The following is a 42,528-nucleotide window of genomic DNA, read 5'->3' on the forward strand; positions in this document are numbered from 1 at the left end:
CCACTCTACCGACTTCCCGCCGATGTAGTCGATCTGATCGACCTCTTCTCCTCACTCCACCGACATCCCGCCGATGTAGTCGATCTGATCGACCTCTTCTCCTCACTCCACCGACATCCCGCCGATGTAGTCGATCCAGGTACTCTCTTCCGCCAACACCGGCGCATTCCCGTCCACCACACACATTCCACTAGCCAAGCACGAACAAGACCAGCCCGGCTGCCCTGGCTGGTCTCTCTCACAAGTGCTGCAGCTTCCGTCACCTACACCTTACTCGCGGCTCGTACCCTTCCGTCACCCGCGCCGCGAACCTGCCTACTGGTTCAAGTCTGGGCGCTCGCCGAGCACCAGGAACACGACGCTCTCGCCGATATTGGTCGCGTGGTCGGCGATCCGCTCAATGTAGCGGCCGACGAAGCTGAGGTGGATCGCTTGGCCGACCGTCTTCGGATTGTCCGCCGTGATCGAGAAGATCTCGCGCAGAATTTGCGAATACAGCGCATCAACCTGGTCGTCGTCCTTCGCCATCTTGTAGGCGAGGTCGATGTTCTCGTCAATGTACGATTGGATTGACTCGACGATCATCGTGCGCACGATGAGCGCCATCTGCGGCAGATCGTGGAGCGGCTTCATCAACTGCTGGCCCTCCAGGCGCAGCACGACCTTCGCGATATCGACCGACAGGTCGCCCATGCGCTCCAGGTCGGACGAGATCTTGAGCGCGACCAGGATGCGCCGCAGATCCTTCGCGACCGGTTGCTGCGTAGCGATCAGCTTCGCGCCTAGATCGGAGATCCTCTCCTCGATCCGGTTCAGCTCCAGATCCGCCGCCACGATCGTCTTCGCCGCCTTCGAATCAAGCGTCTCCAAGGCGCTCATGGAATCTGCCAGAGCGCGCTCGACGCGTTCCCCCATCTGAACGAGCATCTGCTGCAATTGTTCAAGCCCGATATCGAATTCTCTGCGCGTAACCATCCTCAGCACTCTCCTCTTAACCGAATCTTCCCGAGATATAATCTTCCGTTCGCTGATCAACAGGCGAGGAGAACAACATCTGCGTATCCGCCGCCTCCACCACTTCGCCATTCAGGAAAAATACCGTCCGGTCCGAGATTCGCGCTGCCTGATGCATGTTATGCGTGACCATGACGATCGTATAACTCCGGCTGAGCTCCCGCGTCAGCTCCTCGATCTTCGTCGTCGAGATCGGATCGAGCGCCGACGTCGACTCGTCCATGAGCAGCACTTCCGGCTCGACCGCAAGCGCGCGGGCGATGCACAGACGCTGCTGCTGACCGCCGGACAACCCCAGTGCCGACTTCTTCAGATTATCCTTCACTTCTTCCCATAGCGAAGCGGCCCTTAAGCTGCGCTCCACCAGCTCGTCGAGGTCGGCCTTCTTCAACTTCCCGTGAAGGCGCGGGCCGTAAGCGACGTTGTCATAGATCGACTTGGGAAAAGGATTCGGCTGCTGGAACACCATTCCCACCCGTTTGCGCAAGCTCTCAACTTCCGTATCGGCGGAATAGATATCCTTCCCCTGAAGCTCCACCCTGCCTTCGATTCGGACGCCCGGAATCGAATCGTTCATCCGGTTCAGCGTCCGCAGCAGCGTCGACTTGCCGCAGCCCGAAGGGCCGATGAAGGCGGTAATGCTGCGCTCCGGGATCGACAGGCGAATGTTCTTCAGCGCCTGGAATTCCCCGTAATATAGTTGAAGCTTCTCGATCTCAATCATCTTCGCTGCCCCTCCCTTCTGTTCTATCCGCATCACCCGAAGCGGCCGGAGATGTAATCATCCGTCGACTTGCGCGTCGGATTGGTGAACATCTTCTGCGTATCGTCGTACTCGATCAAGTCGCCGAGGAAGAAGAACGCCGTCTTATCCGAGATTCGCGCCGCCTGCTGCATGTTGTGCGTGACGATGACGATCGAATAGTCCTTCTTCAGCTCCGCGATCAGCTCTTCTATCTTAGCGGTGGATACCGGGTCCAGCGCCGAAGCCGGTTCGTCCATGAGCAGGATGCTCGGGCGAACGGCCAGCGAACGGGCGATGCACAGCCGCTGCTGCTGGCCGCCGGACAGCGCGAGCGCCGATTGGTGGAGGCGGTCCTTCACCTCGTCCCACAGGGCGGTCTTGCGCAGGCACTGCTCAACAAGCGCAGCGAGCTCCTTGCGGTTCCGCGTGCCGTGGTAGCGGGCTCCGAAGGCTACATTCTCATAGATCGACTTGTGAAATGGATTCGCCCGCTGCCAGACCATCCCAATTCGTTGGCGCAGCCGGACGACGTCCGTATTCGGATCGCAGATGTTGTCGCCGCCAATCCAAACCTCACCCTCGATGCGCGCGGCGGGGATCAGATCGTTCATTCGGTTAAGCGAGCGCAGGAACGTCGACTTGCCGCAGCCCGAAGGGCCGATCAGCGCGACCACCTCGCGGTTCGGGAACTCCATGCTGACCTTGCGGACCGCTTGCTTCTCGCCGTAGTAGACCGACAGGTTCTTCGTATAGAATGCGTTGTGGCTCATAGGTCTCCTCCTACTTGCTCGCGGTTAATTTGCGGTAGAGCACGCGGCCGAACCAACGGGCTCCAAGGTTAAACAGCAGAATCGTAATGACCAGCACAGCCGAAGCCCCAGCCGCGATCTCGCCTGCGTCAGGCGCGAGTCCTTCGCTGTTGATCTTCCAGATGTGAACCGCAAGCGTCTCCGCCGGGCGCATCGGGTTCAGCGGCGACGTCGGATGAAGCGGATTCCAATCGGTGAAGTCGAGACGCGGCGAGCTCATGCCGGCGGTGAACAGCAGCGCGGCAGCTTCGCCGAACACGCGGCCAGCGGCGAGTACCGTGCCTGTCACGATGGACGGCAGCGCGACTGGCAGCATGACGGATGTGATCGTCTTCCAGCGCGACATGCCGAGCGCGAGTCCCGCTTCCTTCTGCTCCTGCGGCACAGACCGCAGCGATTGCTCCGTCAGACGGACCATCATCGGCAGATTGAACACCGTCAGCGCAAGCGCGCCTGATAGAAGCGAATAACCGAGGTTGAACGTATTCACAATAACGAGAAGGCCGAACAGGCCGACGACGATCGATGGGAACGAGGACAGAACTTCGACGACCAGCCGAATGAAATTGGTGATCGGACCTCGCTTCGCATATTCACTCATATAGATGCCCGCACCAAGGCCGAGCGGAATCGTAATAATCATCGTCAGCACGAGCAGGAAGATCGAGTTGAACAGCTGCGGCCCGATGCCCCCGCCCGCCTTGATCGCTTGCGGGAAGGAAGTGAGGAAGTGCCAGCTGATATGCGGCAAGCCGCGGAAGAGCAGATAGCCGATCAAGGAGGCCAGTACGGCCATGATCAGCACGGCTACCGCGACTATAACGCCTGTCGCGATCCGGTCTATCGTCTTGGCTCTCATCGCTTCACTCTCCTCTCCAGCATGCGGACCACGAATACGAAGACGAACGTCATGAGCAGCAGCATCAACGCCAGACTCCACAGCGCATTGTTATGCAGGGATCCGGAAGTCGTGTTGCCCATCGACAGGGTAATAATACTCGTCAGCGTCGCCGCCGATTCGAACAGCGAGTGCGGAATGTGCGGCGCGTTGCCGATGACCATCTGAACGGCAAGCGCTTCGCCGAACGCCCGGGCGATGCCAAGCACGACGCCGGTGAGCAGCGAAGGCAGAAGCGTCGGCAGGATGATGCGCGAGATCGTCTGCCAGCGCGTGGCGCCAAGCGCCATGGAGCCTTCCTTCAACCCTCTAGGCAGGCTGCGCAGCGCATCCGTCGAGACGGTCGTTACGGTCGGCAGAATCATGATCGATAGGACGAGCGAGCCGGCCAGCACGCCGACGCCGAGACCCGGGAACACATCCCGCAAGAACGGAACGATGACCGACAGGCCGACGAAGCCGTAGACGACGGACGGTATGCCCGCGAGCAGTTCAATGCCCGGCTGAAGCACCGTCTTGCCCAGCTTCGGCATAATCTCCGTCATGAAGAGCGAAGCGCACAGTCCGAGCGGCGCCGCGATGACGGCAGCCAGCAGCGAGGTAGAGAACGAGCCGAACAGGAACGGCAGCGCGCCGAACACGGCCGGTTCGCCATCCGGGCGCCATTCGAGCCCGAACATCATCTCCGACACGCTGACACCGTGGCTGATGAACGGCGCAAGCCCTCTTGACGCGATAAAATACACGATCGAGAAGATCGTGACGATCATGATGAGGACGCATAGATATACGTACGTTCGCCCCCGCCATTCCTCTGCCAGATGCTTCGGGATTCTACGCTCCTTCGCTGCGGGAGCGGAACGAACTTCAGATGCAGGTAAATTCAAGCAGGCCACTCCTTCAACGGCAAGGAGAGGCGCACATAGGTCGCCTCTCGCCGCTTGAGATATTCTGAGCTCTCAGGGATAATGTCTATTTATTTGTATCGTTCTTATTTGTTCGTTACCGTGCCCGCTGCGTCGCGCTCAATCTTCATGTCGCTGGTCGGGATGTAACCATTCTCTACTACGTCCTTCTGCTGAATCTCAGGGCTCATCATGTAGTCCAGGAAAGCCTTCGCCGCTGCATCCGGCTCGCCCTTCGTGTACATGTGCTCGTAAGCCCATACCGGATAAGTGTTCGTCTTGACATTGTCGGTCGTCGGCTCAACGCCTTCATACTTCAGCGCGATAATCGATTCATCCAGGTAGGACAGCGCCAGATAACCGATCGCCCCCGGCGTCTCGGATACGAGCTTCTTAACCGTGCCGCTCGCGTCTTCTTGAATCGAACCCGGCAGGTCTTCCGTCTTGATGCCCAGCGCATACTTCTCGAACGTAGCGCGGGTACCGGAGCTGGACGGACGGTTCACCAGCACGATCTTCGCGTCAGTGCCGCCAACGTCCTTCCAATTGGTAACCTTGCCCGTGAAGATATCAACCAACTGTTGCTGCGTCAGGTTGTCTACGCCGACATCCTTGTGAGCGACGGCTGCCATCGCAATGACTGCAACCTTGTGGTCAACGAGCTCCTTCGCCTTGTCGGCATCGAGCTTCTCTTCCGCGAATACGTCGGAGTTGCCGATTTGGACTTGGCCGTCGGATACTTGGGAGAGGCCCGTACCGCTGCCTCCGCCTTGGATTTGAACGGAGACGCCTTTATATTGATCGTCGGCCATGAACTTGTCGGCTGCCGCTTGGGCCAGCGGCTGAAGCGCGGAGGAACCGGATGCGATGACCGATCCGCTCAGCGGCTCGGCGCTTGGAGTTGCGCTCTCGCTAGGAGCTGCGCTCTCGGATGCGCTCGGCGAAGGGCTCGAGGTGTTAGCGGAGCCAGCATTGTTATTGGTGTTGTTGCCGCACGCTGCAAGCGATATTGCGAAGACAACAGTCAACAGCAGGACCAACGATTTTTTCATGACGAATGGTTTTCCCCTTTCATAGTTGAGAAACTTGTTTTTATTTGTCTCACATCTATGATTCTATTGTCCTAACGTCAGAAGCATATTTCCCTTATGTTAACGGAATGTAAAATCGTAAATCTCTCATCCGAAAATCATTTGGAGCCTAGCAGCTGCGAGATCAGCTTGGCGAGCTGCCGCTTCATCTGATCGGTCGTCATATCGGCTTCCTTGGCCGCTTCCGTCAGATTCGCGGCGGCGGCACGATTGTCCGAGCTTAGCAGCCATAGCCGCTCGAACGTCGTCTCTGCGTTCTGAACGCGCTGGACGCCCGCTTCCGAGCCCTTCTTGCTCTCCCTTACCGCATCCGCTGTCGCCTCAGCCGCTTCAGCCATGCCGCGAAGCTGAACGTTGATCCGCTCCGCCGACTGCTTCGTCTGTTCAGCCAGCGTCCGAACCTCCTGCGCCACGACGGAGAATCCCCGTCCGTGTTCGCCCGCTCGCGCGGCTTCGATCTGGGCGTTCATTGCCAGCAGATGGCACCGATCCGCAAGCTCCGCGATTAGATCCGTAATGCCGAGCGTCTCTCGCGCGTGATCGAGCAGTCCGCGGGCCGAAGCTTCCTGGCGCACGGCCGTCTCGGCCCATTGCCGGTACAGCTTCAGCATCTGCTCCAGCTCGCTTCGCCCTTGCTCGGCGATCTCGGCCAATCGCTCGCCGCTCACGAGCGAGGTCTCCGCCGTCGCCGTCACCATGCCGATGGCCGCCGCAATCCGGCCGATCATGCTCTCCGCACCGCGCACCGTTCGAAGCTGCCGGTCAGAAGCCTCTCGCTGCAGCAGTCTCGACATGCCCAGCAGATCCCCGGCAGTCAGAATGCCGGCGGTCAGCCCATCTGTCGTCAGGATAACAGCATCGTAGAGAGTCTCCTCGTTCCGAGTCAGCGCAAGATCGATCAGCTCTTGCGGCGTGGTGTCCAGCTCCGCCGTCAGCGGGCGGATGTCCATTAGTACGGATATCGGCTTATCCGCGTACAGAGCGGTTCCGAACTTAGAACCGATGGATCGGAAGAACCGGTGCTTCATGACGAGGCCGAGCGGCCTGTGGCTTCTATCCGTGACAACTGCGCACTCGAGATCGGCGCGCTGACGGAATAGCGCAATAACTTCGCTGCAAGCCTGATTCGGGGCGATCAACGGGCAATTGCGAATCCATTCCGCCATTCGCAGCGGATGGAACGTCTCCTGGCCGGAAGTCCAGCCGACGGCCGCTTCTTCGACAGGCCAGCTTAATTCCTTCTGTCCAGCCGCCGACGGCGCTTCCTTGCGGCCAACCGCATGGTTCTGGATTGGACTTAATTGAGGGTTGGTCATCTGCATTCCTCCACAGCATCGCGCGGGTCGCATCCGCATTGATATCCTATTAACAGCCCGATCGTATCAAAGGGGTGTCAACCACAGGTTCGGGCACTGTTGGCGTAATGTTAAAATGCGATAACAGCGCACAAAAAAAGCAGAGCGGGAGAATATCCCTGCTCTGCTTAAGTTCCGCCTTTTCCACCCGAAGGCGAACGTCTCCTTAATCTTCCTCCTCGGGCTCCTCCTCTGATGGCTCGATCAAGCCCAGCTTCTCCGCATCCTCAATCCGATAGCTGACGACAACGTAATGGTAGGAGCCTATCTCATCCTCTCGTCCGTCGCTTGCCCACTTCCGCTCAATCGGTTCCTGGGTATTGTTGATCGCTTGGACTATCCGGTCCATCGACTCCTGCCATTCCCGGCCGGTGCAGCGGCTGTCCACATTCAGCACGTTGACGTGATAAGGATTCCGTTCAAACTTAGCGCCCGAAGGACTCTCCTCGCGGATCTTCTCCAGCCCCTTCTGCAGCAGGCGCAATCCGGGTTCAAGCTTCCGGTGAACGAATGCCACAATCGTCTCCAGATGCTGGGCGTTCTCCTCTGCGTTGCCTCTATATATCACATCGTTCAGATCGGCCGTCTGATAATAATGCTCCGTCAAATTGCCTTGCTGGCGCGACTCCTTCAATTCAAGCAGCTCCGCCTTGACGAGCTTCTTCACATGATAATACAGCCGAAGCGGATCCTCGCCCATCTGCTCCGCCAGCATTTTCACCGTCGCCGGCTTATCCGCTGCCAGTTGGAGAATTCGGCTTCGTCTCGGATCGGACAATATCTTAATCAATTCGACGCTGCTGCTCTTATATTTCACCTGAACGAATGCCTCCCTTGCCGTACTGTTATGGCTCCCTGCGACCTGTTGCTTGCTATAGCAAGCATACCATAGCTGCGCCGAGATTCGTAGAATCTTCTACTAATCGACCGTTCGCACGGACTTCACAGTGGCCAGAATAATGACCATGAAGGCAACCATAATGAGGCCGGCTGTCAGCATAATGCCCGATATCCCGATGCCGGCGGACAGCAGCGCAGAGACGATGGCAAGCGAGACCGGCATGAGGCCCATCGCCGTCGTACCGAGAACGCCTTGCACACGCCCCATCATGTCGGGCCTCACCATCTGCTGAATCAGCGTCGCGATTAGTACGTTGCAGAGCGCAATGAAGAAGCCCATCGCGAACATGAGCGCAACGCCCTGCCACACCTCCGTAATCAAGCTGAGCAGAACGACCCCGACGCCGGACAGCGTGACGAAGAACATGGCGAGAACGCCCCTTCGGCGCTTCGGCTGCATAATGCCGACCCATGCCGCCCCGCCCATCATGCCGAACGCGATTGCGCTCTCCATATAGCTTAAGGCGAGTACATCGCCGGCGAACGCACGATTGACGAGAATCGGAACGCCGGAGCTGACGGGGCCGGCGAAGAGCATATTCAAGATCATCGACACGATCATCAACGTCAGCAGGAATGGGAAGCTCTTCATGTAGACGATGCCGTCCTTCAATTGCCGCAGGAACGGCTCCCGCTGCTTCTCTGCAGACGGGCCGGGGTCGCGAAGGAAGCGGACGGCGGCGGCCCCGACGAGCAGGAAGGCAGCCGCGGCAGCGAACGAAGCCTCGAAGGAGGCGAACTTCATCAGCAAGCCGGCTAGCGCAGGCCCGAACAGAAGCGTCAGCTGGTTCGTTGTCTGGAGAATCGAATTGCCGCGAACCAGATGCTCTCTCTCTACTATATTAGGAAGCATGGAGCTGCTTGCCGGACCGTGGAACGCGTCAAGCACCCCGTAGATGAGCGCGAAGCCGAGCAGTCCCCAGATCGACAGCGCATTCTCCATCACCAGAATGACCATCGCGGCGACGAAGACAACACGGATTCCGTTGGCGTAGGCCAGAATCGTCGATCTTCGGATCCGATCCGCCAGTACGCCGGCGAAGGTCATGAGCAACACCCGCGGTATGGTGGTCGTCATCATGACGATGCCAAGCCAATTCTCAAGACCTAAGCGCTGCACGACATACCAAGACTCCGTCAACAGATAGACTGAGAAAGCCAGGTTCGTAAATGCGGATGCCAGCCATAGCACAAGAAAACGAGCATTCGTCCATACTTGCTTCTTGACCGCCGGGATCGCCAACGCGTCCTGCCGCTGAAGCTCCATTCGAAGCCACCTGCCTGTCATTTTATTATTTTTAACCATTGTAATTTATTTAAACGATTGATTTCAGTATAATGCGTGAATTCATTGGATGTCTAGTGCTGTTTTGGTAACAGAAGGAAATTCTTTTCGAAAATAAAAATAGGACGAGCAGAGTGTCTCTGCTTCGTCCCATGCTCGTCCGTCAACTGCGGTTGCCTATCGTTCATTTCGGTTCCGGCTCCGGCGCGATATTCTTCGGATCATTCGCACCAGGCTCCAGGAAGCTGGAAGGAAGCGAATCGCCTGCCTCCAGCTCGCGGTCTTCCACGAACTTGGTCAACTTCTCCTCGAAGAACACCGGATGCCGATCCCATACTTCCTTGGCGACCTTCAAGACGAAGTTGCCTTCATCGTCCGGAATCGTGACGGTATATCGAGTGTCCGGGGGCACATTCAATCCGGCCAGCACGCCGGTGTACATCATCCCAGGCGACTTCTCGCACGTAAGCGCCGGCGGCTGGTCGTTGATCACGATTCCTTCCTTCGGCAAGGTAATATGGATCTTCACGCTCGTATCGTCCGGAATGTGAAGCACCTTATTCTTCGGCAGCGTATACCGCTTAGCTCCAACCACGACGGCTAGATTCGTGCCTTCCTCTTGATCCGGGAGGTAGAAAATCTGGTATTCCCCCCTCGCATCCGTCGGGGTGGACTTTCCGAAGCCTTCGCCGCCATCGCGGTCGATCCAGACGACCGCATCGCGTACCGGACGGCCATCGGCATCCCTCACCGTTCCTCCAATACGATATTTATCTACCTGGAAGAAGGAGATCGTATCGCCTTCGGCGCTGACGATCCGGGCATGTACCTCGACTTCTCCCGCACCGCCTTCAATCTCCCGCACCTCCTGGACTCGGATCGGATAGTACACGCTAAGGGGCGCCGATGACTTGAGCAGCTGCTCCGCCTCATCTTGTCGAATCGGCCGGCCGCCTATCGTCGCCCGATCAAGCGAGAAGACGCGAACATCTGCTGCGGAGAGCTGGCTCTGATCAACTTGCCAGCGGAAAACGCCGTCTTGGTCGGTCGTAATATCATATCGGCTCGTTCCGGAGCGCAGAATGGCTCCTGCAACCGGTTTGCCGCCAACGAGCAGACGCCCTGTCACTGTGGTGATATGCGAGCCGTCGCTTCTCCATTGCCGGAGCGGGAGCTTCGTACGATCCAAGCGGAAATCAATATCTCGTTTGTCCGTCTGAACGGCTGCGATCGCTGCTTGCCTAACGGAGGGATCCGCAACTTGCCCCCAAGAGGCGCGGTCAGCGTGCGAATCGCTTCCCGAACACCCTGCCAAGCTCGCTGACGCAAATAATAAGGTTGCCGTCCAACCGACAGTCTTGCGCTTCATGTCAACCTTCAGCTCCAATTATCCGGAATGCGTGCTGCCTGTGTCGGCTTCGCCGGCTTGTCCTTGCGTCTTGTCTCCGCCAAGTCCGAATACATACACCCTCGGCTTCGTGCCGCCGGACGTGAAGGTGATGTACGGCTTCCCGTCCACCGTGAATACAGCTGGAGCGGCCTGGATGTTGTCCCCTGGCGTCTGGAACGTCCAGATCACTTTGCCTGCTTTAATATCGAGGGCATTGATCTTGCCATTCAGCTCGCCGAAGAAAGCCAGTCCGCTGTCCGTGCTGGTAATGCCTCCGCGCTGCGGCTCGTTGGTCTTAATTTGGTACACTTGCTTGCCTGTATTGACATCGATGGCTGTGACCGTTCCGTAGTTATCGGAGTTAGGCGGCGTCTCGCCCATCGTCGTGCCGAAGGCTGAGGCTCCTGGCATATCGGGGGTCTTGGCCAGCTCCTCGCTCGTCGCCGATTTGATGAAGGACGGCTGATTCACAGCCGGGATCAGCACATAATTCGTCGCGGGGTCGTACGTCTCCGGCGCGTAGTTCTCGCCGCCGAGAGCGCCCGGGAAGGCCAGCACCCCTTCCGGCGTCGGCTTCTCATGATCTTGCTTGGTGAATGCCACGCCATCCCAGATGGGATCGCCGGTCTTCGCATCCCAAGCGAACCACAGGCCCGACTTGCCGCCTTCGACGACGATCTTCTGCTGCTTGCCCTTCACGGTAGCGTTCAGGATCATCGGGGAAGCGGCAGCATCGTAATCCCATACATCATGCTTGACCTCCGTCTTCGCCCATACAAGCTTGCCGGTCTTGGAATCCACGGCGACGACCGAATCCGTGTACGGGTTCTCTCCCGGCCGATTCGCGTCGTAGAAGTCCGGCGCAGGGTTAGCGACCGCGAAATACATGATGCCCGTCTCTTCATCGATCGCCGGCGGATTCCATACGGTGCCGCCGCCTTCGAATGCGCTCTTGGCAAGCCAATCCTGCCCTTTCGGCGGTACTGTCCAGAATGGCGACTCCCATGCCGGCGTCAGATCGCTGGCCTTGTAAGCCATCTCGAAGCCGCGAACGCCGTTGTCGGCGCCGCTGCTTCCGATATAGACGTTGCCGTTGTAATAAATAGGCGCAGTCGTCTCGTAATAACCGTTCTCCAGCGTAACTCCTTCCACTGCATCGGAGATCGGAACTTGCTTGATGAGCTCGCCGGTCTTCTGGTCCAGCGCCACTAGCGTATTGTCCACCGTCAGCATGAACACTTTGCCCTCGCCGACCGCAACGCCGCGGTTCGCGATAATGCCGGACTTGCTGTAATTGGCCGCTTGCTCGGCCGGCGGCTTCCAATGCCAGATCTGGTTGCCAGTCACCGCATCGAAAGCGAAGACTTGGTTGCCCGACGTCGTAATGTAGATTACGCCGTCGACGACAACCGGATAGCATTGATTCCCGTTCTTGACGTCCGGATCTAGCGACTTCAAGTCCGCCGACCAGATGACACCGAGATCGTTCACGTTGTCCGCCGTAATACCTTTGTACGGAACGTGCCGGGTGTTCTTCAGATCGAAGCCGTATGTCCCGTAATTCTCAAAGGTAGTCCCCGTTACCTTCGCCGGGGAAGCAGTGGATGTTGCGGTAGGGCTGGCCGCTGGGCTGGCTGTCTCCGTTGCTCCTTGGTTGGCATTGTTGTTATTGTTGTTGCAGGCGGTAAGAGCCAGGCTTGCCGATAGGACGGCCCCTAAGACGGCGAATGTTCTGTTCACTAATCGTAACCTCCCGGTCTTAATCTCCGAAGCTCTCCTTATGATTCCAACGTTGCCGAATCTTCATTCGGATTGTCCGATGAAAAAAATAAAAAAACGCAGCCCGGAAAATCGGACTGCGTTCTCTTCGTTAACTATAGGAGGCGTTCATTAAGCGCCCGTATGCTCCGGAACGATGCCTCGCGGATCATTCTTGCCCGGCTCGATGAAGCTGGATGGGAGCTCGTCGCCCCAAGTCAGGATATGAGCGCCCTCCACATACTTCGTCATCTTCGTCTCGAAGAAGGTCGGGTTCTTCTCCCACTCGGTCTTCGGCACCGTAATGACGAAGTTGCCATCTTTGTCCGGAATCGTGACGGTGTAGTTCACCTCGGAGTCTACGTTCAGGCCAACCAGAACGCCGGTATACATCGCGCCGGGTTCGGTGACGGATACCAGGGTCGGCGGCTTATCAACAATCTCGGTGCCTTCCCGAGGCAGCGTGATGTTAATGTCAACGCTTGTGCCGTCCGGGATATGATATACCCGGCCTTCCGGCAACGTATAGCGCTTGGAACCGTTGTCCGTCGTTACCGTCAGGTTCGTGCCTTCCTCTTCTTCCGGCAGATAGTACAGGTAGTAACGGCCATTCTCGTCCGTCGGCGTCGACTTGGCGAAGCCTTCGCCTCCGTCGCGGTCGAGCCAGACGTCTGCGCCCTTCACCGGGTTGCCGTCGGCGTCCTTCACAATGCCGCCGACGCGATACTTATCGATCTGGAAGAAGGAGATGACGTCTCCCGGCTGGCTTATAACGCGGCCATGCACTTCAACCTGGCTTGGATCCTTGGCGGAAGGTACCACCTCGGTCGTCTCGATCGGATAATAGACATTAATATAAGTCGTCTCCGAGAGCAGCTGCTCCGCAGTTGCTTCGCCAATCGGCTGACCGGCGACCGTCGCGTTATCCAGCGATACGACGCGTACCGGCGTCTGCGACAGAAGGCTCTGGTCGATAATCATATCGAACGAGCCGTCTTCCGCAGTCTCGATATCGCGCTTGCTGTCTCCAACATGAATAATGGCATGCGCGACAGGCTGATCGCCGATCAACAGCTTGCCCTTCGAATCGACTGTATGGGAACCATCCTCTTGCCACTGCTTCAGCGTGTACATAGTCTGGTCGATTTCCAATTTAACTTCTCCGCTAATCGCAGCGGAGGATGCAGTTGCAGGTGCCGACGCGGATGCGGATGCGGAAGGAGCTTCCGAAGACGACGACGGGCTAGCGGCGTTCTCGTTATTGTTGGAGCAAGCGGCAAGGCTGGCAGCCAGCAAGACGAACACAGCTGACTTAGACAACATTTTCATGATGCGATTCTCCTTTTATTAGTCAATCAGGGCAGTCTATAGTAGCACTGCCCTGATCTTTGACTCTATTCAAAAGCTGGAGCGGTTAAGACAATCAGCCGGCGTGAACGTCGGACGTGTCAGCCGCGCCCGAATCGCCTTGCGTCTTGTCGCCGCCGAGTGCGAAGACGTATACTTTCGGCTTCGTGCCGCCGGAGGTGAACGTGATGTACTCTTTGCCGTCTACCGTGAAGATAGCCGGAGCCGCTTGGATGTTGTCGCCCGGAACTTGGAACGTCCAGATGATCTTGCCGGACTTGATGTCCAGCGCGTTGATCTTGCCGTCCAGCTCGCCGAAGAAGGCAAGGCCGGTTGCCGTAGAGGACAGACCGCCGCGTTGCGGATCCTTCGTCTTGATCTGGTAAGCTTGCTTGCCGGTATTCACGTCGATCGCCGTGATCGTACCGTATGCGCTGCCGTCTTCGCCTTCCGGCACTTCGCCCATCGTGGTGCCGAATGCCGATGCGCCCGGCATATCCGGAGTAGCTGCATGCTCTTGGTCCTTAGCAGACATGATGAACATGCCTTGCTCTACTGCAGGGATCAGAACATAGTTGGTAGCCGGATCATACGTTTCCGGAGCGTAGTTCTCGCCGCCGAGAGCGCCCGGATAGACCATTACGCCTTCCGGAGTTGGTGTCGGGTGATCAATTCTCGCGAAAGGAATACCGTCGTAGATGACTTCGCCGGTAGCCGCGTCCCAAGCGAACCATTGGCCGGACTTGCCGCCTTCGACTACGATCTTGCGATCTTCGCCGTTGACTTTGGCTTTCAGGATCATCGGGGATGCTGCTGCGTCATAGTCCCACAGGTCGTGGCTGATCTCTTGCTTCGCCCATACGAGCTTGCCGGTCTTGGCTTCAACCGCTACGACCGAGTCGGTGTAAGGGTTGTCGCCCGGACGGGATTCGCCGTAGAAGTCAGGAGCTGGGTTGCCGACTGCGAAGTACATGATGCCGGTCTCTTCGTCGATAACCGGAGGGCACCATACAGCGCCGCCGCCTTGGAAGTTGCTGTTCGCGAGCCAGTCTTGGCCCTTCGGCGGAACGGTCCAGAACGGGCTGTCCCATGCCGGCGTCAGATCGCTGGATTTCAAAGCTGCTTCGAAGCCGCGAACGCCGTTGTCGCCGCCGGAGCTTCCGATGTAAACCACGCCGTCATAGTACAACGGAGCCGTCGTCTCGTAGTAACCGTTCTCCAGCGTAACGCTAGGGTCGATGACGTCGCTCAGCTTAACTTTGTTCACTTGCTCGCCAGTCTTCTGATCCAGAGCGACGAGTTGGTTGTCGATCGTCAGCATGAAGACTTTGCCGTCGCCTACCGCTACGCCGCGGTTAGCGATGATGCCGGATTTGCTGTAGTTAGCAGCTTCTTCGGCCGGCGGTTCCCAGTGCCACATTTGGTTGCCGGTAACGGCGTCAAATGCGAATACTTGGTTACCCGAAGTGGTGACGTAGATAACGCCGTCAACAACAACCGGGAAAGCTTGGTTACCGTTCTTAACGTCGGCATCCAATTCCTTAAAGTCATGCGACCATACGATACCGAGATCGTTAACGTTGTCAGCCGTGATCTCCGTGTAAGGAGCATGACGGTTGCCGGCCAGATCAAAGCCGAACGATCCCCAGTTCTCGAACGACGTGCCCGTTACAGTCGTCGCGGATGCGACCGGCGATGCGGAAGCAGAAGCCGATGCCGATGCCGATGCCGACGGAGATGCCGACGGGCTCGAGCTTGCATTGTTGTTGTTGTTACCGCTGTTACAAGCGGTAAGCGCCAGGCTGGCAGCCAATACGGCGCCAATCGCTGCGTAAGACTTCTTCACTGAATGACCCCTCCTCAGATGATAAAACCATAAAATGACAGCGCCTCCTCGCGGAAGCGAAACAAAGACCGCTGCTTGGGCAACAGCGGTAAAGCAAGAGTGTTGCACTTCTAAAACTTTGACAGGACTTAAGTCTTACTAATAAGACTTTTAATGCAAAATGTATATTACTCCTACTTCAACAATTCGTCAACAATTTTTGGCTATTGTTTGTCCAAATTTAGGTGAGGCTGCTCTGATCTCCCGCAAATATACAGCAATATAGATGTAGTTATAATAATTGCAAGTATTGTATGACAATTTGCTTGGTTAAGAATTTTTGAACTTGAACACAATAAGATTGACGAACCAACGGAAAAGTCGTATACTTTCTCGTCGACAGGAACCTTACTAGTAAGACTAAGTCGCAATACATTTTTCAGACTTCAGGGGGTATACCAGTGAAGAAAAAATCTTATTTGTTCTTGAGCGTCGTTGCTCTCGCAGCTGTAATGGCGCTGAGCGCTTGCGGCGACAACGGCAACAACAACGCAGCTAACAGCCCTGCTGCTACCGCATCTGCATCCGCACCGGCTGCTGGCGGCCAAACACAAGAAATCACGCTTGAAGCAACGAACTTCCAGTTCTCGCCTGCTGACATTCAGGCTCATGTCGGCGACACGTTGAAAATCACGTTGAAGAACGCTTCGGGCAACCACGGCGTCGAAATTCCGGACCTGGGCGTTAGCCTGAAGAACGGCGAGTCGGCTGAAGTTAAGCTCGACAAAGCCGGCACGTTCGACTTCAACTGCTCCATCCAATGCGGTTCCGGCCACGACAACATGGTCGGCACGATCACCGTCTCCTAATCGGAATCGGTAACGCATGATTGAACCCCCGCGAAGAGGCGACTGCTTTGCGGGGGTTTTGCATTTTCAGAACAGCTTCTTGTTCGCTATAGCGCTTCAAGAACAAAAAAAGCCTTCAATGTCCAGGGGGGACTGACCCCCACTTCAAACGGACGCTGAAGGCTTTTTTGATCTGCATATATACTGCCAAAATTATACTTCGTCGACGCTTACCCAAGCTCCTCGCTCGATGGACAGATCGACCGCTTCCAGCACTTCCTGGCAGCGAACGCCGTCGGCGAACGTCGGCGCGAACGGGGAATCCGTCGCCAGATGCTGCAGGAACTCGTACGTAATGTGCACGAACCCGTGCTCGTAGCCAATAATATGACCGGTCGGCCACCAGTTGGCTGCGTACTTGTGTTCCGGCTCAGTCGCCATGATGCGGCGGAAGCCCGCCAACTCCGGCTCATCTTCGCGGAAGTACACTTCGAGCTCGTTCAGTCGCTCCAGGTCCCAGCGGATCGAGCCCTTGCTGCCGTGTATCTCGAACGTGTTGTGGTTCTTGCGCCCCGTCGCGAAGCGGCTGGCGACGAACATGCCCATCGCGCCGTTCTTGAAGTCGGCGAGGAACGCCGTCGCGTCGTCGACGGTCACTTCGCCTTTCTCGGACGAACCGACGGCCGACAAGCCGGACATCGACACCGGAATCGGGCGCTCCTTGACGAAGGTCCGGTTGTGTCCGATGACCCGGTCGAATTCGCCGATGAGGAAGCGCGCCAGGTCGATGCTATGGGCGTTGATGTCACCGTGCGCGCCGGAGCCCGCTACTTCCTTCTTAAGACGCCAAGCAAGCGGGGCCTCCGGATCGACGAGCCAATCCTGCAGATACGTCGCTCGGTAATGGTGAATCTCACCCAGCTTGCCGCTGTCGATAATCTTCTTCGCGAGCTGCACGGCCGGCAGGAAGCGGTAATTGAAGCAGATGCCGTGCTTCACGCCGGCCTTCTCGGCAGCGGCGAGCATCTCGCGCCCGTCGGCGAGATTCAGCGCAAGCGGCTTCTCGCAGAAGACGTGCTTGCCTGCGGCAATCGCAGCCAGCGCGATCTCCTTGTGCGCGTCGCTCGGCGCATTGATATCGACGAAGTCGATATCGTCGCGGGCAATGAGCTTGCGCCAATCGGTCTCATAGCTCTCCCAGCCGAACTTGTCGGCAGCTGCCTTGACGCCTTCCTCGTCCCGCCCGCAGATCGCCTTCATGACAACGTCCGCGTCCATGTCGAAGAACATGCCCACGTCTTTATAAGCATGACTGTGGGCTTTGCCCATGAATTTGTAGCCCACCATGCCGACATTGATCTTCTTGTTTACGCCCACCACATCTCACCCGCACTTTCTTTGAGAATGAGCCCGTTCAGGAAGCCTGCCGCTTTGGTGAAGCCTTCGTTCACGCTCATGAGGCCGTCCTCGTGCTCGATGCTGATGACGCCGTCGTATCCGATCGTACGGAGCACGCTGACGAAGTCCTTCCAGAACTCGTCGTCATGACCGTATCCGACGGTGCGGAACACGAAGGAGCGGTTCAGAATATCGCCGTAATGCTTCGTGTCGAGCACGCCGTTCAGCGCCGTGTTGCGGGCGTCGATCTTCGTGTCCTTCGCGTGCACATGATAGATCGAATCGCCGAGCGCCTTCACGCACTCAATCGGGTCCATGCCCTGCCAGAACAGGTGGGATGGGTCGAAGTTCACGCCGATATTGTCGCCTGCTTCGCGGCGCAGCCGAAGCGCTGTCTCCGTGTTGTATACGAGGAAGCCCGGATGCGATTCGATGGCGACCTTCACGCCATGCTGGCGGCAGAAGGCGGACTGCTCCTTCCAGTAAGGAATGGCTACTTCATTCCATTGCCATTCAAGCACCGTCAGGAAATCCGGCGGCCAAGGGCAAGTGACCCAGGATGGGTACTTCGAATTCGGCGATTCGCCCGGACAGCCGGAGAACGTGATGACCGTGTCTACGCCGAGCTTCTCCGCGAGCAGAACGGTGGCGACGAAGTCTTCGTGATCCTTCTTGGCAGCGCTCTTGTCGGGATGCAGCGGATTGCCGTGGCAGCTGAGCGCGCTGATCGTTAGTCCGCGGGATTCCACCGCCGACCGAATTCGGTTAATCGCCGCCTCATCGTTAACGATGGCGGCCGCATTCACATGCGCGGTGCCGGGATAACCGCCTGTCCCAAGCTCCACCGCCTGAACGCCCGCCGCCTTCGCCGTGTCCAGCGCCTGCTCCAGCGACTGCTGGCCGAATAATACAAGGAAAACGCCAAGTTTCACAGCCTTCACCTAACCTTTCCGAGTTCAATTGACAAGCTTTGTTTAAGCAACAAACATAGTTTACTAGAAAAATAAAGCGCTGTCATCCATCAGACGAACGATACGGCCTGTCCTTGCGCAGCGGATTCGTAGATAGCTTCCAGAATTTGCTGCACGACCAGCCCTTGCTTCGCCGTCACGACAGGCGCATGATCATTCAGGATGGCATCGATCCAAGCCTGCGCTTCGCGCTCCGCCGAATCGTTCGGCGCTTCCGCGCTCCATTGGTTGCCGAGCACGATCTCCTTCGTATACAGGTGGCCGTGTTCTTCGCCGTTGACGCGCAGGCCGCCCTTCATGTCGGCTCCCGCCTTGGTGCCGCACAGCGTTACCTTCGCTTCATCTACGTCGAGCGTGTTAAGCGCCCAGCTTGATTCCAGCCAGATCGAGGCGCCGTTCTTCATCGTGATCATGGCGAACGCAGAATCTTCCACCGTGAACTTGGACGGATCCCAATTGCCCCATGCATTCGCCGGGCTGCCTTGCTCGGCCAGCTTGCGGTACGTCGTTCCCAGCACCGTGCGAGGTTCATAGTTATCCATCATCCAGAGGGCAAGATCAAGCGCATGGGTGCCGATATCGATGAGCGGACCGCCGCCTTGCTTCTCCTGGTCCAGGAACACGCCCCAAGTCGGAACGGCGCGGCGGCGAACCGCATGAGCCTTCGCCATGTAGATCTCGCCAAGCTCTCCATTCGCGCAAGCGGACTTCAGCCATCGGCTGTCCGCGCGGAAGCGGTTCTGGTAAGCGATGCTCAGCTTGCGCCCCGTCCGCTCGGATACTTCGAGCATCCGCTGCGCATCCGCAGACGTCTTCGCCATCGGCTTCTCGCACAGCACATGCTTGCCGGCTTCCATCGCCGCGATGGAGATCTCCGCATGCGTATCGTTCGGCGTGCACACGTGTACGACTTGCACGTCCGGGTCGTTCAGCAGCTCCTGAATCGTACCGTACACCTTCGCATCCGGTGTACCGAATTTGGCTTTCGCTTCTTGGGCGCGTTCCTCCGATACGTCGAAGAACGCCGTCAAGCGCGCCTCTTGTACTTTGGCCAGCGACGGAAGGTGCTTGCCGAACGCAATGCCGCCGCAGCCGATCATACCAATATTAACTTGACTCAACAGATCCATCCTCCTTGCAGAGTTTAGGTTTTCCTTCTACAATTCAAGTATAGCATTAGTTTGCCTGATTCCCATCTCCGATCATGAGTGGTCATTATGCTATTTTGCTGTCTGGGAGGCTTGCTCATTATGCATATTTTTAAAGAGAAGATAGAATACGAGAACCCTCTGCTCTCCATCAAAGTATGGCTGGCAGAGCGCAATAGCAGCTTCCCCATCAACTGGCACCATCATCCGGAATGCGAGCTGATGCTGATCCAGCAAGGCAAATTGGAAGTCGAAGTGGGCAGCGAGCTCTATACGCTGCAGGCAGGGGACGTCATTGTTCTGGGAAGCTCGCAGCTTCACCGCGACCGCAGCTTCGGGGAGAGACTCGAATATATCGTCTTGCAATTCGATCTCCAGACCTTTTTCGACCAGAGCACGATTCCTTATCTGCAATACTTCAACGAGACCAAAGTGCCGCTTAGCGCTATGAATTATATATTCCGGGACAACGAGAAGGCTAGGCGCGGCGTGGCGGACTGCATCCGCGAGATCTACGAAGAGTCGCTCCGCAAAGCAAGCGGTTACGAGCTCGCGGTCAACCTGCTCATCAAGCGCATCCTGCTCATTCTCATCCGCAGCGATACGCTCGGCTTGCTGGCGGATCAGGACCGCGTCGAGCGGATCCGGCTCAAGCCGGTGCTCGACTATGTGGAAGACAACATCAGCGAGCGCATTACGGTCGAAGAGGCTTGCCGGCTCATTAACATGAGCTATTACTACTTCGTGAAATTCTTCAAGAAGACGATGGGCTTAAGCTTCACCGAATACGTCAACTTCCGCAAGATCAAACGCGCGGAGCAGCTGCTGCTTACCCGCGACCTCAGCATCAGCGAAGTCGGCGATCAGACCGGGATGCCGAACATGGCCCACTTTTACAAAATGTTCAAACGTTTCAACCATTGTTCCCCTAAGGAATTCCAGCGTAAGATGCTCGGCTGGAACCGGAGATAAGCCCGAAATAATCCGCCCACACGGGCGCTTTTCTTTTTTGAACCGGCTGTGACGTCTGCGTTCGGGCTGGATATTTAGGTAAATTTTCGGCATTGAGGGAGGGTTTGCTTTTGGGTATAGTAACATAGGCGCTTTCTAAAGTGCCGCCCAAAATATCACATCGCTGGAAGTGACTTCATGAAGAAAGGTTTAACAGGGCGGATCGTAACCGCGCTCGCTTGCCTGATCATCCTGGCAGGCTATTTGTTCGTTCCATCTGCGGATCGACGCGCAGATGCGGAGACCCGAACCATTACGATGGGCACATCGCCCGATTACCCTCCCTACGAGAGCGTAGATGCCGTCGGCAGCGGCGAGATCGTCGGACTCGACATCGATATCGCCAAGTATATCTCAGACAAGCTCGGCTACAAGCTGGAGATCTCTCCATCCGACTTTGACGGCTTGATCGCCGCATTGCAGACAAGACGCGTCGACTTCGTTATGTCCGGCATGTCGGTGACGGAGGAACGCAAGCAAAGCGTCGACTTCTCCGACAGCTATTATCTAGCGCGGAATACCATCGTGTCCTTATCCGGGCATGAATACAAGTCGCTGGACGAGCTCAAGGGCAAGAAGCTCGGCGTCCAGCTCGGTTCCACGCAGGAGACGGCAGCCAAGGAATTGGAAGGCGTCACCCTTCTGTCGCTGAACAAGATTCCGGACTTGATCCAAGCGCTGCAGGCAGGGCGCGTCGATGCGCTTATCGTTGAGGATGCCGTTGCAGCTGGATATGCGAATGCCAATGAGAATTTGAAGTTCACCATGGTGCCGGCCGCCGGCGGCGATGAAGGGTATGCGATCGCCTTCCCGAAAGGCTCGCCGCTGCGTGAGGAGTTTAATTCCGTCCTCTCACAGATGAAGTCGGATGGAACGCTCCAGCAGATGATCGATGCAAGCTTCGGCACGGAGACAGCGGCTCCGAGCGACTCTGGCGGCGGAACGATCGACTTCGGCGTCCTGAAGCCGTATATGAGTTTCCTGCTCAAAGGCATCTACGTGACGCTCCTGTTCACCATCGTCTCGGCAGCGTTCGGCTTCATCTGGGGAGCCGTTCTATCGTTGTTCAAGCTATCGAACATCCCGCCATTAAGATGGTTCTCGACGGTCTACACGTCCATCTTCCGCGGAACGCCGTTGCTGCTTCAACTGCTGTTGCTCTTCTACGCCATTCCGCAGTTGTTCCATTACAACATCCCTCCGCTCCTTGCGGCTGGACTGGCGTTCGGCCTCAACTCGGCCGCTTACCTGTCGGAGACGATCCGCGGCGGCATTCTGGCCGTAGACAAAGGCCAGCGCGAAGCATCGCTTGCGCTCGGCATCCCTTATCGCACGATGATGATCAGCATCATCATGCCGCAAGCGATCAAGAACATTCTGCCTGCACTCGTCAACGAATGCGTTGCGCTGGTTAAGGAATCTTCGCTCGTGTCGGTCATCGGCGTAGCCGATCTGCTTCGCCGCTCTAACATCGTGCAAGCTGACACGTATCGGGCACTTGAGCCGTTGTTATTCATCGGCGCGATCTACTATGTACTCGTACTGGTGCTGACTTCGCTTGCCCGACTGCTTGAAAGGAGGATGCGCCGAAGTGATTAACGTTGAACATTTGACCAAGAGCTACGGCAAACATGAGGTTCTAAAGGACATCTCGACTACGGTCGCCAAAGGAGAAGTCGTTGCCGTCATCGGGCCTTCCGGCTCCGGCAAATCGACTTTCCTGCGGTGCCTCAACTTGCTCGAGACGCCAACCTCCGGCCGAATTACGATAGACGGCGTCGACCTGACGGACCGCAAGACCGATATTACCCGCGTACGCCAGCATATCGGCATGGTATTCCAGCATTTCCACCTGTTCCCGCATATGACCGTCATGGACAATCTCATCTTCGCGCCGACCCGCGTCAAAGGGGTGTCTCGCGAGGAGGCGGTCGCCAAAGGCATGGAGCTGCTGGATCGCGTCGGGTTGAAGGACAAAGCGGACTTCTACCCTTCCCGGCTGTCCGGAGGCCAGAAGCAGCGCGTGGCCATCGCGCGCAGCCTCGCCATGGACCCCGACATCATGCTCTTCGACGAGCCGACGTCCGCGCTCGATCCGGAGATGGTCAAGGAAGTGCTCGCGGTTATCCGCGATCTGGCCTCCTCGGGCATGACGATGCTGATCGTGACGCACGAGATGAACTTCGCCCGCGAAGCCGCCAACACGATCTACTTCATCGACGGCGGCCAGCTGCTCGAGCGTTCCACGCCGGACAGCTTCTTCGCCAAGCCGAAGACCGAACGCGCCGCCCGCTTCCTGGAGCAGGTACTGTAGCACCGCACCCCATCGTGTCGAACCGTGCCGCCTCGCGGGTACACTTTCGCGATCGACAGCAAACCGGAGACCTCTGTCTCCGGTTTTTTCATGCGTATATGCGTTTTTCCCTCGGTTGTGCCACTATCCCTTTCGCTCAGGGCGACTACGCTTTGGCCACGAAGTATACCATCATCCCATTCACTCAGAATAACGTCATGGCACATCCACACTATCCCACTCGCTCAGGATCGCTATACAATATCCAGGATCGTCTGAACCAAGGGGATAATGGCACCGAACCCCGATTGGCCTCATAATAGTCTGAGTCGAAGGGATAGTGGCACAGTTGTTGCAAAAGGGGGATATCGCTCCGGAATGCCGTTCGATCTCATCAAAAAAGAGCAGCTCCATAGAGCCGCTCTAGCGCCTATTGCCTATTATCTCGTCTACTTCGCCGAAGAAGTCCCGCCTCTGCGGTTCACCATCAGCTTGTACCCGACGCCGCGGATCGATTCGATCTGCACCGTCTGCTGGTTCAGCTCCAGCTTCTTGCGAAGCGAGCTGACGTGCACGTCGACCGTTCGCTGGCCGCCGATATAATCGAAGCCCCACACGACGTTCATCAGGTCATCCCGTGTAATGACGATTCCCGGGCGCTCCGCCAAGTACAGCAGCACTTCGAATTCCTTCGGCCGCAGCGTAATCCACTGCCCGTTCAAGTACACTTCGTATTTATCGGGGAAAATCTGCAGATCGCCGAGCGCAATAACCTTCTCGTCGGTCGGCGCGCCAGTCTCCTTGGACTCCTCGTTGCGGGAGCGCCGCAGCACAGCGGACGTTCTCGCCAGCAGCTCCGCCACGCCGAATGGCTTCGTGATGTAGTCGTCCGCACCGAGCTTCAGCCCCTGCACGACCTCTTCCTCCGCATTGCGCGCCGTCAGAATAATGACCGGTGTCTTGACTCCGTTCTGCCGAAGCTTCTGCAGCACCTCGAAGCCGTTCATGCCCGGAAGCATCAGATCGAGGAAAATAATGGCATATTCTCCGTGCAAGGCGGTGTGCAGGCCTTCCGCTCCGTTGCCAACCACTTCCGTCTCGTAGCCTTCCTGCGACAGGTTGTACGTGACAAGCCGTGCAATGGTCGGCTCGTCCTCGATGATCAGCACCTTGTCCGACATTTCACCCTCCGGTCCGGCACGAGATCTGCCGTTTGCACCTTTTTATGCTCATATTATCATGGCAATGTAAAATTCACATTATCGAATTGTAAAACATGCGTTAAATAAAAGCTGCCCTTCTTATGGCTGAATTAACGGCAGTTCCAATACAAAGTGCGAGCCTACCCCGACGGTGCTCTCCACGCGAATGGAGCCGTGATGAAGCTCGGCGAGATGCTTGACGATCGACAAGCCCAATCCGGTTCCCCCGGAGCTGCGGGAACGCGCTTTGTCTACCCGGTAGAAGCGCTCGAAGATCCGGGGCAGATCCTTCTTCGGAATGCCGATGCCCGTATCGGACACCGTGATTCGAACGCGATCCTCTTCCGAGCCGTCTCCGTCCAGCAATTCGGCCTTCACCCGCACACTGCCGCCATCCGGCGTATAGTTGATGCCGTTCTGAAGCAGATTCAGCAGAATTTGGCCAAGCCTGTCTTCGTCAGCCTCGACGAACAGTCCCTCTTCGGCTTGCCATTCGAGCTGTATATTCTTCTTCGCGGCTTCGGTGGACATGAATTCAACGAGCCTCTCCACGAAGGCATGCAGATCAATCGGCGAGAATTGAAGCGGAGATCTTCGGGATTCAATCTTGGACAGCTCCAGAATGTCGCCGATCAGCCGGTTCAACCGCTCGCTCTCGTCGTGAATGATCGTGAGGAACGAATGAGCCGTCTCCGGATCGTTCACCGCCCCGGCGAGCAGCGTCTCCGCGAAGCCTTTGACCGCCGCGACCGGCGTCTTCAGCTCGTGCGAGACGTTCGCGACGAACTCGCTGCGCATGCGCTCCAGCCTCCGGATGGCCGTGACGTCCTGAAGGACGAGCAGCAGCCCTGGCTCCTGGCCTTCATTCATGCGCATCGGCACGAAGATAAGCTCGAGCAGCCGCTCCTCCGGATAGTAGACCGTCAGCTCTTCGTGAAGCGGCTCATGGCTCTGCAGCGCTTCTCGAATGAGCTGCACAAGCTCGTACTGCTGCTTGGCTTCGCTGAAGCCCCGCCCGACCCTCTCCTGAGCGGTGCTGCCCAGCAGCTGTTCCGCGCTCCGGTTGTACAGCTTGATTCGGCCGTTCGGATCGATCATGACCACGCCGCTGGTCATGTTATCGAGCACCGACTGGAGCCGAACCTCGTTCTGCCGGATCTCATCCAGCTGCCCTTGCAGGCTGGACGCCATGGCGTTGAGCGCGCGCGCCAGCTCGCTAGCCTCGTCCTTCTTGCCCCCGACAGGGATGCGAATCTCGTAATCCATATTCGCCATCCGCTTCGCGGCCGATGTCATCCGCTCCAGCGGCCGCGTGACGCTGCGCGCGATCCGATAGCTGATGAACGCGGCGATCATGAACAGGATTAAGAGACCGAACACGAGCGCCAGCCACATGTTGCCCAAGCTGCGCTCCACGTCTCTCAGGCTGACTGCGAGGCGCACAACTCCCTCGATCTTGCCGTCCTGTTGGACGGGCATCGCCACATAGAGCATGCTCTCGCCAAGCGTCGTGCTGCGTCGAATGCTGCTCCCGACGCCGGAAGCCATCGCCTCCTTCACTTCCTTGCGGTTCGCATGATTCTCCATCGTCGCCGGATCATGATCGGAATCGCCGAGCACGACGCCGTCCGGGCGAATATAGGTTATCCGCATATCCGCCAGTTCCTTGAACCGCAGCGCTTGACTCTCCAGATATGCCGTCTGTTCTGCTGCCGTCTGGCCTGAAGGCCAAGGCGCCGCGGCAATCAGCACTCGAATCTCGGACATCATATGGGACTTCAGCGTGTTCTGATGATTCACCTGATAGGACCGTCCCATCAGAATGCCCGCCGCGATCACCGTCAGACCGATTACCAGCATGAACAACGCCGTCAGCTTAACGCGAAATTTGTGCATGAGCACTCTCCTGAGTTAATCTTAGGCGAATACGGGATCCTTGAACTGCGCCAGCTTCTCCTTGGAATCAAGATCGACTTCAGCATGAAGGCTATTGCCGTGCGAATCCATCGTGACGATCGCCGCGAAGCCTTCGACCTGCAGGTGCCACATCGCTTCCGGAATGCCGAACTCCATGAAGTCGACGCCATTCACTCGCTTAATACATTCCGCATAATATTGCGCCGCACCGCCGACCGCGTTCAAGTATACGCCGCCATGCTCCTTGAGCGCAGCGAGCGTCTTCGGTCCCATGCCGCCCTTCCCGATAACGGCGCGAATGCCGAACTTCTTCATAATATCGCCTTGATACGGCTCCTCGCGAATGCTTGTCGTCGGCCCCGCGGCCTTGACGTGCCAGCCGGCTTCGTCCTTCAGCATAACCGGACCGCAATGGTAGATGACGCCTCCGTTCAAGTCGATTGGAGCGTCGTGATCCATCAAGTGCTTGTGCAGCGCATCACGGCCGGTATGCATCTCGCCGTTCAGAATGACGACGTCGCCGACCCGAAGCGACCGTACTTGCTCTTCCGTCAACGGAGCGGTCAGCACCACTTCGCGGCGCTCCGCCGCAGGAGCCGCAGCTGCTGCAGCGGCTTCGTTCTCTTCTATCATTCTCACATTTGAACCAGTCTCATAGATCCATTCCTTGATCTCATGCGTGCTGCCGTCGAGCAGAACGCCTTGGCGGCGGTAAGCCCAGCAGTTATAAGCGACAGAGACGAAGAAGCTGGCCGGCAGCCGGTTCATGACGCCGATCTTGCAGCCGAGCAGCGTCACGTTGCCGCCGAAGCCCATCGTGCCGATGCCGAGCTGATTCGCCTTGTCGAGGATGTAATCCTCCAGCTTCGCGAGATCGGGAATCGGGTTGACGTCCTCGATATGGCGGAACAGCTGCTGCTTGGCGAGCTCATAGCCGGTCGTCCGGTCGCCGCCGATGCCGACGCCGATGAAGCCTGCGCTGCAGCCTTGGCCTTGCGCCTGGTAGACCGCGTGCAGAATGCACTTGCGGATGCCGTCGAGGTCGCGGCCGGCCTTGCCCAGCCCTTCCAGCTCGCAAGGAAGGCTGTACTGAATGTTCTTGTTCTCGCAGCCGCCGCCCTTCAGAATGAGGCGAACGTCTACTTCATCCTTCTCCCATTGCTCGAAGTGGATGACCGGCGTACCCGGACCCAGATTATCCCCCGTATTGGCTCCCGTCAGCGAATCGACCGAATTCGTCCGCAGCTTGCCATCCTTCGTGGCGCGAGCAATCGCCTGCTGAATCTCTCGCTTCATGACGATCTGGTTGGCGCCGACCGGCGTATGGACGATAAACGTAGGCATGCCGGTGTCCTGACAGATCGGCGATACGTTGCATTCAGCCATCTCTATATTCTGGGCGATCGTCGACAGCGACAAGCCGGCGCGGGTGGCGCGATCCTCGGCTTCACGCGCTCTGGCGATCGTCCTCCTGACGTCGGCGGGCAAGTTCGTTGACGTCTCGACAATAAGTTCATAGACGCTTTGTTCGAAGGCAGACACAATCAAACAGCTCCTCTCTGTTCGCAATGCTTCAATAATTATATAATAGCACACAGACACCTGTTGAGAGAGAAGGAGAAACCATCATGTCCCATCATTTTGTTGCTTACCTCTATCGCTTGCAATATATCGAACGGTGGAGCCTGATGCGCAAGACGACGTCCGAGAATGTCGCCGAACACTCGTACCATACGGCGCTGCTTGCCCATCTGCTCGGCAATATTGCCAAGCACGTATTTGGACGCGACATCGATCCGGACAAAGCCGCTTCTTATGCGCTGTTCCACGATGCGACGGAAGTGATCACCGGGGATATCCCGACGCCCGTCAAGCACCACAACCCCGAGCTGCTCGGCAACTTCCGCCGCATCGAACAGCTGGCAGCGGATCGGCTGCTGGGAACGGTACCCGTCGAGCTGCGGGACGTCTATCGGTCGATGCTGTCGCGCGAAGCGGAGTCCCCCGAGCTGGCCAAGCTCGTCAAGGCCGCGGACGTATTGGACGCTTACTTGAAGTGCGTGAAGGAGATGTCCGCCGGCAACCGGGAATTCGCGACGGCGCGGCGCCAGATGGAAGAGCGGCTGCAGTCGCTGAACATGCCTGAGGTCGACTGGTTCTTGAACAAGCTCGCTCCCAGCTTCGAGAAGACGATCGACGAGCTGTCGGAGGAAGTCGAAGATATTTAACAGGACGGCAAGACTAGCGGATCGTGTAGAAAAAATAGTTCTTTTATGGTCTTCCATTATTACCCATAGATTGCTATTTTAAATGTACAACTTGTAGGAGGGTGGGCAGCTTTCGGAAGGGAGGAGGCTGTTCATGGATCTCTTTCAGTCGTTATCCGTTCTCTTCGCATTCGGTGTATTCCTGATCTCACTGCTCTCGTATATAGAGAAGAAAAAGTAGGCCGGTCGGTTGGTACCTGTTAGGCAAGAAGCCATACTGGGCAACAACCACCCCTATGAGTTGTTGAGCCGGGTCGGTCCTTGACCCGGCTTATTCTCTTTTTTCGGGAGAGGGATCAAGATTCGTCCGGTGCAAAAAAAGCTCCTCGCCTTCCCGTAGGAAGAGGAGGAGCTGTCTTGTCGCTTGATGGCTCAGGCATACCAAGGATCTTGCATCAGCCAGATAATGACGAGGAATACGACCAGCGTGACGATGCTCAGCGTCTGGACGCGGGACACGTCGCTGGAAGCGTCCGTGCTGCCTGCCGCCGCGGCTTTGATTCGTTTGAGCGGACCTTGCATAATGCCGCCAAGCGCGCCCATCGCGATGAATAAGACGATGACGACAATCATCCAGGAAACTTCATAGTCGCTCTGCGAGATCAGATAACCGCCTGTCAGCAATTGCAGCACAAGCGCGAACTGGCCGATGCGGCCGGCAGTCAGCAGACCGCTCGCCAGCCCTTCCTGAGCAGGATTGGACAGCTGCTTAAAGCGTCCCGCAAGGAATGGAAGAATCGCATAGATCCCCATCCCGACTGCGCCCACTATGTGCAGGAACAACATGATCATGTTCATGTAAGATGAATCCTCCTTAACTCTATGTAGAGCCTATCAAACCCAGTATACATGATATCGGACGGCAAACAAAATCGCATTTTGCCGCACGGCATTGTTCAATCAGGCGTTCTCGACGACTTGAATGACGCTGCGAACGGAGTCTGCGGATTTGTCCAATGCAGCTTTCTCTTCCGCTGTCAGTTCAATCTCGAGGATCTTCTCGATACCGTCGCCGCCCAGTACGGCCAAGACTCCCATGAAGAGATCGTTGTAGCCGTATTCCCCTTGAAGCAAGGCGATGACCGGCAAGATTCGTCTCTTGTCCTTCAGGATCGCTTCCGTCATCTGGACGAGCGATGCCGCCGGCGCATAGTACGCGCTGCCGTTGCCGAGCAGATTGACGATCTCGCCGCCCCCAACGCGGGTACGGGCGACAATGGCCTCGATCTGCTCCTTCGGCAGCAGCTTGTCGACCGGGATGCCGCCGATTGTCGTATAGCGGACGAGCGGCACCATATCGTCGCCATGGCCGCCAAGCACAACGCCGCGCACATCCTCTACAGATACGTGAAGAGCTTCCGCTAGGAACGTATTGTAACGGGCCGTGTCGAGGACGCCGGACTGGCCGATGACGCGGTTCTTCGGGAAGCCGAGCGTCTTGTTGGCGACATAGGTCATCGCGTCAACCGGATTGGACAGGATGATAACGTAGGCATTCGGGCTCGTTGCCTTCACGTTCTCGCACACGGACCTCACGATGCCGGCGTTCGTGTTCACGAGATCGTCGCGGCTCATCCCTGGCTTGCGGGCGACGCCGGCTGTGATGATGACGACATCGGAGTTAGCCGAGTCCGCATAGTCGGAGGTGCCGGTAATGCGGGCGTCGACGCCTTGGACCGGAGTGGATTCCAGCATGTCGAGCGCTTTGCCCTTGGTCGGGTTCTCCAATGGGGGAATATCGAGCAGAACGACATCCCCGAGCTCTTTCTGCGCCAGCATCAAGGCAGTGGTCGCGCCGGTGAATCCGGCTCCGACAACCGTTATTTTCGCGCGCTTAATTGCCATATGGATTGCCTCCTATTCATCGTATCCTTATGAGTATCTGCATTTTTCCGATCTATACCATTATCCCCTCGATTCAGACAGGAGATAACAACAGATATGCTTCATGTATTAATCACCGAATAGGCTAGAGAATAGCAGCTTGCACGATTCGCCGCTGGACGCTGACGTTCTAACAGAACCTGATTCCGTGACAGCACGGACTCGCATATCAAAATGCGATATAAGGGAGATGGCTTCCGCTACAAAATCAGGCATTCGGAAATTCTCCGAATGCCTGATCTTACATCGCACCCCGCACGTTCCGCATCCGAAAATCCGTATGCATGAACGGCAGCCCCTTTCCCCAGCCTCTATCAAGGTGCTTAATGTTACATATTCTTGATAATCTCGTCCGCGAACTCCGAGCACTTCACTTCGGTCGCGCCTTCCATCAGGCGGGCGAAGTCATAAGTAACGACCTTGTTGTTGATCGACTTCTCCAGGCCCTTGTAGATCAGATCAGCCGCTTCCAGCCAGCCCAGATGCTCGAACAGCATAACGCCGGACAGGATAACCGAGCCCGGGTTAACGACGTCCTTGTCGGCATACTTCGGCGCAGTGCCGTGCGTAGCTTCGAAGATAGCATGTCCGGTCACATAGTTGATGTTGGCTCCCGGCGCGATACCGATGCCGCCTACTTGCGCTGCCAGCGCGTCGGACAGGTAGTCGCCGTTCAGGTTCAGCGTCGCGATGACGTCGAAGTCGGTCGGGCGCGTCAGCACCTGCTGCAGCGCGATGTCTGCGATGGCGTCCTTGATCAGGACCTTGCCTTCCGCCAGTGCAGCCTTCTGAGCCGCGTTCGCCGCTTCTTCGCCTTGCTCGGCTTTGATCTTGTCGTATTGGCCCCACGTGAAGGTCTTGTCCGCGAACTCGGTCTCGGCTACTTCATAGCCCCAGTTCTTGAACGCGCCTTCCGTGAACTTCATGATGTTGCCCTTGTGTACGAGGGTAACGGATTTGCGGTTGTGCTTGATCGCGTATTCAATCGCGGCGCGCACGAGACGCTTCGATCCTTCGGACGATACCGGCTTGATGCCGATGCCGGACGTCTCAGGGAAGCGGATCTTCTTGACGCCCATCTCCTTCTGCAGGAAGTCGATCACTTTCTTCACATCGGCCGTCTCGGCTTGATACTCGATGCCCGCATAGATATCTTCCGTGTTCTCGCGGAAAATAACCATGTCGACGAGCTCCGGACGCTTGACCGGCGAAGGAACGCCGTTGAAGTAGCGAACCGGACGCAAGCAGACGTACAGGTCGAGCTCTTGGCGCAGCGCGACGTTCAGGGAGCGGATGCCGCCGCCGATCGGCGTGGTCAGCGGACCCTTAATGGCGATGATGTATTCGCGGATCGCGGTCAGCGTGTCGTTCGGCAGCCACTCGCCGTAAGTGTTGAACGCCTTCTCGCCGGCGAACACTTCGTACCAAGCGATTTGCTTCTCGCCCTTGTATGCTTTCTCAACGGCTGCGTCCAGCACGCGCTTAGAAGCGCGCCAGATGTCGCGGCCTGTGCCGTCGCCTTCGATGAACGGGATGATCGGGTTGTTCGGAACGTTCAGGACGCCGTTCTGAACGGTAATCGGTTGACCGGAAGCCGGCGGAGCGAATTTCTCGAGTTGTGCCATAGTTAACATATCCTCCTAGGTATCGTATGGTTTGATTATCGCAACAAACCGGCGTTCCGTCCAAGTCCCCATTACGGAGACCCGGGCGGTCCGCCGGTGAATTCGTGCCGGTTCAGCCGCGCTCGGCGATCGGAACGTAGCGTTGGTTCACCGGACCCACATATTCGGCGCGCGGGCGAATCAAGCGATTGTCGGCCAGCTGCTCCAGAATGTGAGCTGTCCAGCCGGATACACGGCTCATCGCGAAGATCGGGGTGAACAGGTCGCGCGGGATGCCCAGCATCGTATAGCATGAAGCCGAATAGAAATCTACGTTCGGCTTGAGGCCTTTCTGACCCGTCACCATCTCTTCGATCTTCACGGACATCTCATAGAGCGACATATCCTTGTTCAGCTCGCCGAGCTGGCGGGACATCCGCTGCAGGTGCTTGGCGCGCGGATCGCCGTTCTTGTAGACGCGATGACCGAAGCCCATCACTTTATCCTTCTTGTCCAGCTTGGCTTGAATATAGGACTCGACGTCTGCGAGCGATCCGATCTCATCCAGCATGACCATGACCGCTTCGTTGGCGCCGCCGTGCAGCGGACCCTTCAAGGCGCCGATCGCGGAGGTGACGCCGGAATAAATATCCGACAGCGTCGCGACGGTGACGCGGGCCGCGAACGTCGAAGCGTTCAGTTCATGATCGGCATGCAGTACAAGAGCCTTGTCCAATGCTTCGACCGCCACAGCCGCCGGCTCTTCACCCGTCAGCATGTAGAGGAAGTTGTGCGCCACGGAGACGCCCTTCTTCGGCGCGATCGGCTCCTGGCCTTGGCGAATGCGCGCGAATGCCGCAACGATCGTCGGCAGCTGCGCCTGCAGCTTGATCGCCTTGCGAACGTTCGCTTCCCGGCTCATATCCTGCGCTTCTTCATCATACAGCGCCAAGCTGGAGGCGGCTGTGCGCAGCGCGGCCATCGGATGGGTTCCGCTCGGATACAGCTTTAGGCCGGCGATCACCGGCTCCGGCAGTACCGCATATTGATCCAGTTGCTCTTGAAGCCCTTTCAATTCCAGCCGTGTAGGAAGCTTGCCATGCCACAGCAAGTAAGCGACTTCTTCAAAGGACGCCTTCTCCGCCAGCTCGTCGATGTCGATGCCGCGATACGTAAGTACCCCATCGATAATAGAGCTAATCGAAGAAGAAGCGGCGACAATGCCTTCAAGACCTTTCGTTGCCGTCATTGAATTCTCTCCTTCTCTAACAAAATATAGAGATTATCTCATCTCGCAAAGCGATTCCCGCTGCGCAAACCAAAGATGCGGCATGCTCCGCCAGCGCAAAGCGGATATTCGGCGCGATTCCTCAAGGAAAACCGGATATGGAAACGCAATTTCAGTCATTTCTAATGATAATCGATATGAACAGCGATTGGAACCAAACCAGGGATAAAATTGCTTTATCGCTGCCATAAAGGTTCTTTTGCCACAGCCCTCCGGGTGATAAAATAGGTTCTATACCATAAGGGCCAGGAGGCGCACCCTACTTGAAGCAATTCACCCAAGTCACCGGCATGATCGACATCGGTTCCAACACTGTACGCCTCGCTGTATATCAAGTTCTGGGCAAGGGCGCTTACCGCGTCGTCGACCAAGCCAGATGGCCCGCTCGGCTTAGCGAGAAGCTGACCAGCGAGGGACTGCTTCCTCTTGAGGCGATAGACGAATTGGCGGAGGTGCTTCGGCATTTCCGCCGCATCTGCAAGATGAACGGGGCTTCGCGGACTCGCGCCGTGGCGACAGCCGCTATCCGGCAAGCGGTGAACGGCCGCCAAGTGCTCGATAGGCTGCGCAAGCTGACCGGACTGGAGATTGAGCTGCTCTCCGGCGACGAAGAGGCCCGATTCGGCAGCGTTGCTGTGCTCCGCACCATGGGTATCTCTGACGCGCTGCTCGTCGACATCGGCGGCGGCAGCACCGAGATCAGCCTGGTTCGGGGACGCCGGCTCGTACACGGCATCTCTATTCCGTTCGGCTGCGTGAATACGGCATCGCGCCATTCGCTGAACAGCGGCCCTGTTACCGATCATCAAATGGAACGGATGCAAGAGGAGATGATCGGCGTCATGCGTTCCTACCCCTGGATTGCGGAGAACGCGCACTTGCCGCTGATCGGGCTTGGCGGTACGACTCGCGCGCTCGCCAAGCTGTGCCAGCGCGCGCAGGATTATCCCTATGCCAACCTGCATGGCTTCGAGCTGTCGGAGACGACGCTCCAGGAGACGATCGCGAGGCTTGCTTCGTTAAACCTGGACAAGCGGCGCAAAGTGCCCGGCTTGTCCAAAGACCGCGCCGACATCATCGTCCCTGGTCTCGCCATTCTTCGCGCCATCGTGGGGCATAGCTCGTCCTCGAAGATCGTCGTCTGCGGCGCCGGGCTGCGGGACGGCCTGTTCTACGAGACATGCATGCCGGAAGAAGAGCCGTTACCCGAAGACCAAGTTCTGGAAGAAAGCATTCGCAATTTGACGGCATTATATCCTACCGTCCCGGAAGAACATCTCGCCCAAGTCAACCGGCTGGCGCTGAAGCTGTTCGAACGCCTTGCCCCGACCGCCGGGCTTCCGGCCGATTCCCGGAGGCTGTTGAGCACCGCTTCGCGGCTGTTCAAGATCGGCGCGGTCATCGATGCCGGAGACTTCTCCGACCATACGTTCTATATCCTGATGCACGCCCATTGGAACGGATTGTCCCACCGTGAGATCGTGCTTGCCGCCGGCATCGCTTCGTACCGCGGCGCGAATCCGCTTCGCCGGAAGCTATCGCCTTACCGGCGTATTCTGAGAGATGGGGATTTCACCCTAGCGATGAAGCTGGGCTCTCTGCTTCAATTGGCGGCAGCCCTCGACCGCAGCGAATCGCAGGCGATCTCCTCGCTGGAGGTATCGGTCCGGGGCCACAACAAGCTGCGGCTGTCGGCGACCGCCAGCCACACGATGCCGATCGAGCGAATGGAAGTCGACTCCATCGCGAAGGAGTTCAAGAAGAATTGGGGGTTCGCGCCCAAGCTGTCCGTGACGGCGACGAAGGAGCCCATCCCCCAAAAGTGACGCGTTCCTTCGAGGATAATCCCTAAGTCATAAAAAAATAAGGCGCCTGAGCCACCTTATTCTTCAATAAACCATTCTTCTTTTGACATGCACTTCATAACCATATTTGCGGCCCATCAGCTTCAATTGATCGTTCATGTACCGGCTGATGTCTCTGAGCTTCCGCGTATCCGGGCGAATCGTCTCTCTGACGACGCCGTCGACAATGACGTCGAATACGATCATAGACGTCCTCCTCTCTGAGGTTCGATTAAATTCATTCTATTCGCCCATTGTTAAGATTAGATTAGCGGCGGCCCTCGAAGTTTGTAAAAAAAAAAGATCCCGTCTCAATCTGAGGCGGGATCTGCCGTTTGGAGCGAAGCGCTGTGGCCTTACGTCTCGATGGCCTGACCCTGCTCCCGGCGTACGGCCAGCATGATCTTGGCATGAGTTGTTAGCCTGCGGTAGAAAGGAGCTGTCTGCTTGCCCCAAGTCGAAAAAACTCGGGCAAAGAGGCGGGAAGCCTTGTACTAATTCGGACGGGCCGCTTCTACAATATAGTAGATGCAGACGGAAGGAGGCGTCCGAAGCATGGATCGGCAAACAAGCGGCCAATGGCTGCGGCTTGCGGCGACCGTCGCCGCCTCGATTGGTCTGCTCATCGCGATCGGTTGGGCTCTTCCGCTTGTATATCCCTTCGTGCTGGGCTGGCTGCTCGCTTACGCTTTGAATCCGCTCGTGAACTTCCTCCATCAGAGCGCCCGGCTCCCGCGCTGGCTCGCGGTTACGCTGACACTGATGCTGTTCACCTTGTCAATGCTCACGGTTGTCTCCGCCTTCGTCATGCGGCTCGTGAACGAGATCATGAACTTGTCCGGCTCGCTGCAGCGGATCATAGGCGGCGTGGAACGGACGATCAACGGCTTCATCGCCCGTCCTGATATCCAAAGCCTCATCGAGCGACTTAACGCCTTCTACCGTGACAATCCGAATTACCAGGAGACGATTAACGGACGGATCGCCGATACGACCCGGGCGATCGCGGCGGCCGGATCGAACTTGATCGCCGCGGTGCTCAACGGCATCGTCACCGTGCTCACTTCGCTTCCGCAAGTCGCCACGATTACAGTGGTCGCGCTGCTCGCTTCTTTTTTTATCAGCAAGGATTGGAACCGGTATTTGAACTGGGCGGTCAGCTGGTGCCCGAAGCCGCTGCGCCAGCGGGTCGGTGCCGTCTCGCGCGATCTGAGGCATGCGCTCATGGGCTACATCCGCGCGCAGTTGATCATGATCTCGATCACCGCGATCGTCGTCGTCATCGGACTCTGGATTATCGGCATTCCTGATGCGGTGTCTATCGGGCTGCTCATCGGCTTCATCGATCTGCTGCCCTATCTGGGCGTCGGCGCCGTGATGGTTCCTTGGATCGCTTATCAATACATCGTCGGGGATTGGCGGCTGGGCACCGCTCTCTCCATTCTGTACGGCATCGTGCTCATCGCCAGGCAGATTATCGAGCCGAAGGTGCTCGCTACCAGCGTCGGGCTCGACCCGCTGCCAACGCTGATCGCCATGTTCGTGGGGCTGAAGCTGTTCGGGTTCCTCGGGCTGATCATCGGCCCCGTTGCGATCGTCGTGATGACGGCTTGTTATCGGGCGAACGTGTTCCGGGACATCGGGCGGTTCATCCTTCATGGGGGAAGATTGACCAAATGACAGCAAGAAAGCGAGCGCCGAGAGTGGCGCCCGCTCCATCATTTTTTTGACCTGAACAGTCGCTCTATCAACGTCCCGGCCATCGGAAGATAGGGAAGGAGCCGGAGCGGAACTTCTTCTCCAGCCAGACGTACAAGCCCGCGCGATAGAGCGGCCGGATGAACGGCAGCAGCAGCGTCAGGCCGGCGATGTCGGAGAGGAAGCCCGGGATCGCGAGCAGCAAGCAGCCCGCCAGGATGCACACTCCGTCAAGCACTGCCCGACCCGGAGGCTGGCCTTCGCGGAGCTGGCTCTTCGCCCTCTCCCAATGCCTGCGCCCAAGCGTCATGCCGAGATAAACGCCAAGCACGGCGCCGAGCAGCAGCAGCCCGAACGTCGCCCAACCGCCGATCCAATAGCTCATCGCGATAATGCCAGCCAGCTCCGCGGCGATGGCAACGAGCACGATAAGACCCGCTTTGCGCTGCAGCATAGCTTCCCCTCCATTCCGCCAATTAATTGGCCCCTGCGCTACTTCGCTTCGCCGCCGATGGTTCGCTTGATCAGTTCATATATCTCCGGCGCGGTCCGGTCGAGCGCGACCACCTTCCAGTTGTTGTTGATCCAGCCATGCAGCGAAGCGCCTCTGGCCAGAACCTTCCCTTCGGGAACCTCCGCACACTCGGCTTCCGCGCCGCCGTCCGTATAGTCGCCGAGCAATACTTGATATTCGAAGCGGATGCGGACTTTGGTAAACTCCGTGACGCGGGTGAAGACGGTGACGACATCGTCATACCTCGCCGGTTGAATATAGGAGCATTCGAGATTGACCACCGGCAGGAGCAGGCCCCTCTCTTCAATGGCTCTATACGCCAAGCCCGTATGCCGAATCCATTCGGTGCGACCGATCTCAAACCAATTGATATAGTTCGTATGATAAACGACGGCCATCCGGTCCGTCTCTCCGTATCTGACTCTCAAGGAATGCTTAAACCATGCGCTCATAGCGGCAACCTCCTCTTGCTCGGATGAAGCGGTCTAATGATCGTTATACCTTTGGAAAATGAAGCAAGAATAGCGGCTTGTGCGGCCGCTATTCCTTCAGGTCAACAGATATCCGATTCGGTCTTACAACACTTTCGCCTGTCCGGAGTAGATGACGCCCTTCTCCGCATACAAGGTTACTTCCATGCCATCCTCCAGCTTGTCCATCGCACCGGCGACGCCTACGACAACCGGAATGCCCAGGTTCAGGCCGACGACTGCCGCGTGGCAAGTGATGCCGCCGCTCTCCGTAATGACTGCCGCCGCTTGCTGGAATGCAGGCATATAATCTTTGTCGGTCGACGGAGCGACCAGAACGGCGCCCCTGGTCATCTTGCGGACGGCTTCCTCCGGCGTGCGCGCCGTGACGACTTTGCCCGTCGCGCTCTGCGAGCCGATGCCTTGTCCTTGCGCGATCAGATCGCCGATATGGTGAATCTTGATCAGGTTCGTCGTGCCCGAACGTCCGACCGGAACGCCGGCCGTGATGATGACCGTATCGCCGAGACGAACGAGTCCGGTGCTAAGCGCGCCCTCAACCGCAACGTTAAACATCTCATCGGTCGAGCCCGCAAGCGTGCCCTCAACCGGCGTAACGCCCCAGACCAGCTGCAGCTGACGCAGCACGTGGTTCGTCGGGGTAACGGCGATAATCGGGGATTTCGGGCGGTATTTGGATACCATACGCGCCGTATAGCCGCTCTCCGTCGACGTGACGATCGCGTTCGCGTCGAGATCAAGCGCGGAGATGGCGACCGACTGGCTGATCGCTTCCGTGACGGACGTCTGCTGGGCTTGCGCTTGCTTCTGGAAAATCTCGCGGTAATGCAAAGCCGATTCCGCGCGTACGGCGATGGCGGCCATCGTCTGCACCGACTCCATCGGGTACTTGCCTGCGGCGGTCTCGCCGGACAGCATGATCGCGTCGGTGCCGTCGAAGATCGCGTTCGCGACGTCCGAAGCTTCCGCGCGCGTCGGGCGCGGGTTGCGCTGCATCGAATCGAGCATCTGCGTCGCCGTGATAACCGGCTTGCCGACACGGTTGCACTTCTCGATCATGCGCTTCTGAACGAGCGGCACTTCCTCCGCCGGAATCTCGACGCCGAGGTCGCCGCGCGCGACCATCAGGCCGTCGGATACTTCGAGAATCTCATCCAGGTTGTCAACGCCTTGCTGGTTCTCGATCTTGGAGATGATCTGAATATGGCTGCCGCCGTGGCGCTCCAGCAGCTCGCGGATCTCCAGCACGTCGCTGGCGCGGCGCACGAACGAAGCGGCGATGAAGTCGACGTTCTGTTCGATGCCGAAGCGGATGTCGCTGGCGTCCTTCTCGGTAATGCCCGGCATAGAGATGGCGACGCCCGGCACGTTAACGCCCTTCTTGCTCTTGATCTGGCCGCTGTTCACGATGCGGCACTTGATCTCCGTGCCCGCGATCTCGAGAACGGTCAGGCCGATCAGTCCGTCGTCGATCAGAATCGTGGAGCCGACTTCGACGTCCTTCGGAAGTTCCTTATATGTAACCGGGATGCGGTTAAGGTCGCCGAGAATCTCTTCCGTCGTCAGCGTGATCGTCTCGCCTTGAACGAGCTCGATCGGCTCTTCCTTCAGCTTGCCGAGACGGATCTCCGGACCTTTGGTGTCGAGCAGAATCGCGACGGTCTTGCCGAGCTCCTTGCTCGCTTGGCGAATGTTCTTGATCCGGTTGCCGTGCTCTTCGAAGTCGCCGTGGGAGAAATTCAGGCGGGCGACGTTCATGCCTGCTTCAATCAGCTTCTTCGTGTTCTCGAGCGATTCGCTGGCAGGGCCAATGGTGCAAACAATCTTGGTTTTGCGCATAGGGTTATCGTTCCTCCGTTTGTTCAAATCAAGACATGACTGAAACCCGATCCTCCCCGCCGGAAGGCGTGAAGGAATCGGGAAAATCAACGGCAGTATGCAGGTGTTACTCGGAGCTAGCCGCGCCCGCTACGGCCTGGATATCGGCATCGTTCAATTCATCGAACTCGCCGATCGTCCGGAACTTGCGGTAGCGGTCTTCAACGAGCTGCTCCGGCGTCATCTTGGACAGCTCCTCCAAGTGGCGCCACAGCGCATCCTTGACCGCTTCAGCAGAAGCGGCCGGATCGCGGTGCGCGCCGCCCTTCGGCTCGGGGATGATCTCTTCAATGATGCCGAATGCCTTCAGGTCGCGCGCGGTAATCTTCATCGCTTCCGCAGCTTCATCCGCCTTGGACGCGTCCTTCCACAGAATCGACGCGGCGCCGTTCGGCGAGATAACGGAGTAGATCGCGTTCTCCAGCATCAGCACGCGGTTGCCGACGCCAAGCGCCAGCGCGCCGCCGCTTCCGCCTTCGCCGATGACGACGCAGATGACAGGTACGCCGAACGTCGCCATCTCGCGCAGATTGCGGGCGATCGCCTCCGATTGGTTCCGCGCTTCGGCTGAATCGCCCGGATACGCGCCCTTCGTGTCGATGAGCGTCACGATCGGGCGGCCGAACTTGTTCGCCTGCTGCATGAGGCGAAGCGCCTTGCGGAAGCCTTCGGGGTGAGGGCTGCCGAAGAACCGCTGAATGTTGTCCTTCGTATCCTTGCCCCGCTGATGGCCAATGACGGTCACCGGCACGCCGTTCAGCTTCGCCAATCCTCCGACGATCGCCATATCGTCCGCGAACGTGCGGTCGCCATGAAGCTCAATGAAATCGGTAAAAATCAAGTGGATATAATCAAGCGAAGTCGGGCGCTGGTGAAGACGCGCCAGATGCATAATCTGGGCAGCGCTCAAGCGGCTGTAGATCTCTTCCTCCAACTGCTTGTACTTCTCTTCCAGCTTCGTCAGCTCTTCGGAGAAGTCAATTTGCTGGTCGATGCCGACTTGACGCAAGTGGTCGATCTTCTTGCGAAGCTCGTCTAAAGGCTTCTCAAAGGGCAGTTCAGCGGACATCCGCTCGCTCTCCTTTCACGGCGTGCATGTCGAGCAGCTTCGTCAAGAACGCCTTCAAGTCTTTGCGATGGACGACTTGATCCAGCTGGCCGTGCTGCATATTGAACTCGGCCGTCTGGAAGTTATCCGGCAGCTTCTGGCGAATCGTCTGTTCGATGACGATCCGTCCCGCGAAGCCGATAAGCGCGCCAGGCTCGGCCAAATTGTAATCGCCGAGACTTGCGAAGCTCGCGGAGACACCGCCCATCGTCGGGTCGGTCATGACCGAGATGAACAGCCCGCCGTCCCCCTGGAACTTGGCGAGAGCGGCGCTAGTCTTCGCCATCTGCATGAGGCTCAGGATGCTCTCCTGCATACGCGCCCCTCCGGACGTCGAGAACAGGAGCAACGGCAGCTTCTTCTCCATCGCAAGCTCGATCGCGCGGGTAATCTTCTCGCCGACGACAGATCCCATGCTCCCGGCGAAGAAGTCGAAGCTCATGACGCCGATGACGACCGGGAACTCTCCGATCAGCCCTTCCCCCGTCACAATCGCTTCGCGAAGACCCGACTTCGCTGCATGCTGCCCCAGCCTCTTCTTGTAGTCAGGGAAGTTCAGCGGGTCCTTCGAGACTAGATTCGCATCGATCTCCGCGAAGGTTCCTTCGTCGACGATCATCGCGATCCGCTCCAAGGCGGTTAGTCGAAAATGATGTCCGCAGGTGGAGCAGACCTTCATGTTCTTCTCCAGCTCTTTGGTAAACTGAATATTGCCGCACTTCGGGCAACGATTCATGAGCCCTTCCGGAATCTCCCGCTTGGGCCGATCGTCAGCCGCCTGGGCGTTCGAATTCGACTGGGCCGGAACGACAGCGTATTTCTTCTTCTGGAAAAAATCTTTAAACACAGCGACACCTCACAAGGCGCAAAAATGGCGGTCCGCCCGTAGGTCGGGAACGGTCCGCTTCGTTCAGGCGTGACGTGCGCGGGGCAATCCGCCGGGCAAGCCAAACGCAAGCCGGCGGAATCCGGAAAATTATAAATGCAGAATGCTGCCGAGCACTTCCTGCACTTCCTGTACTTCTCCGGACGGCACCAATATCTCGTACTGAGGCTTAGTCAAATTAATGGGGCGAACCCGAACGAGGAACCCTTCCTCGGTCAAGCGCGTCTGAATCCGTTCCGCAATCTTCGCGGTCGGCGCAATGTAAATGACCGTCCACATGAAGCGGTACCCCCAATGGATGGCAAAAATCTGTTAGTAGAGGAGCCAAGCATAATGGATCAAAGCCGCTCTTCATGGACTTCCACTGCCTCCGGCATGAGCCCGAATGCAGGCCGTACGGACCTGCTGCGCCGAAATACCATGGGAGCTTCAGAGTTACTCCACAATACAGAAATGATAGCACAGATGCTGTAAGACTAGCAACCGAGCGTCGGCGAGGCGGGGGTTGGGCGGCGCGGGCGAGCGCTGGCCCCTATTAGAGCCGCCGGGCGGAACCAAAGCACTTATGCGCAGCAGGCGGTCTCTCTAACCCGATTATTTCGGGTTGGGGAGCCGGCTTCGCTTCACTTCACGCGGATGCTGCCCTCGCCGAGAAGCCGCTCGACGCTGCCGGTCAGCTCCGGCGAGGGCTTCACGCGCAGCTCGTCCGAGAGCGCGACGGTGCGCCGCTCGCGCTCGTAGAAGAGCAGCGTCGGGAGCGGCCCCGGATGCGTCGCGAGCAGCCGCTTGAGGCTAGTCAGCACGGCAGGCTGCTCGCGCTCCGTGCCGATGCGGATGTACACGCGCTGCTGCGCCGCGCTTGCGCCGCTGGTGCCGACGGCCGCCCGCTGCGGCGAGCCGGCGCCCGTGCCTGCGGCAGGCTTCGCCGCAGGCACGCGCCGCTGCTGCGCACCAGT

39 protein-coding genes are annotated in these 42,528 nt (G+C 57.7%); 8 read left to right on the forward strand and 31 right to left on the reverse strand.

All coding sequences use genetic code 11. The features are described 5' to 3' along the window. Nucleotides 1–315 precede the first annotated feature (315 nt). The 13 genes from phoU to H4Q31_RS01565 form a co-directional block, all read right to left on the reverse strand. Nucleotides 316–975, reverse strand: coding sequence for a phosphate signaling complex protein PhoU (phoU, locus tag H4Q31_RS01505; protein WP_185177306.1), 660 nt, complete (start codon nt 973–975; stop codon nt 316–318). Between the two features lie 16 nt (nt 976–991). Then, the gene (gene pstB, locus H4Q31_RS01510; RefSeq protein ID WP_209703553.1) at nt 992–1,738 is read right to left on the reverse strand and encodes a phosphate ABC transporter ATP-binding protein PstB; all 747 of its coding nucleotides are present in this window, start codon (nt 1,736–1,738) and stop codon (nt 992–994) included. Between the two features lie 32 nt (nt 1,739–1,770). Continuing rightward, nucleotides 1,771–2,529 (reverse strand): phosphate ABC transporter ATP-binding protein PstB, encoded by a 759-nt coding sequence (pstB, locus tag H4Q31_RS01515; protein WP_185177308.1) that lies wholly within the window; start codon nt 2,527–2,529, stop codon nt 1,771–1,773. 10 nt (nt 2,530–2,539) lie between these two features. After that, a complete protein-coding gene (gene pstA / locus H4Q31_RS01520) occupies nt 2,540–3,427 on the reverse strand; it encodes a phosphate ABC transporter permease PstA (RefSeq protein ID WP_185177309.1) in 888 nt (295 codons plus the stop codon). Then, nucleotides 3,424–4,353: a phosphate ABC transporter permease subunit PstC gene (gene pstC / locus H4Q31_RS01525; RefSeq protein ID WP_185177310.1), complete on the reverse strand. Its 930-nt coding sequence runs from the start codon at nt 4,351–4,353 to the stop codon at nt 3,424–3,426. The genes pstA and pstC overlap by 4 nt, the downstream gene beginning before the upstream one ends. Before the next feature lie 104 nt (nt 4,354–4,457). Next, complete coding sequence (locus H4Q31_RS01530; protein ID WP_185177311.1) at nt 4,458–5,423, reverse strand: phosphate ABC transporter substrate-binding protein; 966 nt, start codon at nt 5,421–5,423, stop codon at nt 4,458–4,460. A 137-nt stretch (nt 5,424–5,560) separates the two neighbouring features. After that, on the reverse strand, nt 5,561–6,778 hold the full coding sequence (locus H4Q31_RS01535; RefSeq protein WP_185177312.1) for a methyl-accepting chemotaxis protein: 1,218 nt from the start codon (nt 6,776–6,778) through the stop codon (nt 5,561–5,563). Between the two features lie 205 nt (nt 6,779–6,983). After that, nucleotides 6,984–7,634: a winged helix-turn-helix domain-containing protein gene (locus H4Q31_RS01540; protein WP_185177313.1), complete on the reverse strand. Its 651-nt coding sequence runs from the start codon at nt 7,632–7,634 to the stop codon at nt 6,984–6,986. Nucleotides 7,635–7,736: 102 nt separating this feature from the next. Continuing rightward, nucleotides 7,737–8,984, reverse strand: a complete 1,248-nt coding sequence (locus H4Q31_RS01545; RefSeq protein ID WP_185177314.1) for an MFS transporter — start codon at nt 8,982–8,984, stop codon at nt 7,737–7,739. Nucleotides 8,985–9,186: 202 nt separating this feature from the next. After that, nucleotides 9,187–10,371 (reverse strand): carboxypeptidase regulatory-like domain-containing protein, encoded by a 1,185-nt coding sequence (locus H4Q31_RS01550; protein ID WP_185177315.1) that lies wholly within the window; start codon nt 10,369–10,371, stop codon nt 9,187–9,189. Between the two features lie 18 nt (nt 10,372–10,389). Further along, nucleotides 10,390–12,132 carry a pyrroloquinoline quinone-dependent dehydrogenase gene (locus H4Q31_RS01555; protein ID WP_185177316.1) on the reverse strand — a complete coding sequence of 581 codons (1,743 nt, stop codon included), beginning with the start codon at nt 12,130–12,132 and terminating at the stop codon, nt 10,390–10,392. A gap of 150 nt (nt 12,133–12,282) precedes the next feature. Continuing rightward, the gene (locus H4Q31_RS01560; protein WP_185177317.1) at nt 12,283–13,479 is read right to left on the reverse strand and encodes a carboxypeptidase-like regulatory domain-containing protein; all 1,197 of its coding nucleotides are present in this window, start codon (nt 13,477–13,479) and stop codon (nt 12,283–12,285) included. Nucleotides 13,480–13,573: 94 nt separating this feature from the next. Continuing rightward, a complete protein-coding gene (locus H4Q31_RS01565) occupies nt 13,574–15,343 on the reverse strand; it encodes a pyrroloquinoline quinone-dependent dehydrogenase (RefSeq protein ID WP_185177318.1) in 1,770 nt (589 codons plus the stop codon). A gap of 440 nt (nt 15,344–15,783) precedes the next feature. Here H4Q31_RS01565 and H4Q31_RS01570 point away from each other — a divergent pair, with 440 nt between their 5' ends. Beyond that, nucleotides 15,784–16,191: a cupredoxin domain-containing protein gene (locus H4Q31_RS01570; RefSeq protein WP_185177319.1), complete on the forward strand. Its 408-nt coding sequence runs from the start codon at nt 15,784–15,786 to the stop codon at nt 16,189–16,191. A gap of 192 nt (nt 16,192–16,383) precedes the next feature. On the opposite strand, the gene H4Q31_RS01575 is transcribed toward H4Q31_RS01570, so the two are convergent. From H4Q31_RS01575 to H4Q31_RS01585, 3 genes are all read right to left on the reverse strand, one after another. Continuing rightward, the gene (locus tag H4Q31_RS01575) at nt 16,384–17,517 is read right to left on the reverse strand and encodes a Gfo/Idh/MocA family protein (protein ID WP_185177341.1); all 1,134 of its coding nucleotides are present in this window, start codon (nt 17,515–17,517) and stop codon (nt 16,384–16,386) included. Nucleotides 17,518–17,537: 20 nt separating this feature from the next. Further along, on the reverse strand, nt 17,538–18,500 hold the full coding sequence (locus H4Q31_RS01580) for a sugar phosphate isomerase/epimerase family protein (RefSeq protein WP_185177342.1): 963 nt from the start codon (nt 18,498–18,500) through the stop codon (nt 17,538–17,540). 89 nt (nt 18,501–18,589) lie between these two features. Further along, the gene (locus tag H4Q31_RS01585) at nt 18,590–19,669 is read right to left on the reverse strand and encodes a Gfo/Idh/MocA family protein (RefSeq protein WP_185177320.1); all 1,080 of its coding nucleotides are present in this window, start codon (nt 19,667–19,669) and stop codon (nt 18,590–18,592) included. A 120-nt stretch (nt 19,670–19,789) separates the two neighbouring features. Between H4Q31_RS01585 and H4Q31_RS01590 the strand changes: the two genes are divergently transcribed. From H4Q31_RS01590 to H4Q31_RS01600, 3 genes are all read left to right on the forward strand, one after another. Continuing rightward, the gene (locus H4Q31_RS01590; protein WP_185177321.1) at nt 19,790–20,659 is read left to right on the forward strand and encodes a helix-turn-helix domain-containing protein; all 870 of its coding nucleotides are present in this window, start codon (nt 19,790–19,792) and stop codon (nt 20,657–20,659) included. A gap of 177 nt (nt 20,660–20,836) precedes the next feature. Next, nucleotides 20,837–22,297 (forward strand): ABC transporter substrate-binding protein/permease, encoded by a 1,461-nt coding sequence (locus tag H4Q31_RS01595; protein ID WP_185177322.1) that lies wholly within the window; start codon nt 20,837–20,839, stop codon nt 22,295–22,297. Beyond that, nucleotides 22,290–23,012 carry an amino acid ABC transporter ATP-binding protein gene (locus H4Q31_RS01600; protein ID WP_185177323.1) on the forward strand — a complete coding sequence of 241 codons (723 nt, stop codon included), beginning with the start codon at nt 22,290–22,292 and terminating at the stop codon, nt 23,010–23,012. Before H4Q31_RS01595 ends, H4Q31_RS01600 begins: the two co-directional genes overlap by 8 nt. A 428-nt stretch (nt 23,013–23,440) precedes the next feature. On the opposite strand, the gene H4Q31_RS01605 is transcribed toward H4Q31_RS01600, so the two are convergent. From H4Q31_RS01605 to H4Q31_RS01615, 3 genes are all read right to left on the reverse strand, one after another. After that, nucleotides 23,441–24,172, reverse strand: a complete 732-nt coding sequence (locus H4Q31_RS01605) for a response regulator transcription factor (RefSeq protein WP_185177324.1) — start codon at nt 24,170–24,172, stop codon at nt 23,441–23,443. Nucleotides 24,173–24,292: 120 nt separating this feature from the next. Next, nucleotides 24,293–26,089, reverse strand: coding sequence for a two-component system histidine kinase PnpS (gene pnpS, locus H4Q31_RS01610; protein WP_185177325.1), 1,797 nt, complete (start codon nt 26,087–26,089; stop codon nt 24,293–24,295). Nucleotides 26,090–26,110: 21 nt separating this feature from the next. Next, complete coding sequence (locus H4Q31_RS01615) at nt 26,111–27,652, reverse strand: fumarate hydratase (protein WP_185177326.1); 1,542 nt, start codon at nt 27,650–27,652, stop codon at nt 26,111–26,113. An 86-nt stretch (nt 27,653–27,738) separates the two neighbouring features. Between H4Q31_RS01615 and yfbR the strand changes: the two genes are divergently transcribed. Together yfbR and H4Q31_RS21855 are read left to right on the forward strand one after the other, a co-directional pair. Beyond that, complete coding sequence (gene yfbR / locus H4Q31_RS01620) at nt 27,739–28,338, forward strand: 5'-deoxynucleotidase (RefSeq protein WP_185177327.1); 600 nt, start codon at nt 27,739–27,741, stop codon at nt 28,336–28,338. A 133-nt stretch (nt 28,339–28,471) separates the two neighbouring features. Next, a complete protein-coding gene (locus tag H4Q31_RS21855; protein WP_221626696.1) occupies nt 28,472–28,558 on the forward strand; it encodes a putative holin-like toxin in 87 nt (28 codons plus the stop codon). A gap of 191 nt (nt 28,559–28,749) precedes the next feature. On the opposite strand, the gene H4Q31_RS01625 is transcribed toward H4Q31_RS21855, so the two are convergent. The 4 genes from H4Q31_RS01625 to citZ form a co-directional block, all read right to left on the reverse strand. Beyond that, nucleotides 28,750–29,175 (reverse strand): hypothetical protein, encoded by a 426-nt coding sequence (locus H4Q31_RS01625; protein ID WP_185177328.1) that lies wholly within the window; start codon nt 29,173–29,175, stop codon nt 28,750–28,752. A gap of 102 nt (nt 29,176–29,277) precedes the next feature. After that, nucleotides 29,278–30,222, reverse strand: a complete 945-nt coding sequence (gene mdh, locus H4Q31_RS01630) for a malate dehydrogenase (protein WP_185177329.1) — start codon at nt 30,220–30,222, stop codon at nt 29,278–29,280. A gap of 368 nt (nt 30,223–30,590) precedes the next feature. After that, nucleotides 30,591–31,886, reverse strand: coding sequence for an NADP-dependent isocitrate dehydrogenase (gene icd, locus H4Q31_RS01635; protein WP_185177330.1), 1,296 nt, complete (start codon nt 31,884–31,886; stop codon nt 30,591–30,593). Nucleotides 31,887–31,998: 112 nt separating this feature from the next. Then, nucleotides 31,999–33,114, reverse strand: coding sequence for a citrate synthase (citZ, locus tag H4Q31_RS01640; RefSeq protein WP_185177331.1), 1,116 nt, complete (start codon nt 33,112–33,114; stop codon nt 31,999–32,001). Nucleotides 33,115–33,416: 302 nt separating this feature from the next. Between citZ and H4Q31_RS01645 the strand changes: the two genes are divergently transcribed. Beyond that, nucleotides 33,417–34,979: a Ppx/GppA phosphatase family protein gene (locus H4Q31_RS01645; protein WP_185177332.1), complete on the forward strand. Its 1,563-nt coding sequence runs from the start codon at nt 33,417–33,419 to the stop codon at nt 34,977–34,979. A 63-nt stretch (nt 34,980–35,042) separates the two neighbouring features. Here the strand turns inward: H4Q31_RS01645 and H4Q31_RS01650 are convergent, their stop codons facing one another. Beyond that, complete coding sequence (locus H4Q31_RS01650) at nt 35,043–35,204, reverse strand: mechanosensitive ion channel protein MscL (protein WP_185177333.1); 162 nt, start codon at nt 35,202–35,204, stop codon at nt 35,043–35,045. 348 nt (nt 35,205–35,552) lie between these two features. Here H4Q31_RS01650 and ytvI point away from each other — a divergent pair, with 348 nt between their 5' ends. Then, nucleotides 35,553–36,677 carry a sporulation integral membrane protein YtvI gene (ytvI, locus tag H4Q31_RS01655; protein ID WP_185177334.1) on the forward strand — a complete coding sequence of 375 codons (1,125 nt, stop codon included), beginning with the start codon at nt 35,553–35,555 and terminating at the stop codon, nt 36,675–36,677. A 67-nt stretch (nt 36,678–36,744) separates the two neighbouring features. Here ytvI and H4Q31_RS01660 read toward each other — a convergent pair whose 3' ends face one another. The 7 genes from H4Q31_RS01660 to H4Q31_RS21310 all read right to left on the reverse strand — a co-directional run. Continuing rightward, nucleotides 36,745–37,149, reverse strand: coding sequence for an FxsA family protein (locus H4Q31_RS01660; protein WP_245347268.1), 405 nt, complete (start codon nt 37,147–37,149; stop codon nt 36,745–36,747). Nucleotides 37,150–37,187: 38 nt separating this feature from the next. Next, a complete protein-coding gene (locus H4Q31_RS01665) occupies nt 37,188–37,661 on the reverse strand; it encodes an acyl-CoA thioesterase (protein ID WP_185177335.1) in 474 nt (157 codons plus the stop codon). Nucleotides 37,662–37,784: 123 nt separating this feature from the next. Further along, entirely contained in the window at nt 37,785–39,539 is a 1,755-nt protein-coding gene (gene pyk / locus H4Q31_RS01670; protein WP_185177336.1) for a pyruvate kinase, read from the reverse strand. Nucleotides 39,540–39,645: 106 nt separating this feature from the next. After that, nucleotides 39,646–40,647, reverse strand: a complete 1,002-nt coding sequence (locus H4Q31_RS01675; protein WP_185177337.1) for an acetyl-CoA carboxylase carboxyltransferase subunit alpha — start codon at nt 40,645–40,647, stop codon at nt 39,646–39,648. After that, entirely contained in the window at nt 40,637–41,533 is an 897-nt protein-coding gene (gene accD, locus H4Q31_RS01680; protein WP_185177338.1) for an acetyl-CoA carboxylase, carboxyltransferase subunit beta, read from the reverse strand. Before accD ends, H4Q31_RS01675 begins: the two co-directional genes overlap by 11 nt. Before the next feature lie 129 nt (nt 41,534–41,662). Continuing rightward, nucleotides 41,663–41,851, reverse strand: a complete 189-nt coding sequence (locus H4Q31_RS01685) for a glutamate decarboxylase (protein ID WP_185177339.1) — start codon at nt 41,849–41,851, stop codon at nt 41,663–41,665. Nucleotides 41,852–42,195: 344 nt separating this feature from the next. Beyond that, nucleotides 42,196–42,528 (reverse strand): hypothetical protein (locus H4Q31_RS21310; protein ID WP_221626691.1); only part of this gene is annotated, 333 nt, incomplete at its 5' end.

This window comes from Cohnella lubricantis, assembly GCF_014212015.1.
Classification (GTDB): Bacteria; Bacillota; Bacilli; order Paenibacillales; family Paenibacillaceae; genus Cohnella; species Cohnella lubricantis.

Bases quoted from the DNA above. Each gene is read 5' to 3' on its own strand.
- H4Q31_RS01660 (WP_245347268.1), bottom strand. From the start codon at position 37,149: ATGCTGCAGCGCAAAGCGGGTCTTATCGTGCTCGTTGCCATCGCCGCG.
- H4Q31_RS01575 (WP_185177341.1), bottom strand. From the start codon at position 17,517: ATGGTGGGCTACAAATTCATGGGCAAAGCCCACAGTCATGCTTATAAA.
- H4Q31_RS01675 (WP_185177337.1), bottom strand. From the start codon at position 40,647: ATGTCCGCTGAACTGCCCTTTGAGAAGCCTTTAGACGAGCTTCGCAAG.
- mdh (WP_185177329.1), bottom strand. From the start codon at position 30,222: ATGGCAATTAAGCGCGCGAAAATAACGGTTGTCGGAGCCGGATTCACC.
- pstA (WP_185177309.1), bottom strand. From the start codon at position 3,427: ATGAGAGCCAAGACGATAGACCGGATCGCGACAGGCGTTATAGTCGCG.
- citZ (WP_185177331.1), bottom strand. From the start codon at position 33,114: ATGACGGCAACGAAAGGTCTTGAAGGCATTGTCGCCGCTTCTTCTTCG.
- pstB (WP_185177308.1), bottom strand. From the start codon at position 2,529: ATGAGCCACAACGCATTCTATACGAAGAACCTGTCGGTCTACTACGGC.
- phoU (WP_185177306.1), bottom strand. From the start codon at position 975: ATGGTTACGCGCAGAGAATTCGATATCGGGCTTGAACAATTGCAGCAG.
- H4Q31_RS01550 (WP_185177315.1), bottom strand. From the start codon at position 10,371: ATGAAGCGCAAGACTGTCGGTTGGACGGCAACCTTATTATTTGCGTCA.
- pnpS (WP_185177325.1), bottom strand. From the start codon at position 26,089: ATGCACAAATTTCGCGTTAAGCTGACGGCGTTGTTCATGCTGGTAATC.
- H4Q31_RS01595 (WP_185177322.1), top strand. From the start codon at position 20,837: ATGAAGAAAGGTTTAACAGGGCGGATCGTAACCGCGCTCGCTTGCCTG.
- H4Q31_RS01605 (WP_185177324.1), bottom strand. From the start codon at position 24,172: ATGTCGGACAAGGTGCTGATCATCGAGGACGAGCCGACCATTGCACGG.
- H4Q31_RS01535 (WP_185177312.1), bottom strand. From the start codon at position 6,778: ATGACCAACCCTCAATTAAGTCCAATCCAGAACCATGCGGTTGGCCGC.
- H4Q31_RS01685 (WP_185177339.1), bottom strand. From the start codon at position 41,851: ATGTGGACGGTCATTTACATTGCGCCGACCGCGAAGATTGCGGAACGG.
- H4Q31_RS21855 (WP_221626696.1), top strand. From the start codon at position 28,472: ATGGATCTCTTTCAGTCGTTATCCGTTCTCTTCGCATTCGGTGTATTC.
- icd (WP_185177330.1), bottom strand. From the start codon at position 31,886: ATGGCACAACTCGAGAAATTCGCTCCGCCGGCTTCCGGTCAACCGATT.
- H4Q31_RS01590 (WP_185177321.1), top strand. From the start codon at position 19,790: ATGCATATTTTTAAAGAGAAGATAGAATACGAGAACCCTCTGCTCTCC.
- H4Q31_RS01545 (WP_185177314.1), bottom strand. From the start codon at position 8,984: ATGGAGCTTCAGCGGCAGGACGCGTTGGCGATCCCGGCGGTCAAGAAG.
- H4Q31_RS01560 (WP_185177317.1), bottom strand. From the start codon at position 13,479: ATGAAAATGTTGTCTAAGTCAGCTGTGTTCGTCTTGCTGGCTGCCAGC.
- H4Q31_RS01585 (WP_185177320.1), bottom strand. From the start codon at position 19,669: ATGGATCTGTTGAGTCAAGTTAATATTGGTATGATCGGCTGCGGCGGC.
- yfbR (WP_185177327.1), top strand. From the start codon at position 27,739: ATGTCCCATCATTTTGTTGCTTACCTCTATCGCTTGCAATATATCGAA.
- ytvI (WP_185177334.1), top strand. From the start codon at position 35,553: ATGGATCGGCAAACAAGCGGCCAATGGCTGCGGCTTGCGGCGACCGTC.
- H4Q31_RS01650 (WP_185177333.1), bottom strand. From the start codon at position 35,204: ATGATCGTATTCGACGTCATTGTCGACGGCGTCGTCAGAGAGACGATT.
- H4Q31_RS01530 (WP_185177311.1), bottom strand. From the start codon at position 5,423: ATGAAAAAATCGTTGGTCCTGCTGTTGACTGTTGTCTTCGCAATATCG.
- H4Q31_RS01625 (WP_185177328.1), bottom strand. From the start codon at position 29,175: ATGAACATGATCATGTTGTTCCTGCACATAGTGGGCGCAGTCGGGATG.
- pstB (WP_209703553.1), bottom strand. From the start codon at position 1,738: ATGATTGAGATCGAGAAGCTTCAACTATATTACGGGGAATTCCAGGCG.
- H4Q31_RS01665 (WP_185177335.1), bottom strand. From the start codon at position 37,661: ATGAGCGCATGGTTTAAGCATTCCTTGAGAGTCAGATACGGAGAGACG.
- pyk (WP_185177336.1), bottom strand. From the start codon at position 39,539: ATGCGCAAAACCAAGATTGTTTGCACCATTGGCCCTGCCAGCGAATCG.